Here is a 53,948-nt window from a genome sequence, read left to right as displayed (position 1 = left end):
GCGTTCCTGAAAGACGCTACACCAAGACGCTCCGGCTCTTGACCTCGCATCGCCTCAAGGCGGCGCGATGGGCCGGGTAGGGAATTTGAGCGGCCGCAGGCTCCAGAGGTTGGGGCAGGCGGGCGCTTCGTACGTGTCGATTAAGCTGGTCTAGGGGGTGTTCCCAACCGGGCCGGTAACAACAAGAAGGCGACCTGATATGATTCAGATGCAAACAAACCTCGACGTGGCGGATAATTCCGGCGCACGTCGTGTCATGTGCATCAAGGTTCTGGGCGGCTCCAAGCGTAAATATGCCTCGGTCGGCGATATCATCGTCGTATCCGTGAAAGAGGCTGTTCCGCGCGGACGCGTCAAGAAGGGCGATGTGATGAAGGCCGTCGTCGTGCGCACGGCGAAGGACATCCGCCGCGCTGACGGCTCGGTCATCCGCTTCGACGGCAATGCCGCCGTTTTGATCAACAACAACAAAGAGCCGATTGGTACGCGTATCTTCGGGCCGGTTCCGCGCGAGCTGCGTGGCAAGAGCCATATGAAGATCATCTCCCTGGCTCCTGAAGTTCTGTAAGGGAGCGCGGACAATGCAGAGAATCAAGAAGGGCGACAAGGTCGTCGTCATCGCCGGTAAGGACAAGGGTCGCACCGGTGAAGTGGTCGCGGTTTCCCCGAAGGATGACCGCGCCGTCGTTTCCGGCATCAATGTCGTGCGTCGCCACCAGCGCCAGACGCAGACCACCGAAGCCGGCATCATCGCCAAGGAAGCGCCGATCCATCTGTCGAACCTCGCGATCGCCGATCCCAAGGACGGCAAGCCGACCCGCGTCGGCTACAAGGTCGAAGGCGAGAAGAAGGTCCGCTATGCAAAGCGTTCGGGAGGAGTGATCGATGGCTGAAGCTAAGTACGAGCCGCGCCTGAAGAAGGTTTACGGCGAAAAGATCCGCGCCCAGCTGCAGGAGCAGTTCTCCTACGCCAACGAAATGATGATCCCGCGTCTGGACAAGGTCGTGATCAACATGGGCGTCGGCGAAGCGGTTGGCGATTCGAAGAAGCCGGCCAATGCCGCTGCCGATCTGGCCGCGATTTCCGGTCAGAAGGCGGTCGTTACCCATGCCCGCAATTCCATCGCAGGCTTCAAGGTCCGCGAAGGCATGCCGATCGGCGCCAAGGTGACGCTGCGCGGCAACCGCATGTATGAATTCGTTGACCGCCTCGTCAACATCGCGCTTCCGCGCGTTCGCGACTTCCGGGGCCTCAATCCGAAGAGCTTTGACGGGCGTGGCAACTTCGCCATGGGCGTCAAGGAGCACATCGTGTTTCCCGAGATCGAATACGACAAGGTCGATCAGATGTGGGGCATGGATATTATCGTTTGCACGACGGCTGCAACGGACGACGAAGCACGGGCGCTTTTGACGGCGTTCAACTTCCCGTTCCGCAAGTAACCGTAACGACGAGCGTAGAAAAGGAACAACGACATGGCGAAGACAAGCGCAGTCGAAAAGAACAAGCGCCGCCGCGAGACGGTTGCCCGGGATGCTGAAAAGCGTGCCGCGCTGAAGGCGATCATCAAGGACCAGAAGCTTCCGATCGAGGAGCGCTTCCGCGCGACCCTGAAGCTTGCCGACATGCCGCGCGACGGCTCCAAGACGCGCATCCGCAACCGTTGCGAAGTATCGGGTCGTCCGCGTGCGTATTACCGCAAGCTGGGTATGTCCCGTATCGCACTTCGTGACCTTGGCAACACCGGCAAAGTGCCGGGCGTCGTCAAGTCGAGCTGGTAAGGAGGCGTCCCCATGGCAATGTCCGATCCCCTGGGCGATATGCTCACCCGTATCCGCAACGGCGCCTCGCGCCGCAAGACGTCCGTGACCACGCCGGCTTCCAAGCTGCGCGCGCGCGTTCTCGACGTCCTGCAGTCTGAAGGCTACATCCGCGGCTACACCCAGACCGACTTCGACAACGGCAAGTCCGAGATCGAAATCGAGCTGAAGTACTACGAAAACGCGTCCGTGATCCGCGAGATCGCCCGCGTTTCCAAGCCGGGCCGCCGGGTTTATGTCTCGGTCAAGTCCATTCCGCAGGTCGCAAACGGTCTGGGTATCACGATCCTCTCCACCCCCAAGGGTGTGATGGCTGATCACCAGGCGCGCGAACAGAATGTTGGTGGCGAGGTTCTCTGCTCGGTCTTCTAAGGCTTGAGTAGATCCTCCTAGCGAAACAGACAGGTAAAACAAATGTCTCGTATCGGTAAAAAGCCCGTTCAGGTTCCCAAGGGTGTGACTGCGTCGGTGGACGGCCAGAAGATCACAGCCAAGGGCCCGAAGGGCGAACTGTTCTTCGTCGCCAATGACGAAGTCAGCGTTTCGATGGAACACGGCGCGATCGTCGTTTCCCCGATCAACCAGTCCAAGGAAGCCCGCTCCAAGTGGGGCATGTCCCGGACCATGGTTGAAAACATCATGAAGGGCGTCACCGACGGTTACGAGCGCAAGCTCGAGATCAACGGCGTTGGTTACCGCGCAGCAATGCAGGGCAAGAACCTGCAGCTCTCGCTCGGCTTCTCCCACGAAGTTGTCTATCAGCCGCCGGAAGGCATCACGCTTGCTTGCCCGAAGCCGACGGAAATCACCGTTTCCGGCATCGACAAGCAGGTTGTCGGCCAGGTCGCTGCGAACATTCGCGAGTATCGCGGTCCCGAACCCTACAAGGGCAAGGGCGTGAAATACGCGGAAGAGCGCATCGTCCGCAAGGAAGGCAAGAAGAAGTAAGGATCACGCGTTATGGCAAGCAGGAAAGAAACCATTGCACGCCGCGCCAGCCGCGTGCGCCGACAGCTCAAGAAGGTCGCCAACGGCCGTCCGCGTCTGTCGGTCCATCGTTCTTCTAAGAACATCTATGCCCAGATCATCGATGATGCCGCCGGCCGTACGCTGGCCGCCGCCTCGACGCTCGACGCTTCGCTCAAGTCTTCGCTGAAGACCGGCGCGGACCGCGACGCGGCCGAAGCCGTTGGCAAGCTCGTCGCCGAGCGTGCCACCAAGGCCGGCGTCAAGGAAGTCGTGTTCGATCGCGGCGCCTACATCTTTCACGGTCGCGTCAAGGCTCTGGCCGACGGCGCCCGCGAAGGCGGCCTGAGCTTCTGATGAAGCTTTGAGGCGCGCGTTGCAGCGCGCCTTACATCCGGCGGGCAGATACTGCTCTTTAAGAGCCAAGTCTCCCGACCGTTCGCCGGCCGCCACGCTTTAGGCTAGCGGCCTTTCCATATGCCGATTGCACCCGGAAAAGAAAAAGGAACAGGACAATGGCACAGGACAGAAGGGGATCGCGCGACGATCGCCACAACAGGGATGAGCGCGACAGCGAATTCGTTGACAAGCTCGTTGCCATCAATCGCGTTGCCAAGACCGTCAAGGGCGGTCGCCGCATGGGCTTTGCAGCGCTTGTCGTCGTCGGTGACGGCAAGGGTCGCGTCGGCTTCGGCCACGGCAAGGCGCGCGAAGTGCCGGAAGCCATCCGCAAGGCGACCGAAGCTGCCAAGCGCGAGATGATCTTCGTGCCGCTGCGCGACGGGCGTACGCTGCATCACGACATCAAGGGCCGTCACGGCGCCGGCAAGGTATTGCTGCGCACCGCCAAGGCCGGTACCGGGATCATCGCCGGTGGTCCGATGCGTGCCGTTTTCGAAACCCTGGGTGTTGCCGACGTCGTCGCCAAGTCGACCGGCTCGTCCAACCCGTACAACATGGTTCGCGCCACGTTTGATGCCCTGAAGAGCCAGATGCATCCGAAGGACATCGCAGCCCAGCGCGGCCTGAAATACGCCACGCTTCAGGCTCGCCGCCAGGCCGCTGGCGCTGTTGTCGACGAGTAAGGGAGGCAACCATGGCCAAAGCAAGCACCAAGAAGAAGACTGTCACCGTTGAGCAGATCGGCAGCCCGATCCGCCGTCCCGCCGTACAGCGCCAGACGCTGATCGGCCTCGGCCTCAACAAGATGCATCGTGTGCGCACTCTGGAAGATACGCCTTCCGTTCGCGGCATGATCAACAGCATTCCCCATCTCGTCCGCGTCGTCGACGAGAAGTGAGACGGGAGAACATCATGAAACTGAATGAAATCAAGGATCGCGAAGGCGCGACGCATTCGAAGAAGCGTCTCGGCCGCGGCATCGGTTCCGGCTCCGGCAAGACCGGCGGCCGCGGCGTCAAGGGTCAGAAGTCCCGTTCGGGCGTTGCCATCAACGGCTTCGAAGGCGGTCAGATGCCGATCTATCGTCGTCTGCCGAAGCGCGGCTTCGTCAACATCTTTTCGAAGGACTTCGCTGAAGTATCGCTCGGCCGCCTCCAGGCTGCCGTCGATGCCAAGAAGCTCGACGCCAAGAAGACGGTCAATGCTGAAGCGCTCAAGGAAGCCGGCGTGATTCGCCGCGTCAAGGATGGCGTACGCGTTCTGTCCGACGGCGAACTGAAGGCCAAGCTGACGCTCGAAGTCGCAGGCGCTTCCAAGGCCGCGATCGAGAAGATCGAAAAGGCCGGCGGTTCGATCACCGTTGCTTCCGGCGACAAAAACGCCGAATAATTCAGCTTCTATTTAAAAAATCTACGCCCGGAGTGCTTCACACCGGGCGTTTTTTCTTCCATATGTGCCTCGGCCACCCGGCTGGCTTGCCAATCTTGCCTTGCGGGTGGTTCATCGTGAAGACGGCCCACGTTCGAAATGGAGCGATGTCGCCTGTTACGAATCGGGCAATTTCTCGCACCGGGCGCTTCTCTGCGGCCGTGCGGCGACGCGGAGATACGCATGGCTTCTGCAGCGGAACAACTCGCATCCAATCTGAACTTCTCGACCTTTGCCAAGGCAACGGATCTGAAGAAGCGGATCTGGTTCACCCTTCTGGCGCTTCTCGTGTACCGGCTGGGTACGCATATCCCGCTTCCCGGAATCAATCTCGATGCCTACGCCCAGGCCTTCCAGGGCCAGTCCGAGGGTATTCTCGGCATGTTCAACATGTTCTCGGGCGGCGCGGTGCAGCGCATGGCGATTTTCGCGCTCGGCATCATGCCCTACATCTCGGCCTCGATCATCGTGCAGCTCCTGACCGCCGTCGTGCCGTCGCTGGAAGCGCTGAAGAAGGAAGGCGAGCAGGGCCGCAAGATCATCAACCAGTATACCCGTTACGGCACGGTGGTGCTGGCCACGGCGCAGGCCTATGGCATTGCGATCGGCCTGCAGTCCGGCAATAACCTCGTCACCGATCCGGGCTGGTTCTTCATCCTTTCGACCGTCGTCACGCTCGTCGGCGGCACCATGTTCCTGATGTGGCTCGGCGAGCAGATCACCTCGCGCGGTATCGGTAACGGCATCTCGCTGATCATCTTCTCGGGCATCGTCGCGGGCCTTCCGGCCGCGGTCGGCAACATGCTGGAACTGTCGAGCGTCGGTTCGATCTCGGCTTTCGTCACCATCCTGATTCTCGTCGTTGTCATCGCGGTGTTCGCGCTGATCGTGTTCGTGGAGCGCGCCCAGCGCCGGCTTCTGATCCAGTATCCGAAGCGCCAGGTCGGCAACCGCATGTTCCAGGGCGACACCTCGCACCTGCCGCTGAAGCTCAACACTTCGGGCGTTATCCCGGCAATCTTCGCGTCCTCGCTGCTTCTGCTGCCGGCGACGCTTGCGGGCTTCACCTCCTCGGAGCTGCCGAGCTGGGCAACGGCGATCATCGCATCGCTCGGTCACGGTCAGGCGCTCTACATGATCGTCTACGGTCTGTTGATCGCGTTCTTCGCCTTCTTCTACACCGCCATCGTCTTCAACCCGAAGGAGACGGCGGATAACCTGAAGCGCCATGGCGGCTTCATTCCGGGCATCCGCCCAGGCGAGCGCACCGCTGAATACATAGACTATGTTCTGACTCGCATTACCGTGGTCGGTGCGATCTATCTGGTGTTCGTCTGCATCCTGCCAGAGATCCTTGTGGCCCGCACCGGCGTGTCGCTGGCGCTTGGCGGCACTTCGCTGCTGATTATCGTCAGCGTGACGCTGGATACCGTGTCGCAGATTCAGGGACACCTGATTGCCCAGCAGTATGAGGGGCTGATCAAGAAATCGAAATTGCGGGGAGGAAAGAGGGGACGATGAGACTTATACTTCTGGGACCGCCGGGCGCCGGCAAGGGGACGCAGGCGCAGCGCATTGTTGCCAATCATGGCATTCCGCAGCTTTCCACCGGTGACATGCTGCGCGCGGCCGTGGCTGCACAAACCGAGGTTGGCAAGAAGGCCAAGGCGGTCATGGATGCCGGCGGGCTGGTGTCCGACGACATCGTCATCGCCATCGTGTCCGAGCGAATCGATCAGGACGATTGCAAGGACGGTTTCATTCTCGACGGCTTTCCCCGTACCCTGGTGCAGGCCGATGCTACCGAGAAGATGATGGCGGCCAAGGGCATCGCGCTCGACGCCGTGATCGAGATCCAGGTGAATGACGAGACGCTCGCCGAGCGGATCGCCGGTCGCTATAGCTGCGCCAAATGCGGCGCGGGCTATCACGATGAATTCCACAAGCCCAAGGTGGAAGGCGTCTGCGATGTTTGCGGCTCGACCGAGTTCAAGCGTCGTCCGGATGACAATCGCGAGACGGTCGAGAAGCGCCTGAAGGCCTATTACAAGGAAACCGCCCCGCTGATCGGCTACTACTATGCCAAGGGCAAGCTTTCGTCAGTGGACGGCATGGCGAGCATGGACGATGTGACCGCCAGTATCGAGAAGGTTCTTACCGGGCTGTGAGGCCCGCAAGGCCCATAAAAATAAAGGAATCGGTTGCAAAGGGCTGCCGTTTCCGCTATGAGCGCTCCAACTCGCGACATGGGGCAAGGCTGTCAAAGTCCTTTTGAATTCGATCAGGACGGGTCTTGTCACGGATATCAGTTGCGGCCGAGCAATGACAGGCGGGTTATCCGCCAGGGAAACCGGCAGTTTCTCGCAAGATCAAGCTGCCAATAGAAGATGTTAAGGAGAATCGGCGTGGCTCGTATTGCTGGCGTCAACATCCCGACTGCCAAGCGCGTTGTAATCGCGCTGCAGTATATTCACGGGATCGGACCGAAATTCGCGCAGGAAATCTGCGAAAAGGCCTCCATCCCGGCTGAACGCCGCGTGCATGAGCTGACGGACGCCGAAGTCCTTCAGATCCGCGAAGCGATCGACCGCGACTACATGGTTGAAGGCGACCTGCGTCGCGAGAATTCCATGAACATCAAGCGCCTGATGGACCTCGGCTGCTACCGCGGTCTGCGCCATCGTCGCGGCCTGCCAGTTCGCGGCCAGCGCACGCACACCAATGCCCGCACCCGCAAGGGCCCGGCAAAGGCGATTGCAGGCAAGAAGAAGTAAGTTTTACGGGGCATTTCGTTCCGGAAGGAGCCGGCGGGTTTGCGCCGGCTTTCTGCGTAGATGACCGGGCCGCAAAAGGGGCGGTATGCGGTGAGCGGGAATGCCGCCGCGATGAGAAGGATCAGGAGGGTTTTCGTTTAAGGCGAGACTTTCCCGGTGGAGCCGCTGGCGTTACGGCGGTGTCGAGATCAACGAAAGGAATACCATGGCCAAGGAAGCCACCCGCGTTCGCCGTCGCGAACGTAAGAATATTTCGTCGGGCGTTGCCCACGTGAACTCCTCGTTCAACAACACGATGATCACCATCACCGACGCTCAGGGCAATGCGATTGCCTGGTCGTCCGCTGGCGCCAAGGGCTTCAAGGGCTCGCGCAAGTCGACGCCGTTCGCTGCCCAGATCGCTGCCGAAGACTGCGCCAAGAAGGCTCAGGAACACGGCATGAAGTCGCTGGAAGTCGAAGTTTGCGGTCCGGGTTCGGGTCGCGAGTCGGCTCTGCGCGCGCTCCAGGCTGCCGGTTTCGTCATCACCTCGATCCGCGATGTGACGCCGATCCCGCACAATGGCTGCCGCCCGCGCAAGAAGCGTCGCGTCTAATCATCTGTCAATTTGCTCCGGTGGTCTCGCAAGAGGCCCCGGTTCTACGAAGGTCGGCCGTCACGATTGGATAGTGCGGCGAACGAAAGGTAGAAATCATGATACAGAAAAACTGGCAGGAACTGATCAAGCCGTCGAAGGTGGAATTCACCTCGAGCGGCCCGAAGAAAGCGACGCTCGTCGCCGAGCCGCTGGAACGCGGCTTCGGCCTGACGCTCGGCAATGCGCTGCGCCGCATCCTTCTGTCCTCGCTGCGCGGCGCTGCCGTGACGGCGGTTCAGATCGATGGCGTTCTGCATGAATTCTCGTCGATCCCCGGCGTTCGCGAAGATGTCACCGACATCGTGCTGAACATCAAGGAAATCGCCATCCGCATGGAAGGCGACGAGGCGAAACGCATGGTCGTGCGCAAGCAGGGCCCGGGCGTTGTCACCGCCGGCGACATTCAGACGGTTGGCGATATCGAGATCCTGAACCCCGATCTCGTGCTCTGCACGCTCGATGAAGGCGCTGAAATCCGCATGGAATTCACCGTCAACAACGGCAAGGGCTATGTGCCAGCCGAGCGCAACCGCGCCGAAGACGCGCCGATCGGCCTGATCCCGGTCGACAGCCTGTATTCGCCGATCCGCAAGGTCTCCTACAAGGTTGAGAACACCCGTGAGGGCCAGGTTCTCGACTATGACAAACTGCTGATGACCATCGAAACCGATGGTTCTGTCACCGGCGAGGATTCGGTCGCATTCGCCGCCCGCATCCTGCAGGATCAGCTCTCGGTCTTCGTGAACTTCGAAGAGCCGCAGAAGGATACGGAAGAAGACGACGTCACCGAACTCGCCTTCAACCCGGCCCTTCTCAAGAAGGTCGACGAACTCGAGCTTTCGGTCCGTTCGGCCAACTGCCTGAAGAACGACAACATCGTTTACATCGGCGATCTCATTCAGAAGACCGAAGCGGAAATGTTGCGCACGCCGAATTTCGGCCGCAAGTCGCTGAACGAGATCAAGGAAGTGCTGGCCTCCATGGGTCTGCATCTGGGCATGGAAGTGCCGGCCTGGCCGCCGGAAAACATCGACGACCTCGCCAAGCGGTACGAGGATCAGTACTAACACGTCATACTGCAGGTGGATGCCTGCAAGTGAAGGAGAATAGCAATGCGCCATAAAAGTGCAGGCCGCAAGCTGAACAGAACGGCAAGCCATCGCAAGGCGATGTTTGCCAACATGGCCGTCTCGCTCATCGTCCATGAGCAGATTGTCACGACGCTGCCCAAGGCCAAGGAAATCCGTCCGATCGTCGAGAAGCTGATCACGCTCGGCAAGCGTGGCGATCTGCATGCCCGCCGTCAGGCGATCTCGCAGATCAAGGATGTCGACGCCGTCAAGAAGCTGTTCGACGTTCTGGCATCGCGCTACGTCGACCGCAATGGCGGCTACACCCGCATCATGAAGGCCGGCTTCCGCCATGGCGACAACGCCCCGATCGCCGTCATCGAATTCGTTGACCGCGACGTCGACGCCAAGGGCGCCGAAGACAAGGCCCGCGTCGCCGCCGAAGCCGAGTCGGAAATGGAAGCCGCGTAAGCAGCGCTTTCAGTTGAGATGAGTTGAAAGGCCGGGTGCGAAAGCGCCCGGCTTTTTTCTGTTTGGATTGTCCGGGCGTTACCTCCCTGCGCAGCGATCATAAGATCGGTGGTTTCGCCTCTATCCACGTGATATGAACGTTTTGCCTCCAGTTCATTCACGACGACGGAGATTGTTGCGATGAAGTGTCTGCGCATTTATGCCACCACGGATGGTGAATCCCATTTCGATGAGGTCGAATTGCCAACGACCAAACGGTCCGTGCATCCCGATGCGGTGGCATTCGACGTTACTGCCAGCTATCCCGCCTCACGCGTTCGCCTTACCCACATCCCGGCAGGCATGCGCGAGGTTGCCTGGCACACGGTCCCGGAACCGGTGCTTACGGTAAGACTTGATGGCTCAGTGGAGTATGAGACGAGCGATGGAGACGTTCGCCACGTCGCGGCAGGCAGTTTTGTTCTGGTTGCGGACACGCACGGCAAGGGGCATCTCTCGCGCCATTCTCCAGAGGCGCAGACCGTTATTTGGATTTCACTGCCGAAAGGGGTTGATTTTCCGGAGAACTGATAGCCTTGCTGGCATAGTCAGCCGCTAGGCGGCAGTTCCTCGAATCCATAATAGTATCATGATTCAAGTGCTGATGGGACCGAGCCGCATTTACTTCGGCACATCGATCGTCGCCCGGATATGCTTCAGAAAGGCGACAATGGTGAAGGTCATGATGATGACCAGCGTCCAGGAGCTCCATTTGCCGATATGCACCGTCGACCACGCGCCGAGCTGATCCGGATATTGCCAGACCGAGAAGAAGGTCGAGATGTTCTCGGCAAGCCAGATGAAGAAGCCGATCAGCACGAAGGCGAGCAGCATCGGCATCTTGCGGTCACGGTCATAGGGGCGGAAGATCACGGTTGTCCGGGCATAGAGGCCGATAGCGAGGGCCGCGACATACCAGCGATAGTCGCCGATATAGTGGTGGGTGAAGAAGTTGAGGTAGATCACCAACGCCACCAGCGTCGCCATCCAGTAGGGCGGGTGGTGGATGATGCGGACATCGAGGATGCGCCAAGCCTGGATTATATAACTGCCGACGGCGGCATACATGAAGCCGGCAAACAGCGGCACGCCGAGAAGCTTGGTATAGGCAAAGTCCGGATAGGCCCATGACTGAATCGCCCCGGACGTCTTGAACGCCTCAAGCACGAAGCCGACCACATGAAACAGGCAGATCGCCTTGAACTCGTCCCACGTCTCAAGTCCGAACCGGATCATCGCGAACTGGATGGCAAGCGCGATGATCAGAAGCAGATCGTAGCGCGGAATGCCGGCAAGACCGGCGCGTGGCATGGCGAAGATCGCCACCAGGAACAGGCCCGCAAACAGGCAGGCGCGGGCCTCCTTGAGGCCGAAGAACAGGAACTCCACGCCGAAGCGCCGGAAGCCCTTCAGCGCCGGATCCGGCGTTATATCGGTCAGCCACCGGTCAGGCGCCCACGCGCTTTTCTCCGCCGCGAAATCGGTCATGTCCCCTCGCACTTTGTTGATGCCGTGCATGCTGGCGCGAGGGAGGGGCAATAATGTGGCTTGGTTCAAGCCTTATTATGGCGGCTTCGTTCCGGCGCTATTTCGCGCCCTTCTGCATCCGCGCCGCCTTCTTCCGCGCGCGCTTGCGTTCCATGATCATGGGGCGCGCGAAGCGGTAGCCGAGCAGCAGTACGGCGATCGCGATGTAGAGCATGATCTCGGGGCCGATGACCTTGCGCGACATCGCGAAGTGGAGCGTGGCAAGGGCCGTGATCTCGTAGATGAAGGAGTGGATCAGGATCCAGCCCTTCTTCAGCGTACGTATCGACCAGTCGTTGGAGGTGACGGCGAGCGGGACTAGCATGACGAGCGCCATCATGCCGAAGGTGATGAAAGGTCGCTTGATGATATCCTCGATCACCATGGAAATATCCATGCGCTGGTCGAGCACGAGATAGACTAGGAAATGGAAGCAGACGTAATAGAAGCCGAGCAGGCCCAGCGCCCGGCGATAACGCAGGAGATTGATTTCCGCGAGATCGCGGAGCGGCGTGATGCAGAGCGTTGCCAGGATGAAACGCAGCGCCCAGATGCCCAGCACATGCTCGAAGGTCTTGACCGGGTCGACGCCAAGCTGGTTGGTGGCGCCGAGATAGAAATACCAGACGGCCGGCGCAAGCCCGAGCGCGTAGAGCGCCCAGACCGAAGCCGGACGCCACCAGTGGGTTTTGGCGGCCGGGCGTTTTCTGGCTGCGATGTCGGTCATTTTTCCGCTGCTCAATAATTGGCTTTGAGGTCCATGCCGCTATAGAGGCTCGCCACCTCGTCGCCATAGCCGTTGAACTTCAGCGTCGGAATCCGCTCGCCACCGAAAAAGCCGCCGCCTTCGCCGATCACGCGTTCGGAGGCCTGGCTCCAGCGCGGATGCGGCACGTCGGGGTTCACATTGGCGTAGAAGCCATACTCGCTCGGCTGCAGCAGGTTCCAGCTATTGGGCGGCTGCTTGTCGGTGAGCGTCATCTTCACGATCGACTTGATGCCCTTGAAGCCGTATTTCCACGGCACCACAAGGCGCATCGGCGCGCCGGACTGGTTCAGGAGCGTCTTGCCGTAAAGCCCGACGGCGATGATGGTCAGCGGGTGGTTGGCCTCGTCGAGCCTGAGCCCTTCGACATAGGGCCAGGGCATGGGCTGGCCGAAACCGCGCTGGCCCGGCATCTGTTCCGGTCGCACCACGGTCTGGAAGGCGACATATTTCGCCGAGCCGGTGGGCTCCGCCATGTCGAGGATCGATTTCAGTGGGATGCCGACCCACGGGATCACCATCGACCAGGCCTCCACGCAGCGCATGCGATAGGTGCGGTCTTCAAGCGGAAACTTCGTCAGAAGGGTATCGATGTCGACCCTCTGCGGCTTCTGCACCATGCCATCGATTTCGAAGGTCCAGGGATAGGGCTGGAAGTCGCCGGAGTTGCGATAGGGGTCTTCCTTGCCGGTCCCGAACTCGTAGAAATTGTTGTAGTGGGTGATGTCCTCGTAGCTCGTCACCTTGCGATCGGCGGGGGCGGGGAACGGCCCGTTCACCGTCTTCAGCGCCTCGCCCTGGGAAAGGTCGTCGCCGGCTGCAAACGCGCCAGGGGCTGCGGCAAAGGTGGCGCCCGCAGCAAGGCCCGCCAGAAGCGTGCGCCGCTTCAGGTAGAGATGCTCCGGCGTGATCTCAGAGGAGGGGATATGGGGCGGCTTGTAAGCGGACATCGAAATGTCTCCCGTAATGTTCGTCATGAACCATTACGTCGGAAGATCGCCGATAGTTTCACCTTTCACAAGAAACTTCCCGACCACTTTTTTGTGTAGCGGGCGTGAGGGCAGGGGCGGCATGCCTGGCAAATCACACGGCTGCCCGTCAGGTCGACGGCTCTTTCTCTCCTGCGTCTTTCGGAGAGATGCCGTCGCCCAGAAGCTCCTCGACGAACCATGCCGCAAACTGCGCCCGGCCGGAAACGCCGGCCTTGGCATAGATGCGGGTCATCTGGGCGCGCACCGTGCCATGGGCCGAGCCCCGAAGGCGCGCGATCTCCGCCATGTCGATGCCCTTCAGCGCCAGCATGCCCACCTCCCGCTCCGCCGCGGTCAGTCCCCAGATATCGAACTGCGTATCGATGATGCGAACGAAATCGCCTCGGGCGATATCGAGCGCGCGTCCCTGGGCCGCCATGCGCTCCAGCGTCAGCCGCAACTGCCAGCCGGCCATGAAGATGCCGAGCACGAGAACGAAGGCCGTCAATGCCTCGATGATCGACTCGGCGTTCACCGGCGCGTCGGCAAGGTCTCGAACGGCGTCGGCGACGAAGAACAGGGCTGCCACGCTCTGCAGCATCATGAAGATTGCAAGGGCGATCGTTTGCGACCGCCCCTGCCGTGTTGCTTTCTGGGTTTTCGTCAACGCGGTGGACCCTTGATCATCGGACGCACAAGATTTCTCCTGAGCGCGTAGCTTTCGGCCGCAACGCCGGCGACATGAACGAGCGCCAGTATTAACATGAGATTGGCTGCTGTCTCATGGATCTCTTTCACGATTTCGTCCGAGTACTCGGAGGCTTCCTCGTCTTCGCCCGCCAGCACGGACCAATTCCCCTGTTCGACCGCCGCGCGTTCATTGGCAATCGTAATCGGCGTCTTCGCATCCGTCATGATCAGTCCCGTCGCGATCACCACCACGAGACATGCCCAGAGCGCATAGACCATGATCGCGCCCGCGGGGTTGTGCGAGGGATACTCCTTGGGCTTGCCGCGCAACAGCGAAAAAAGATGCGATGTTGCCGCGCGCGGATCCGGAGGGAAAGCGGTGAACCGCGCTTCTTTCGGACCGATCATCCCCCAGACCAGACGAATGACCAGCACTGCCATTGCAATCCAGCCGATCCAGATATGGATTGCGCCGCCCCGTTCCGATATCAGGCCGTTGATGATGACGGCGGCGGCGATCAGCCAGTGACTGAGGCGCACCACCGGGTCCCATGGGTCGGGCGGGGCAATCGCTGCCCCGGTCCCTGTTTGTCTACCGGTCGACATTTTCAGTCTTTCCCGGAAATTCTGGCGATCGCACCAGTCTTCGGGTTGATATAGACTTCGTGCATCACATTGTCTTGATCATAGCACTTCGCCTCGATCATGCCCCCCTCGGCCTCGAAGCCCTTGAGGGTGCAGCCAGCCTTCTCAAGGGCTGCGGCGGCGTCTGCCGGGTTGGTGCCGACAACATCGCCGACGGCGGGCATGGCGAAGGCGGCGACGGGGGCGGCAATGACGGCAACCGCGAGAAACATGGAACGGATCATGGTAATTTCCTCTTGTGCAAAGGCGCTCCGGAGGGGAGGCGCAACGACCCCGATCTGCTGCCTGAAAACCTCGACGTCCATCTGCTTATGGCTGAAGCGGCCGCGCGTAAGCGTTTGCTTAGGGCCTCCAAGCTCTTTTTTTGACTAACCGTACCGGAGAGTACCGTTTTGCCGCCAACCGATAGTGACAGCCCGCGTGATATGGGGTACCACCACCACAAGCGGCGATGCCTGCGCAAGGCGCAGGAGCACATTGAGGAGGACCCGAGGGTCATGTGTGCTGAACGCCGGATTTAAGAAAGGAAGCCCCATGCCTGCCTATCGTTCAAGAACGACGACCCATGGTCGAAACATGGCCGGCGCGCGCGGTCTCTGGCGCGCAACCGGCATGAAGGATGGTGATTTCGGCAAGCCGATCATCGCCGTCGTCAATTCTTTCACCCAGTTCGTGCCCGGCCACGTCCACCTGAAGGATCTCGGCCAGCTCGTCGCCCGCGAGATCGAAAGCGCCGGCGGCGTCGCCAAGGAATTCAACACGATCGCCGTCGATGACGGCATCGCCATGGGCCATGACGGCATGCTCTATTCGCTGCCGTCGCGCGAGGTCATCGCCGACAGCGTCGAATACATGGTCAACGCCCATTGCGCCGATGCCATGGTCTGCATCTCCAACTGCGACAAGATCACCCCCGGCATGCTGATGGCCTCGCTCAGGCTCAACATTCCGACGGTCTTCGTTTCCGGCGGGCCGATGGAGGCCGGCAAGGTGGTGCTGAACGGCAAGGAACAGGCGCTCGATCTGGTCGACGCCATGGTCGCCGCCGCCGATGATAAATATTCCGACAGTGACGTTCAGGCGATCGAGCGCTCGGCCTGCCCGACCTGCGGCTCGTGCTCGGGCATGTTCACAGCCAACTCGATGAACTGTCTGACGGAAGCGCTTGGCCTGTCGCTGCCGGGCAATGGCTCGACGCTCGCTACCCATGCCGATCGTCGCCGCCTGTTCGTCGAGGCCGGCCATCAGATCGTCGATCTCGCGCGCCGCTACTACGAGCAGGACGACGAGCGCGCGCTGCCGCGTAACATCGCGTCCAAGGCCGCCTTCGAGAACGCCATGACGCTCGATATCGCCATGGGCGGCTCGACCAATACCGTGCTGCATATTCTGGCGGCCGCCTATGAGGCCGAACTCGATTTCACCATGGATGATATCGACCGGCTGTCACGGCAGGTGCCGTGCCTGTGCAAGGTCGCGCCGGCCAAGAACGACGTCCATATGGAAGATGTCCACCGCGCCGGCGGCATCATGGCGATCCTCGGCGAGCTGGACCGCGCTGGCCTGATCAAGCGCGATAGCCCGACCGTGCATTCGGCGACGCTGGGCGATGCCATCGACCAGTGGGATATCGTGCGCACCAATTCCGAAAGCGTGCGGAAGTTCTACATGGCAGCCCCCGGCGGCGTGCCCTCGCAGCAGGCGTTCTCGCAGGAGCGCCGCTGGGCCGAGCTCGATCTCGACCGCGTCAAGGGCGCGATCCGCAACGCCGAGCATCCGTTCTCCAAGGATGGCGGGCTTGCCGTGCTGAAGGGCAATGTCGCGCTCGACGGCTGCATCGTGAAAACGGCGGGCGTCGATGAATCGATCCTGAAATTCTCCGGCCCGGCGGTCGTTTACGAAAGCCAGGACGCGGCGGTGAAGGGCATCCTCTCCAACGAGGTCAAGGCCGGCGATGTCGTCGTCATCCGCTACGAAGGTCCGAAGGGCGGGCCGGGCATGCAGGAAATGCTGTACCCGACCAGCTATCTGAAGTCGAAGGGTCTCGGCAAGGATTGCGCGCTGATCACCGATGGCCGTTTTTCGGGCGGCACTTCCGGCCTTTCCATCGGCCACGTCTCGCCGGAAGCCGCCCAGGGCGGCGCGATCGGCCTCGTGCGCAATGGCGACATGATCGATATCGATATCCCGGGCCGCACGATCAGCTTGCGCCTCTCGCCGTCGGAGCTTGAAGCCCGACGCTCGGCGCAGGATGAGAAGGGCTGGAAGCCGGAAGCGCCCCGCCGCCGACAGGTGACGACCGCGCTCAAGGCCTACGCCGCCTTCGCCGCCAGCGCCGACAAGGGCGCGGTGCGGATCCTGCCGGAATAGTCTGGCGCTGAACGGCCAGCAGAAACGAAAAAAGCGCGGGTCACGGGCCCGCGCTTTGGTTTGTTGACAAACCCGTCCTTACACTGGGTGTCATCCTCGTGCTCGACACGAGGATCCAGGCAACACGGCAAGGGATTGCAATAAGTCTGCTGAAATTCAATCGCTTAAATCGCCTGGATGCTCGGATCAAGTCCGAGCATGACCCCTGTGGGGGAATGCCAGTGAAGACGTCAACCACGCATGCTAGGGTTTGTCAGCAGTCTGAAGCGCGGGCCCGTGTCCCGCGCTTTTCAGTTTGACCAAGTCTTGCCTCAAAGCGGCTTGTCGATACCGTCATAGAGTTTCTGCAACTGGTCGATGCGGGTGTCATAGGCTTTTTCGATGCAGGATACATCCGTGCCGCAGGCTTCGCGTTCCTTCAGCCATGCCTTCTGGTCGTCGCCCATATTGCCGGAAACGCCCATGGCGAACAGACCCTTCAGCATGGTGTACATCGTCGCCATCTTCACGTCGTCATCGTTGAGCGTGAGGTTGGAGCAGATGGTCCTTTCATTCGGCGTCAGGCCGGCGGCGCTGCAATCGAAGCTCGCGGCGGAGGCCGGCGTGGCGACGAGCAGGGCGCTGCCGAGGCAGGTGGCCGTCGCAAAAACGGCAGCCATGATGGAACGCTTTACCGTGCTGTGAAAGTCAAACATCTGCATTGCAATCTCCTTCGCGTTTCAACTGCAGATAATCGATTTCGCTGAACAAATTATGACCATTTCAAGGTATTTGCGGGTGTGGCGGCAAAACGGGGGAACTCTTCATAGATCAGATGATTAAGTATTCGGGCCAGGAGTACGTCTGGCTTCGCCTATCGCAAGGGAGTGCTTCAAATGGCTTTTTCCATTTCTCGTCGTAGTCTTCTGACCGGCACGGCCGCCGGTGTCAGCCTTGGCGTGGTCGGCAGTGCGCTGGCCGTCGAACAGAAATCTCAGGTGTTGCCTTCGGCCTCGGCCGAACGCTCGGAAAAACCGAATGTGATCCTGATCGTCACCGATACCACGCGTCGCGATCATATCGGTGCCTATGGCAATGACTGGATCCATACCCCGAACCTTGACAGGCTGGCCGCCGCGAGCCTGCGCTTCACCCGGGCCGTGCCCGAGGCGATGCCGACCGTGCCGGCGCGCCGCTCGATCCACAGTGGCATGCGCACCTTCCCGTTCCGCAACTGGGTCAAGCGCAGCGGCAATGAATCGGGGGTATGGGGCTGGCAGCACATTCCCGATGACCAGCCCACGCTTGCCGAACAGATGGCGGCCGGCGGCTACACCACGATCCTGGTTTCGGATAACCCGCATACCTTCAAGCCGTCGATGAATTTCGCGCGCGGTTTCAAGTCTCTGCAGTGGATCAGGGGGCAGGAAGGCGATGACTACATGCCACCCTGGCTCGCCGATGACCGGCTTATCGACCGCTACATGTATCAGGACGCGAGCGGCGCGGAACTGACCTCGAAGGGTGAAAACCTGCTGCTCGCCAATGAGCTGCGACAGTATCTCGCCAACAATGCCGATCGCGCCCGCGAGGAGGACTATCTTTGCGCAAAGGTGTTCCGCACCGCCGCGCGCATCCTGGAAAGCACGCCGCCCGACCAGCCGTTCTTCCTGTCGATCGATTCCTTCGATCCGCATGAGCCCTGGGACGCGCCGCGTCACTATGCCGATCTCTATGATCCCGACTACGCCGATCCCGAGCCGGTTTCACCGCGTTACGGCAAGAGCGACTACCTGACGGAGCGGCAGTTGAAACGCATGCGCGCACTTTATGCCGGCGAGCTCACCATGGTCGATCGATGGATCGGCTATTTCATGGGGCAGGCGGAGCGGCTCGGCCTTCTGGAAAACACGCTTGTCATCATGACCAGCGATCACGGCATGGCGCTCGGCGAGCATGGCGCGCTCGGAAAGCCGTCCTTCGCGCTGTGGCCGGAGATGACGGATACGCCCTTTTTCATTCGCCACCCGGACGGCAAGCGCGCCGGCGAGGCGATGGACTACTTCGCATCGACCCATGACATCGCGCCGACCATCCTGTCCTTTGCCGGCATCGAGCCCGAAACCAGGCTTGAAGGCATCGACCTGATGCCGACGCTCGACGGAAAGACGCCGTCCGATCCGCGGGATCATTTCACCTCCGGCATGAATGACTATGTCTGGGTATCGGACCGGCAACATACGATGATTTCGAAGAACGACGGCAGCGAAGCCAAGCTCTACGACATCATTGCCGACCCCGATCAGCAGAATGACATTGCCGCCGCCAATCCCGATATCGTTGCGCAGATGTTCGCGCTGGTGCTCAAGGATGCCGGCGGGGAGCCGCTGCCCAGCTACGCCTGAAGCGGGCAAGAAAGCGTCATCAATCGGATCGATTGCAAAATCGGTCCGTTTTTTAATGTCGTCGCCCATTGTTCCGCCCATTTTGGCCACATAAATCGATTGCGAGGGACGTCCGGGCGTATTGCCCCATGTATCACCCATTTCCGGCGCCGATCTGATATCGTCGGGTCGCGCTGACGGAAAACCGAGGAAGACAGGACCAAGATGACGGCACATTTCACACGCATTTCCGCCGCGGCTCTTTTCGCCGGTATCGCTTTGACCATGCAGCCCGCTCTCGCCGCCGAAAGAGTGGTTCCCGGCAGTGCTGCCGAACTGCAATATTCCTACGCGCCGCTGGTCAAGGAGACCGCGCCGGCGGTGGTCAATGTCTATGCGGAGCGCATGGTGACGCGGCGGATGTCGCCGCTTTTCTCCGATCCGTTTTTCGGCCAGTTCTTCGGCCAGCAGATGCCGGGGCGTTCGGAAAAGCAGGTCTCGCTCGGCTCCGGCGTGATCGTGAAGAAGAACGGCACGATCATCACCAACAACCACGTCATCGCCGGCGCTGACGATGTGCGGGTCGCGCTTGCCGACGGCCGCGAGTTTCCCTGCACCGTTCTCCTGAAGGACGATCGCTATGATCTGGCGGTGCTGAAGATCAAGTCGGACGAGGCGTTTCCGGCGATCCCGATCGGCGATTCCGATGCCGTCGAGGTCGGCGACCTGTCGCTGGCGATCGGCAACCCGTTCGCGGTTGGCCAGACGGTCACCAGCGGCATCATTTCCGGGCTTGCGCGCAATTCGATCACCGATGGCGAATTCGGCTTCTTCCTGCAGACCGACGCGGCGATCAATCCCGGCAATTCGGGCGGCGCGTTGCTCGACATGCAGGGTGAACTGATCGGCATCAACACCGCGATCTTCTCCAAGGGCGGCGGGTCGAACGGCATCGGCTTCGCCATTCCGGCCAATATGGTCAAGGTGTTCCTCGCCGCCGCCGATCGCGGGGATGAGCGGTTCCAGCGCCCCTATGTCGGCGCGAGTTTCGGCCCGGTCACCTCCGACATGGCCGAGGCGCTGGGCCTGAAGGCCGCGCGCGGGGCGATCATCTCGGCGGTGCGGGACGCAAGCCCCGCCGAAAAAGCCGGTCTGCAGCCCGGATCCGTCATCACCGCAGTCAACGGCGTGCCGGTCGAGCATCCCGACGCGCTGCTTTATCGCCTCACCGTGATCGGCATCGGCGAGAAGGCGGACCTCACGGTTGAGCGCGACGGCAAGACCAGCCATATCGCGTTGCCGCTCGGCCTCGCGCCGGAGGACCCGCCGCGCGATACCCGCACGATCGACGGCAACAGCCCGTTTTCCGGCCTGACGGTGGAAAACATCTCGCCGCGCGTGGTCGAGGAGTTGCGCCTGCCCGACATATCTGATGGTGTCGTCGTCGCGGACGTTGCAGGTGGGTCGCCCGCCGCCCGTATCGGTTTTGCTCCGGGTGATGTGATCGTCGCCGTCAACGGAACAGAAATCGACAGCACAGCCACGCTGGAAGATCAGGCCGCTGCCAGCCCCGGCCTTTGGCGCCTTTCCATCAATCGCGGCGGCAGGATGATAAACCAGATCTTCAGATGAGCGACCTGTTTGCCCCAAAAGTTCCGGATGATATCGAACGCAAGCGGCCGCTGGCCGACCGGCTGCGGCCAAAGCACCTTGCCGAGGTCACCGGCCAGCCGCATCTGACCGGCCCCGACGGCGTGCTGACGCGGATGATCGCGTCCGGCTCGCTCGGCTCGATGATCTTCTGGGGGCCGCCGGGCACCGGCAAGACCACGGTCGCCCGGCTGCTGTCGGGCGAGGCGGGCCTCGCTTTCGAGCAGATTTCCGCGATCTTTTCCGGCGTGGCCGATCTCAAGAAGGTATTCGAGGCCGCCCGCGCCCGGCGCATGAACGGGCGGCAGACCCTGTTGTTCGTGGACGAGATCCACCGCTTCAACCGCGCCCAGCAGGACAGTTTCCTGCCCGTTATGGAAGACGGCACGATCATTCTTGTCGGCGCCACCACCGAAAACCCGTCCTTCGAGCTCAACGCCGCTCTTCTGTCGCGGGCGAGGGTACTGACCTTCCGCCCGCATGACGCCGAAAGCCTCGCCGAACTCGTCGCCCGCGCCGAGGAGGCGGAGGGCAAGAAGCTGCCGCTCGATGACGCCGCCCGCCAGACGCTCTTGATGATGGCCGATGGCGACGGGCGGGCGATCCTGACGCTTTCCGAGGAGGTCTGGCGCGCCGCCCGCGAGGGCGAAATGCTTGACCCGCAAAGCCTGCTGAACATCGTCCAGCGCCGCGCGCCGATCTATGACAAGGGCCAGGACGGCCATTACAATCTGATCTCCGCGCTGCACAAGGCGGTGAGGGGCTCCGATCCCGATGCCGCGCTCTATTATCTCGCCCGTATGTTCGATGCCGGTGAGGATCCGCTGTTTCTCGGCCGCCGGCTGGTGCGCATGGCAGCTGAGGATATCGGCCTTGCCGATCCGCAGGCGCTGGTCGTCGCCAATGCCGCCAAGGATGCCTATGATTTTCTCGGCTCGCCGGAAGGCGAACTGGCGCTGGCGGAGGCCTGCGTCTATCTCGCCACCGCGCCGAAATCGAACGGCGTCTACACCGCCTTCAAGGCGGCGATGCGGGCGGCGAAGGAAAACGGCTCGCTGCTGCCCCCCAAGCATATCCTGAACGCGCCGACAAAGCTGATGAAGTCGGAAGGCTATGGCGATGGCTATCGTTACGATCACGACCAGCCCGATGCCTTCTCCGGACAGGATTATTTTCCTACCGAAATGGGCCGCCAGAAATTCTACAGTCCGCCCGATCGCGGCTTCGAACGCGAGATCAACAAGCGGCTGCAATGGTGGGACAAGCTGCGCAAGGAACGCGGCGGCTGAAACGGCCGCTTCCTCCGTGAACGATTGCGAAAAGCGCCGCGCAGAGGGAACCGTTTTCTTCACTTCGCGTTTACCATGCAACAGAACATGGAGAACTCGAAATGGAAAATCTGCCCTTACGCGTTCTTGCCTATGCCGTTATCGCGCTATGCTGCGCAATGGTTGTTGGCATCATTCTGACGGTGCCGATGCTCTACGATGCCAGGATTTTCCTGCTGCCCGCGATGCTGCTGATCGCCTGGGTTTCCGGCCCGCTCCTGACCCATTATCTGGCTCCCCAGGAAGCCCCCCGTCTCCGCAAGCGGTAAGTCCCCCCGGCCGCGCGAAGCGAACGCCTGACCAGAAGGGAAGCTGGTCAGGCGTTTGTTGTTTTTGGTGATGTCTGTCAGCCGGCTTACTTGTCCGAAGGGCTCTTCTTGATCGGCGCCTGATAGGTGAAGCCCATGTCCCAGGGGAAGTAGATCCAGGTGTCCTGGCTGACCTCGGTGACGAAGGTGTCGACCATGGGCACGCCTTGCGGCTTGGCATAGACGCAAGCCAGATGCGCATTCGGCAGCATTTCGCGCACTTCACGGGCGGTATTGCCGGTGTCGGTCAGATCGTCGATGATCAGGACGCCTTCGCCGCCATTCTTCTTCAGGTCTTCGGAAATGCCCTTCAAAAGCAGCGTCTCGCCCTGATCGGTGTAATCATGGTAGCTCGCGATGCACACCGTTTCGATCAGGCGGATTTCCAGTTCGCGCGAGATGATCGCGGAGGGAACGAGACCGCCGCGGGTGACGCAGACGATTGCGGAGAAGCTCTGTTCAAGGCCGGCGAGACGCCAGGCGAGCGCGCGGGCGTCTCGGTGGAACTGGTCCCACGAAACGGGGAAGGCTTTTTCGGGTAGGGACATGGCAGGCTCCGCAACAAACAATGCGGGCTAATAGCCGCATTCGCGGCGTTATTGCAAGGCCTGCGCTGTCTTACCGCGACATCAGCGTTGCCGCCGTCATCGAGCCGAGAAGCGTGCGGGTGACGCCGCCGAAAAGCAGCTCCCAGAGTCTTGAATGGGTATAGGCGCCCATCACCAGCAGATCGACGGAGTTGTCGGAAAGCCGGTTCTCGATGATCTCGCCGGCCTTGGCCTTGTCGGCATGGGCGGTGGTGGCGACGACATTGATGCCGTGGCGGGCGAGCGTGGCCGCGATCTCGGCGCCGGAAAGCCCGCTATCCTCATCGGCGCTCTCGCGCGGATTGACCGAGAAGATTTCGACCTCGTCGGCCTTCTTCAGGAAGGGCAGGGCGTCGAAAGTGGAGCGCGCGGCCTCACGCGAGCCGTTCCAGGCGACCATCACCTTGGAAAACGGCTTGGCGGCCTTGGCCACATGCGGCACCATCAGCACCGGGCGGCCGCTTTCAAACAGGAAGTTCTCGAAATTGGTGCGGATGTCGCCGGGCGCGTCGGAGGCAAGCTGCGGCGCGATGATCAGATCGGCCGCGCGCGCGCTGTCGACCACGGAGGGGCCGGCGAAGCCCGATGCCGATACGATGTTGCGCCAGTCGCAGGAAATGCCTTCCCGCTCGGTGCGGGTGCGGAAGATCTCGCCGATCTCCGCGCTGCGCTTCTCCGCCAGCTCCTGCAGCGACTGTACCGAGACCGGATCCGGAATTTCCATCGGCGCGACGATCGGGGTCGGTGTAACGGCCTCGGCGTGGAGGCCGATCAGATGCGCATCGAAGCTGCGCACGACCTCGAAGGTGAAATCGAGAAATCCGCCCTGCTGCGCGGGAGATTCCATCACCGCCAGAATGGTCTTGTAGCTCATATAGGCCTCCTCACGAGTAATGCCGGGTTTGCCGCATTGTAGCGTTGGTATCGTTTATTGCGAAGGACAAAGCATTGACCGGAGTCAAAATCATCGCTGAAGCGAGGCAATCATCGCCCGTATCGCGTCGGCGGCGGCATCGACATGCGCGCGCTCGCGGGCGCGGACCACGAGCTGGGTGTTGAAGCCCTTTTCGGAAAACCGCGGATAGGAGCCGATCGAGGTTTCCGGGTGCGCCTTCTGGATCGCGGCAAGCGCGGTGCCGATATCGCCCTCGCCGAAGGGGCAGTCGATCGCCTCCGAGATGATGGCGACGCCGCCCTGGAGCGTGGGAATGACATTGGCGAGCATCGCCTGAAACACCTGCGGAACGCCGGCCATGACATGGACATTGCCGATAATGAAACCGGGCGCGGTGGAAACCGGATTGTCGATCAGCGTCGCGCCTTCCGGCATGCGGGCCATGCGCTGGCGTGATTCGTTGAAATCGAGGCCGCGCCGCGCATAGTTTTCCGCAAGCCGCGTCATGGCCTCGTCATTGTAGATGCAAGCAAGGCCGAAGGCGGCGGAGACCGAATCGGCGGTGATATCGTCATGGGTGCCGCCAATGCCGCCCGAGGTGAAGACATAGGTGTAGCGGGTCCTCAGCGCATTGACGGCCTCCACGATAGCCTCTTGATCATCGGCGACGATCCGGACTTCCTTCAGTTCGATGGCCGCCAGCGTCATGGCGTCCGCCAGATAGCCGATATTCTTGTCCTTGGTCCGTCCGGACAGAAGTTCGTCGCCGATGGCGAGCATGGCTGCGGTGGGCTGCTGGGTCATGTCGATCTGGTCCGTGATATGCCGGGGAACTGATTTCTGGACCCTTCGGCGACTTTGATCAAGCATGCATTTTTCCGCCCTGCCATCAGACTGTGAACAGTGCGTCTATCACCGGCTGTCTCGACAACGGCCTTGTCCGCGCCATATCAAGATGCAACCCGTCAAACAGTGAAACCGGAGCAATCAAATGGCAAAAGTTCTCGTCCTCTACTATTCCGCCTATGGCCACATCGAAGCCATGGCCAAGGCCGTTGTCGAAGGCGCGAAAGCCGGCGGTGCCGAGGTAACCCTGAAGCGCGTGCCCGAACTGGTGCCGGAAGAGGTCGCCAGGAACTCCGGCTTCAAGCTGGATCAGGAAGCGCCGATCGCCGAGCCCAATGAACTGGCAGACTACGACGCCATCATCTTCGGCTGCGGCACCCGCTACGGCACCATGGCCTCGCAGATGCGCAACTTCGTCGACCAGACCGGCGCGCTGTGGGCCGAGGGCAAGCTGGTTGGCAAGGTCGGATCGGTGTTCACCTCGTCGGCCACCCAGCATGGCGGTCAGGAATCCACCATTCTCGGCTTCATCCCGACCCTGCTGCACCACGGCATGGTCGTCGTCGGTCTGCCCTACGCCTTCGCCGGCCAGATGGGCGTTGAGGAAGTAAAGGGCGGCTCGCCCTACGGCGCCTCCACCATCACCGATGGCGACGGCTCCCGCATGCCGTCCGAAACCGAACTCGCCGCCGCCCGCTACCAGGGTGAGCACGTGGCCAAGATCGCTGCCAAGACGGCAGCCTGATCGAAGCAATCCTCCCGGATTTACAAGCGCGGCTCTCACGGGCCGCGTTTTTTGGTGCCCGCTTTTCCCCACAAACTCCCGCCTTCACCGCCGCCCTTACGATTCTGGTCATCGCGAACCGTATCGAAAGGCAGGCGTCATGCGCATCGAGAACCATAAAATTCCGGGCATCTGGTACAGGCAATCCTCCAATATCGGCGCCGCGCGCGAAAAGCCGCCGGTCGTCATCGTGTTGCACTACACCACCGGCTGGAATGGCAAGGCCAGCCGCGACTGGCTGATGGGCGAGGCGGGCGGCACGAGCAATCGCGGCTCCAGCGCGCACATTGTCATCGATCGCGACGGCACGGCCTGGCAGATAGCGCCGTTCAACCGCACGGTCTGGCATGCGGGGCCCTCGCGCTATGGCGAGTTGCAGGGCCTCAACAGCCATTCGGTCGGCATCGAATTCGTCAATGCCGGCTGGATGAAGCCGAATGGCCTCGGCGACTACATAGATGCCTATGGCAGGCGGATGAACGACCGCGCCCTGAAAAAGACCGGCGGCTATATGCTCGCCCCGCACGCCCGCGTCGGCTCGGGAAATTTCGCCTGGCCGCTCTATCCGGAAGCCCAGCTGGAGACCGGGCTGGAGATCGTCCAGGCGTTGCTTGCCGCCTATCCGATTGCCGCGATCGTCAGCCATGAAGAGATCGATACGCGCGGGTGGAAGACCGATCCGGGGCCGGCCTTTCCGATGGCCCGGTTTCAGGGCCTGATGGGCGAGGCCGCCGACCGTGAGGAAGCCTATGTGGTGACGGCCGGCCGGCTGAACCTGCGCGGCGGGCCCGGTGTTTCGTTTGAGAAGATCGTGCCGCCCGGCATGCTGCTCTGCGGCACCCGGCTTCGGGTGCTGAAACGCGAGGGCGACTGGGCCTTCGTCGCGCCCGAACGGGCCGATGGCGAGGAGGGAAGCATTCGCGGCTGGGTGCATGGCGGCTATATCGCGCCAATGATTGCGGCCTGAGGGGCGGCATTCTTGCGTCTTTGGCGCAAGGCCTCTATATCAGCGGCAAATATGGGATTCACATCCAACCTTGAACTGGACTGGCGGATCATGAACACACTCGGTTTTGACAAGAAGCCGGAGGACACCCGCGTTGTCGTGGCGATGTCCGGCGGCGTCGACAGCTCGGTCGTGGCCGGGCTTTTGCAGCGCGAGGGCTATGACGTCCTCGGCATCACGCTTCAGCTTTACGATCACGGCGCGGCCGTGCACCGCGCCGGCTCCTGCTGCGCGGGACAGGATATCGATGATGCGCGCCGCGTCAGCGAACGCCTCGGCATTCCCCATTACGTGCTGGATTACGAAGCGCGGTTTCGCGAAACGGTGATCAACCCGTTCGCCGAGGCCTATATCGCCGGCGAAACGCCGATCCCCTGCGTTGCCTGCAACCAGACGGTCAAGTTCGCCGACCTGTTGACGACGGCGCGCGAGCTCGGCGCGGATGCGCTGGCAACGGGGCACTATATCCGCTCCAAGCCCAACCCGAGCGGCAACCAGCCGATGCGCCGGGCGCTCTACCGCCCGGTCGATGCCGAACGCGACCAGAGCTATTTCCTGTTTGCGACCACGCAGGAGCAGATCGACTTTCTGCGCTTTCCGCTTGGCGGCCTGTCGAAGGCCGAGACCCGGAAGCTGGCGGAAGAAATGGGCCTGATCGTCGCCGACAAGCCGGATAGCCAGGACATCTGTTTCGTGCCGCAGGGCAAGTATTCCGATGTTATCGCCAAGCTCAAGCCGAATGCCGAGCTTTCCGGCGATATCGTCCATCTCGACGGCCGCATTCTCGGCCGCCATGAAGGCATCGTCCGCTACACGATCGGCCAGCGCAAGGGGCTTGGCGTGGCCACCGGCGAGCCGCTTTACGTGGTTCACCTCGACGCCCGCTCGCGCCGCGTCGTCGTCGGCCCGCGCGAGGCGCTGGAAACCCGGCGGATTTACCTGCGCGACGTCAACTGGCTGGGCGACCGTTCGCTTGCCGAGGAAGCGGCGGACGGCTTCGAATGTTTCGCCAAGGTGCGCTCCACGCGCCCGCCGCTGCCGGTGGTGCTACGCGTTGATGACAACGGCGTCTATGTCGACCTGCTGGAAGGCGAGGCCGGGATTGCGAACGGACAGGCCTGCGTGCTCTACGATGCGTCCGGGAACGAAGCCCGCGTCTTCGGCGGCGGTTTCATCGACCGCTCTGAGCGTTCGGCGGAGGCCGAGGCGGCGCTGAAGAGTCTGATGGACGGGCTTGCGGCCTGAACGTTTTGCGTATCGGTGGTTACACGGCCATGCCGCGCCGCCATTGGCTTCAGTTATTGAAAAGCCTGTCCTTAAACTCGGCGTCATCCTCGGGCTTGACCCGAGGATCCAGGCAACGCGGTAAGGTCGCGCAATGGACCGTTGAAATTCAGCGGCTAAGCCGCCTGGATGCTCGGATCAAGTCCGAGCATGACCCCTTTCAAAAATACAGCGATGACGTAAACCTGCGTCCATCACGTCGCGATTGGCTCCTTCGCTTCCATGAACAGCTTCAGCGATTCCTGGTAGCCGAAGGTCAGCAACTGGTCGACATAGGCGATCAGCCGGTCGGCCCAGTCGAAGCCCATATAGGCGGCGAGCCAGACCAGCAGCGCCGCGATGATCAGCGCATAGATGAAGCTGCGCAGTACCATCAGCACGATGGCGAGCAGCACGAAGGCGATCAGCCCGTAGAAGATCGAGGGCGCGAGCGCCACGCCGTCCTGATGGGCGAGATAGCCCATATAGAGCGCGAAGATGATGCAGACCGCCGCACTCAGCCGGTCGCGGATCTTGCGGTGGGTATAGGACGCGCTTGCCATTCTCGATCTCCCTTTTGATGCGGGCGCTCAACGCTTAAGAAACGCGGGCGCTGCAACCCGGTTCCCGATATCTCATGTTCAGCGATGATTGTCGATCAGGATAGCTCTGCAACCACACGGTTCAAGACCAGCATGCCGGCGGGCGTTGCCCGCAGCCTGTGGTTGCCGATGCGTTCGACAAGGCCGAGGTCAATCACAAACGCCTCGCGCTCGGCATCGACCGGCCTGCCGGAAAGCGACGACCAGCGCGAAAGGTCGACACCCTCCCTGACGCGCAGCCCCATCAGCAGCAGTTCGTCGGCCTGTTCCTCGCCGGTGAGCGTGGTCTGCTCGCTCATGCCGTGGCCTGCTTCCTCAACCATCGAGAGCCAGGTTTCCGGGTGACGTTCGGCGGCCGTGGCGATCTTGCCTTCGGTTGTCGCAAGCCTGCCATGCGCGCCGGGGCCGATGCCGGCATAGTCGCCATAGCGCCAGTAGGTGAGGTTATGCCGGCTTTCCGCTCCGGGCCGGGCGTGGTTGGAAACCTCGTAGGCCGGCAGGCCGCGTTCCGCCGTTACACTTTGCGTGATTTCATAGAGTTCAGCGGCGTGGTCCTCATCCGGCACGGTAAGCTTGCCGGCCTTGTGCAGCGCGTAAAAGGCCGTGCCTTCCTCGATGGTGAGCTGGTAGAGCGACAGGTGATCGGCGGCGAGATCAATCGCGCGGTTGAGCTCCGCCACCCAGTCATCAATGGTCTGGCCGGGCCTCGCATAGATCAGGTCGAACGACATGCGCGGGAAGATTTCGCGGGCAAGCCCGATTGCGCCCAGAGCCTGCTCGACATTGTGCAGCCGCCCGAGAAACCGCAATTGCTTGTCATCCAGCGCCTGCACGCCCATGGAAACACGGTTGACGCCTGCGGCGCGATAGCCGCGGAAACGGGTCGCCTCCACGCTTGAGGGGTTGGCCTCCAGCGTGATCTCGATCCCGTCCGGCACGTGCCATGCCTTCGCGACCGCATCGAGAATACCGCCAAGTGTTTCCGGTGCCATCAGCGAGGGCGTACCGCCGCCGATGAAGATGCTGGTGACCGCACGCGGGCCGGAAAGGGCGCGCATATGATCGATCTCGCGGGCGAAGGCGGCCATGAAGCGCTTCTGGTCGACAGGCTGGTGGCGGACATGGCTGTTGAAGTCGCAATAGGGGCATTTGGCCGCGCAGAACGGCCAGTGCAGATAGACGCCGAAGCCCGGTTCGCCATCGTCGCGGGCCATGGTTTGCGGTTCGCTCAGCTTGCCAGCCCCTTTTCCACGAACAGGCGGAAGGCGCGGGCGCGGTGCGACAGCGCGCCGCCATCCTCAGGCCCGCCATGGGTCTTCTCGTCGGGCTCCATTTCGCCGAAGGTCCTGTCATGGCCGGCCGGCATGAAGACCGGGTCGTAGCCGTGGCCCTTGTCGCCGCGCGGCGGCCAGACCAGCGTGCCCTCGACCTCGCCCCTGAACGTTTCGGTGTGGCCGTCGGGCCAGGCGAGGCAGAGCACGCAGACGAAGCGGGCGGTGCGCTGCTCGGGCGTGGTCGCGCCCTTTTCGACAAGCAGTTTTTCGACCTTCTCCATCGCCATGCCGAAATCGCGGCTGCCGTCTTCCGTTTCCGCCCAGTCGGCGGTGTAGACGCCGGGCGCGCCATCGAGCGCGTCGACGGCGATGCCTGAATCATCGGCAAGCGCGGGCAGGCCAGACTTGCGGGCCGAGGCCAGCGCCTTGATCGCGGCGTTTTCCTCAAACGTCGTGCCGGTTTCCTCGGGCACGTCGAAGCTCAGTTCAGCGGCCGATTTCGCCGAAAAACCGAGCGGGCCGATCAGGTCCGCGATCTCCGCGATCTTGCCGGCATTGTGGCTGGCGACGACGATGGTCTTGATATCGAGTTTGCGCATGTCAGGTCCTGATGAACGAAGTGAGGTTTGAGTACGCCGCATAGCCCCCAACCAATCTCCCCCCTTGAGGGGGAGATGTCGCGAAAGCGACAGAGAGGGGTAATGGGCATAAGCCGCAAGCGCTGTGCTCTCGGATAGGTTTCACCCCTCTCTGCCCCTGTCGGGGCATCTCTCCCTCAAGGGGAGAGATTGAAGGGAGGCGGACAGTCCTTGCCATCACAGCCCCCAGAGCTTGCCCTCGGCGCATTCCAGGCTGTTGCCGGCGGGGTCGCGGAAATAGATCGAGCGGGCGCCGTTCGGCCAGCGGAGATCGCTTTCGATGGCGATGCCGTTTTCATTCAGACGATCGAGCATCGCGGTGAAATCGTCGTCCTTCAGCCGGAAGCAGACATGGCCCGGACCGCGACCGCCATGGGCGGGAACGGGCAGGGCGTCCGGCGCCGCGGGCTTTTCGGTTTCGTCCGGATTGAAGATCAGCAGAACGCCCGGTCCGCAGCGGAAGAAGATATGCCGGTCGCCGGCGCGGGAAATCTTCTCCAAACCCAGAACGTCGCCATAAAATGCCTCGGCGGCGTCGAGATCGTCGACATAGAGTGCTGTTTCCAGAATGGCGGCGATCGGGCTTTCCATGGCGTTATGCGCTCTCGACGGTCTTCTTCTGGAGGTCGACGAGTTCGGCGATGCCGTTCCTGGCAAGGTCCAGCAGCGTCAGGAACTCGTCCTGGCTGAACGGCTTGCCTTCCGCCGTGCCCTGGATCTCGACGATGCCGCCGGTGCCGGTCATCACGAAATTGGCGTCGGTTTCGGCGGACGAATCTTCGAGATAGTCGAGGTCGATCACCGGCTGGTCGGCGAAGATACCGCAGGAGATCGCCGCGACATGGTCTTTCAGCACCTTGCCGGTCTTCACCATGCTGCGCGCTTCCATCCACTTCAGGCAATCGTGAAGCGCGATCCATGCGCCGGTGATCGAGGCCGTGCGGGTGCCGCCATCGGCCTGGATCACGTCGCAGTCGACGCTGATCTGGCGTTCGCCTAGCGCTTCGAGATCGACGACCGCGCGCAGCGAGCGGCCGATCAGGCGCTGGATTTCCAGCGTACGTCCGCCCTGCTTGCCGGCAGACGCCTCGCGGCGCATGCGCTCGCCGGTGGCGCGCGGCAGCATGCCGTATTCGGCCGTCACCCAGCCCTTGCCGCCATTGCGCAGCCACGGCGGCACGCGCTCTTCCAGCGAGGCGGTGCACAGCACGTGGGTGTCGCCGAACTTCACCAGGCAGGAGCCTTCGGCGTGCTTGGAGAAGCCGCGCTCGAACGAGACGTTGCGCATCTGGGTAAGTTGTCTGCCTGATGGCCGCATGGGGAGGTCCTTCCGGTTGCTTTTGGCCGCGTTCTACGAGCATGCGCCCGCTTTTGCAAAGAAAAACGCCTCGCCGGCGCGGGTCAATTGCGCGGCGATGCCTTCGCACTATATTAGGCGGGAAACCATTTCATGTTCCGGCAAAGCTTGGATGACCACGAAACGCAATATCAAGGCCGACATGCCCGCCATCTCGCTCGACGACCGATCGCGCGAGGTGTTTCGGCGCATTGTCGAGACCTATCTGGAAAGCGGCGAGCCGCTCGGCTCGCGCAATCTGTCGCGGCTTCTGCCGATGTCGCTGTCGCCGGCGTCGGTGCGCAATGTCATGAGCGATCTTGAGGAACTCGGCCTGATCTATGCCCCGCATATCAGCGCCGGACGGCTGCCGACCGAAAGCGGCCTGCGCTTCTTCGTCGACGCCTATATGCAGATCGGCGACCTAGGGGACAGCGAGCGTGCCGAGATCGAGCGCCAGATGGGCGGCATTGGCAGCGGTCAGCCAGTGGAAACGCTCTTGGACGAAGCGAGCCAGATGCTCTCCGGCATGTCGCGCGGGGCAGGCCTGGTGATGACCTCCAAAAGCGACACCGTGCTCAAACATGTCGAGTTCATCCGGCTGGAGCCGACCAAGGCGCTGGCCGTGCTGGTCGGCGAGCACAATCAGGTCGAAAACCGGATCATTGATCTTCCCGCCGGCACCACCTCGTCGCAGCTGACGGCGGCCGCGAATTTTCTCAACGCTCATCTGAACGGCCAGACCCTGCCCGAGCTGAAGTCGGTGCTGACACGGCTGAAGGACCGGGTGCGCCATGAATTGGACCAGTTGTCGCAGGATCTCGTGGGGCGCGGGCTCGCCGTCTGGTCCGGCAGCGCCGAGGATGGCAATCCCGGGCGGCTGATCGTGCGCGGACGCGCCAACTTGCTGGAAGGGGTGGCCGATGCCGCCGATATCGACCGGCTGCGCATGCTGTTCGATGATCTCGAAAAGAAGGATAGCCTGATCGAACTGATCAATCTCGCCGAAAGCGGTTCGGGTGTGCGGATTTTCATCGGCTCGGAAAACAAGCTGTTTTCGCTGTCCGGCTCCTCGCTGGTGGTCGCGCCTTACCGTGACAGCGACAATCAGGTCGTCGGCGCCGTCGGCGTTATCGGGCCGACCCGGCTGAATTATGCCCGGGTGGTGCCGATGGTGGATTACACCGCTCATCTGCTATCGCGGCTTTCCGGCACGCGCTGAGGCTTCAAACAGTATCGCCCCATATCAGACCTTGATTTTTCAAGGCTGAACCTCGATATCGGGGCTCAAGAAATTCACCACTGGAATGAAATCTGCGGAGACGTCATGACCGACGAGACCAAGAAAAACGGAACTGACGAACAAATCAAGGAAACGGTGCTCGATCTCGAAGCCGAGATGGATGCAGCAGCCGCCGAAGATATCGCCGAGGAGGCTCAGCCCGAGCCCGATCCGCTTGAGATCCTGAAGGCCGAGAACGAAAAGCAGCGCGACCAGCTTCTGCGCCTTGCCGCCGAAATGGAAAACCTGCGCCGCCGCACCGCCCGCGACGTCAAGGACGCCAAGGCCTATGCCGTGACCGCGTTCGCCCGCGACATGCTCGGCGTTTCCGACAATCTGCGCCGCGCGCTGGACGCCATCCCGGAAGACAAGCGCACCGAGGAGATCAAGGGCTTCATCGAGGGCGTCGAAATGACCGAACGCTCGATGCTCTCGGGCCTCGAACGCCACGGCGTGAAGAAGATCGAGGCCGAGGGCGCGCGCTTTGACCCCAATATCCATCAGGCGATGTTCGAGGTTCCGAACCCGGAAATCCCGTCCAACACGGTGGTTCAGGTGGTGCAGGCCGGCTACATGATCGGCGAGCGCGTCCTGCGCCCGGCCATGGTCGGCGTCTCCAAGGGCGGACCGAAGCCGGAAGCCGCCCAGCCGACCGACGAAGCGCCGAAGGACGAGTGATTGCGCCGGCGCGGCGGGCTTCGCGCGGCTCACTAACGCTGCATCGTGATCCCGGCCTTGAGCCGGGACCCGGGGCGATGCGACCGGCGCGCTATCATGATCGTTGGGGCCAAGACAAAGCGCCTGTCCTCAGTTGCCAAAACCTTTCCCTTTTACGGGCGTCATCCTCGGGCTTGACCCGAGGATCCAAGCAACTCGACTGGCGTCTTAGGATGTCGGCGTGTTGTTGCGATAGCTGGCGAAAATCCGCTCACTTCTCTCGCGACAGATGTGGTTAGATGCTCGGGTCAAGCCCGAGCATGACGCATGTTATTGGGGGGAGGCTGCCAGAAAATGAGGGCAAAAACCCTCACGCCGCCGAGGAATCCGGGTCCGAATTCAAAAACGCATAGATCGCGCTGTCGCTGTCTGAAGCGCGCAGTTTGCGGGTCAGCTCCTGGTCGCGCAAGAGGCGGGCGACGCGTGAGAGCGCTTTCAGATGGTCCGCGCCGGCACCTTCCGGGGCCAGCAGCAGAAAGGCGAGGTCGACGGGCTGATCGTCGAGCGCGTCGAAATTCACGGGATGCTGAAGCCTGGCGAACACGCCCGCGATGTGGTCGAGCTTCGGCAGCTTGCCGTGGGGAATGGCGATGCCGTTGCCGACGCCGGTGGACCCCAGACGCTCGCGCTGCAGCACCACGTCGAAGATTTCACGCTCCGGTATCCCGGTCACGGCTTCCGCCCGGGCGGCGAGTTCCTGCAGCAATTGCTTCTTGGAATTGGCCTTGAGGGCGGGGATGATCGCTTCCTGTTTCAGCAGGTCGTCGAGTGCCATGTCCTGGTATCCTGGCGTGAGAAGCGGACGCCTTGCGGCGTCCGCCTGTTGAAGGTCAGCCCTGAATGCCGGCTGTGTCGATCCAGCCGATATTGCCATCCGGGCGGCGATACACGATGTTCAGCGTCTTGTTGTCCGGGTTGCGGAACAACATCAGCGGCTTGTCGGTCATGTCGAGCGCCATGACGGCGGTGGCGACGGCCATGGTGCGCACCTCGGCCTTGGCCTCGGCGACGATCGCCGGCGCGTAGTCTTCCGGGATTTCTCCGTCATCCTCGGGCGGCGTATCCATTACCGAATAGGCGAATTCGGCGGAGCCGGCATGGCCGTTGTGGTGATCCTTGAGCTTGCGCTTATAGCGACGCAGACGCTTGGCGATCCGCTCGAAGGCAGCCTCGAACGCGGCCTGGGGATCGTGCGCCTTGCCGGCTGCGTGCAGCACGGCGCCACTGTCGAGATGGACCTTGCAATCGGCCTCGAAGCCGCCGCCGGCCTTTTCAACGGTCACCTGGCTGGAATAGCCGCCGTCGAAATATTTCGTGACCGCTTCCTCGATGTAATCCTCGATTTTTTCGCGGAAAGCCTCGCCGACTTCCATTTGTTTGCCCGAGACGCGAACACTCATGGTTATGCCCTTCTTCTTGTGTTTCCACGAGCCACTTTAGGCCAAGCCGCGAACTCCTCCAAGAGGGTCGGATGATTGGCCCGATTGGCAGTGCGATGACAAACGGTCATCAATATCTATTTGGGCTTTTTTCAGCCGTTTGCCAGCGGGAAATCTGCAATTCGTTCCGCGTTTTTCGTGCCGTCCGTCCGTTGGGCTCGCCTTTTCCGGCGCCGGCTTCCGGTCACGAAACCATTCATGTGTCGGTTCGCACCCTTTGCGGCGGATGCTCTATCGTTCATGGACCGCGAAGTCAATGCGGGCCTTGTTTGTCCGCTCTAATCGGTTCAGCCGGCCGCAACGCGGGCAAGCGCCCGCTTTTCCCTTCGACGCTGCACGGAGGAGGGGATGTTCATCGCCTCGCGGTATTTGGCGACCGTCCGCCGGGCGAGCGTGATCCCGTCCTCCTTGAGTACCGCGGCGATATCGTCGTCGGACAGCACCGCAGCCGGCGTCTCGTCGTCGATCAGCCGCTTGATCCTGTGGCGCACGGACTCGGCGGAGTGGCTTTCGGCCTCTTCATCGGCGCCGGCGATCGAAACGGTGAAGAAATAGCGCAGTTCGAACAGCCCGCGCGGCGTGAGGATATACTTGTTGGAGGTGACGCGGCTGACGGTCGATTCATGCATCTTGATCGCCTCTGCCACAGTCCTGAGATTGAGCGGGCGCAGATGATCGACGCCATGCCGCAGAAAACCGTCCTGCAGGCGCACGATCTCGCCGGCGACCTTCATGATGGTGCGGGCCCGTTGGTCGAGGCTGCGGGTCAGCCAGTTGGCATTTTGCAGGCAGGCGTTGAGAAAGGTCTGGTCCGCTTCCGACATCCCCCGCGACGCCTTGATCTCGGCCAGATAAGGGCGGTTGACCAGCACCCGCGGCAGGGTGTCGCTGTTGAGCTCGATCTGCCAGTCGCCGCCCGGCCGCGCTGTGACGATCACGTCGGGCAGCACCGATTCGCAGGCATCGCTGGCAAAAGCACTGGCGGGCTTGGGGTTCAGCCGGCGCAGCTCCGCCATCATGTCGAGCAGATCGTCGTCATCGACGCCGCAGACGCGTCGCAGCTTCTGGAAATCCCGCCGCGCCGCCAGATCGAGATTGTCGACCAGCGCTTCCATGGCCGGATCCAGCCGGCCGCGTTGCCTGAGCTGTTCGCGCATGCAGTCGGAGAGCGACTGTGCGAAAATGCCCGGCGGATCCAGCGATTTGAGTCTTTCGAGCACCTGCATCACATCGTCGGCGCCGATGCCGATATTGCCGGCGATCTCGGACGGCTCCCCGCGGAAATAGCCGGCATCGTCAAGATAGTCGATCAGGTGGCGCGCGATCGCCCGGGCGCGCGCATCGCGGAAGGTCAGGGCGATCTGGTCGGTCAGATGGTCACGCAGGCAGGGCCGGCTGGCAACGAACTCGTTGAGGTCGACATGGTCGTCGCCGCCCCCGCCGGGCATTGATTTCCACTGGCTCATCAGTTCTGGCGCGTCGGGTCGCGACGTTGGCGCATCCTCGGTGAAAGCGCTGTCGTAATTGCTGTCGAGGCTTTCCTTCAACCGGTCGGAAGTCTCGCTGTCCTCGCGGAACCAGTCGCTCGACGGCTCCGGATTTTCGTGGGCCGGAAGCTCCGCGGCTTCGGGTCTCTCGTCCCCGTGGCCTTCCTCGCCGCCCATTTCCAGAAGCGGGTTCTTCTCCACTTCCTGCGCGATAAAGGCTGTCAACTCCGCATGGGGCATCTGCAGAAGCTGGATCGACTGCATCAATTGCGGGGTCATGACCAGCGACTGGCTTTGTTTCAGAAACAGTTTGGCGCCGAGTGCCATGTAAACGCCCCACAAAAAATGCGCAGCCGGCAGAGGCCGGCCATTTCAGGCAGGGAGATTGGCATAAAAATTGCTTGATGATCAAGGCCGAATCGTGCGCGCGGACGAGCGTCGCTCGATATCGTCAGAGGCTGAAATTGTCGCCGAGATAAAGTCTGCGCACGTCGGTGTTGGCGACGATTTCAGAGGCCCTGCCGTGGGTCAGCACCTCGCCGGCGTGAATGATATAGGCGCGGTCGATCATGCCGAGCGTTTCGCGCACATTGTGATCGGTGATCAGCACGCCGATGCCGCGCTGCGTCAGGTGACGGATCAGCCCCTGAATATCGGAGACCGAAATCGGGTCGACCCCGGCAAAGGGCTCGTCGAGCAGCATGAAAGCCGGGTCGGTGGCCAGCGCGCGGGCGATCTCCAGCCGTCGCCGCTCGCCGCCGGAAAGCGCGACCGCCGGCGATTTCCTCAGCCGCGCAATGCCGAACTCTTCCATGAGCTGTTCGAGCTTGTCCTCGCGCTCGCGCTTGTTCAGCGGCGTGAGCTCCAGAACGGCGCGGATGTTGTTTTCCACGGTGAGGCCGCGGAAGATCGAGGCTTCCTGCGGCAGGTAGCCGACGCCCAGCCGGGCGCGGCGATACATCGGCAGGCCGGTAACGTTGCGCCCGTGCAGCGCGATGCGGCCCTCATCCACCGGAACGAGGCCGGTGATCATATAAAAGCAGGTGGTCTTGCCGGCGCCGTTCGGGCCGAGCAGGCCAACGGCCTCGCCCTGGCGCACGACCAGCGACACGCCATTCACCACGCGGCGATTGCGGTAGGACTTGGTCAGGCCTTCGGCAATCAGCGTGCCTTCGTAGTTGACGGGCGGGCGGCCATTGCTGGTCTTCGGCTGCGCGGACCCTGTCGTCGGGGCAGCCGGCCGCGGCGCTGCGGATTTTGCCTTGTTCACATGCACCCCCGGATCAGTTGCCGGGCCGCGATTGCGGATTGAGGCGGATCTGGACGCGCTTGCCGCAGGCGTCAAGCTTGGCCTGGCTGGTCGCCATGTTGACCGTCAGCTTGCAGCCGACAAAGACATTGCCGTTTTCCTTGAGCACGACTTCCTTGCCTTCCAGCACGAATTGCTGGCTCGGCATGTCGAAATGGCCGGTGTCGCCGGTCGCCGACTGGGTGTCGGTGTCGAGGCGAACCCCGCCGGTGAGATCAATGCGGTCGATATCGCCCTGGCCCGAGGCAATGCCGGTGGAGCCGCCTTCGTAACGCACCGTCATCTTGGCGGCGCGCACTGTGTTGACGCCCTGCACGGCAACGACATTGCCGGAAAAGGTAATCAGCTTGGTCGCGTCATCGACCTCGAATTCATCGGCATCGATATCGATGGGCTGGTCGCCGGCGAGCTGGAACCCGGTGGTCTCGGTGGACTGCGCGAACGCCGTATCGGCCGGCAGGCTGGCGAAACAGAGCGAGGCGATCGCGATCGCCGCCGGTGCCATGCCGGTTCTGAATTTCAAAATGCCCAAATCCATCGATAACCTCACTGATTGCCCTGACCGAGGGCAGACGGAGAAAGTGTAACATGAACACCGCCCCCGAACCGAATTTTCTGTCCGTTATCGGTGATATTTATGTTTCGGGCAACCACCGAGGCCTGCGGCGCGGTCACCGTCACCGGGTCATCGCTCTGGAGCGTGCCGCCCTGAATATCGATCGCGGCGGAGTTGAATTCCGCATGCATGCCGTTCGAAAGCTTGATGGTGAACGGCTCGTCGATATTGAGATACTCGGTCGCGCGGTCGTAGAGCGTGCGCGCGGCGTCGACCACCGCCGTCACCGAATCCTCGACCGGCACCTGCGCCGTCACGTTTTCCAGGAGCACGGTGCTGTCATCCGGATTGGCGGCGGGCAGAAGCGCCCGGTCGGCCTTCAGCGAATAGGGTATGCCGTCGCGATTGCGGCCCGTTATGCCGGGATTGGTCATGACGATCATCCCGTCTTCAATCGTGGCCGAGCCAAGCGAGATGTTGTCGGGCACCAGCGACTGCACGAAGGCCATGGCGATCAGCGCGATGGCGATCGCGAAGGCGGCGATCGGCAGCAAGATCTTCAACCGCCGCACGGTGCGCGTATGCTTTGCCGCCCTGCGGAAAGCCTGGTCGATCGATGCCCGGTCTGTTGCCTCGGAAACTGTCATGCCGTGTCGTTTCGGTGTCCATTGCGTGCGTGCACTCGAAGCCCCACGGTTATTATGTTTCGCGGTCGAGAACAAGCTGACCATCTAGGCATTGGCGGGGCCGCAATCAAGCAGCAAGCCTGTGCCTTGTTGCATCGCGGCGACATCCCCGCCAGCAAGATGCGCCTGCTTGCCAAATCGCGTCATCTTGTGTCTTCGGCCACTTGAACTCGGTGACGCGTATAACGTAAACAGGTCGAGTTTGAGGCTTTCTCAGCCACAACGGATTTATAAAGGCGACGGGGCGGGGCGAAATCGTGCCGGGGCGGATCGGACTTGTTGACGGGCCATGGTCTGTGGGGCAGACTAATTGGCAATGAAAATCATGGATTTGAGGGGTCGAATGTGATCAAGTCGGAGCTGGTTCAGATTGTTGCGGCGCGTAATCCGCATCTTTATCACCGCGATGTCGAGAACATCGTGAACGCCATTCTCGATGAAATCGCCGATGCGCTGGCTGCGGGCAACCGGGTCGAACTGCGCGGTTTCGGCGCGTTTTCGGTCAAGAACCGGCCCTCGCGCTCGGGCCGGAACCCGCGCACCGGCGACGCCGTGTTCGTCGAAGAGAAGTGGGTGCCGTTCTTCAAGACCGGCAAGGAGTTGCGCGAACGCCTCAATCCGGACCAGAAAAACGGCAACTGACGGCGGAAATTAAGAACAGGGCGCGCATCATGACCAAAAAACTGATCAACATTCTCATTCTGGTGCCGATCGGGGTCGTGCTTATCGTGCTTTGCGTGGCCAACCGCCAGTCGGTGACCATGGCGCTCAACCCCTTCAATGCCGCAGATCAGGTGCTCTCCGTCTCCGCTCCGTTCTTCGTCTATATCTTCATCGCCTTCATCCTGGGCCTCGTTTTCGGGTCGCTGGCCACATGGTTTTCCCAGCGCAAGCACCGCAAGACCGCCAAGGCCAAGAAGCGCGAGGCCGCACAGTGGCGCGCCGAGGCCGATCGCCAGAAGACCCAGCCCGCGGAATTGCCGCAGACCCGTCCGCTCGACAGGCTACCCTCGGCCTGAGGCGGCGCAGCCGACAAGACTTGCCATTTTCCCGGCAGGGCTGATAAACCGCGAGCTTCCGACCAATCCGGGATAACGGCCTCTCATGACGCCTCCGAAACAGGACAAGACACGCCGCAAGCCCGGCAGGAGCGAGCGTCGCAACGCGCCGTCGTCCAAGCCCGCGCGTGGCCAGGCTCCACGCCGCCGCGACGAGGCTCGCGAACCGGCCGAGCGCAAGAGAAGCCAGCCGGAGCCGCAATGGGTTGCGATGAAGCCCGGCGAGCGACCGGCCGAGCGCATTCCTCACATTCTCGAATCGGTATCGGCCGATGGCTTTCACCTGATCGACAGCGGTCATGGGCTGAAGCTCGAGCAGTATGGCGACTATCGCATCGTGCGCCCCGAGGCGCAGGCGCTGTGGCCGCCGCTGCTGGACGAGAAGGTCTGGGCGAACGCCGATGCGGTGTTTACCGGCGATACCGATGAGGAGGGCATGGGCCGGTGGATGTTTCCGAAGGCGGCGCTGGGCGAGACCTGGCCGCTTCGGATCATGGATATCGATTTTCTCGGCCGCTTCACCGCCTTTCGCCATGTCGGCGTGTTTCCTGAACAGGTCGCGCACTGGCAGTGGATGCGGGATGTATTGGAGACTGCCGGAAAGCGCGGGGGCGCAAAGCCGAAAGTGTTGAACCTCTTCGGCTATACCGGCGTCGCCTCGCTGGTGGCCGCGAGCGCCGGCGCCGAGGTGACACATGTCGATGCCTCCAAGAAGGCGATCGGCTGGGCGCGCGAGAACCAGGCGCTGTCGGGCCTCAACGACAAGCCGATCCGCTGGATCTGCGACGATGCGATGAAGTTCATCGAGCGCGAGGAGCGGCGCGGCAACCACTACGACATCATCCTCACCGATCCGCCGAAATTCGGCCGCGGTCCTAATGGCGAGGTCTGGCAGTTGTTCGAGCACCTGCCGCGCATGCTCGATCTCTGCCGCGCGATTCTGAAGCCCGATGCGCTGGGTCTGGTGCTGACGGCCTATTCGATCCGCGCCAGCTTCTACTCGATCCACGAACTGATGATGGAGACCATGCGCGGCTTCGGCGGCGTGGTCGAATCGGGCGAACTCGTCATCCGCGAGGGCGGGCTTTCCGGAACCGAGCCGGGCAGGGCGCTCTCCACATCCCTTTATGCGCGGTGGTTGCCACAATGAGCTTCGAGAAGGAACGCGCGCCGCGCGTCGGCACGGTCAAGGAGGTTACCAGCCTCTCCAACCCGATCATCAAGGATATCAGGGCGCTCAGCCAGAAGAAGCACCGCGAGGAAAGCGGCACCTTTCTGGCCGAGGGTCTGAAGCTGATCATCGATGCGCTGGAACTTGGCTGGACGATCCGCACGTTGATCTACGCCAAGGCGGCCAAGGGCAAGGCGCCGGTGGAAAAGGCCGCCGCCAAGACGGTGGCTTCCGGCGGTTTGGTGCTCGAAGTCTCCGAAAAGGTGCTCGGCGCAATCACGCGGCGCGACAATCCGCAGATGGTCGCCGGCGTTTTCGAGAGCCATTACCGCCCGCTCTCTGAAATCACGCCGCAGAAGAACGAGACCTATATCGCGCTCGACCGGGTGCGCGATCCGGGCAATCTCGGCACCATCATCCGCACGGCGGATGCGGCCGGTGCGTCCGGCATCATCCTGGTCGGCGAGACCACTGATCCGTTTTCGCTGGAAACGGTGCGGGCGACGATGGGCTCTGTGTTCGCGCTGCCGGTCTCGCGCGCCGAGCCGAAGGCCTTTCTGGACTGGGCGAGGAAAAGCGGCGCGGAAATCGTCGCCACGCACCTCGCCGGCTCCGTCGATTACCGCACCATCGATTACACCAAGAAGCCGATCGTGCTGCTGATGGGCAATGAGCAGCAGGGCCTGCCGCCCGAACTTGCCGAGGGCGCGGACAGGCTTGCGCGCATCCCCCAGCAGGGCAGGGCCGATTCGCTCAATCTGGCCGTCGCCACCGCGGTGATGCTCTACGAGGCGCGCCGCCATCTTCTGTCGCTTGAGGAGCCTGGCCGATGAAGTTTTCGCTTTCCCGCCCGGGTCCCGCGGTCCTGTTCATCGTGATTGCCGTTCTGCTCGACGCTGCGATCAAATTCGCGGTTGAGGTCTATCTGCCGCTGCACCGAACCTATGACGTGCTGCCCTTTCTTGGCCTGTTCAAGACCTACAATCCGGGGATCGCGTTCTCGCTGCTCTCCGACACAAATGGCTGGGCGCTGGTGGCGATGCGGCTGGCGATCGTGGCGGTTGTGATCTATCTCTGGCGGCGGACCGCGCCGGGGCAGGTGTTCGCGTTGATCGGCTTTGCGCTGGTGGTTTCGGGCGCGCTCGGCAACATTCTCGATCATTTCATCTATGGTCATGTCGTCGACTATATCCGCTTCCATGTCGGCGACTGGACGTTTCCGATCTTCAATCTCGCCGACAGCTACATCACCGTCGGCGCCGTCATGATCTTCATCCAGGAGTTCCTGCTGAACGGATCGGGCAAGGACAAGGCCTGAGGGTCAGCGGCGGGTATATTAGCAGAAAACCTTGCCATTCAATGAGTTGAAAGGCCCTCTGGCCTGACCCCGTTATTGGCGTTTCGTCAAAAGCGGCTGGACCTGGCCACCGCCATGTATTACAGTTTCTTCCAGTCGGGCGGTTGCCCGGATAGCACGGAAACGGCGCGGGGAGGCGTTGAGCCAGACCTTCTCCCGCCCTCAGAATACGGGATGCGGCTGTCACGAACCTGTCGCAGTAAAGTGCTTTATGACACCCAAGACAAATGATCCGGAACGTGCGATGACGATGGAAGTCCTTGATCTTCTGCAACCATCGGTCCCAGCAGACGCTTCGATCGCGGTGGCCGGTAACAACGTGCTTGGCCGCATCGGCAGCATGGAGACCCGGATTGCGGAGACCGCGGCGGAAATCGATGCCGCTCAATCCATCCGTTACCGCGTTTTCGTTGAGGAGATGCAGGCGCGTTTGCCGGACGCCGCGATGCGGGCGAAGCGCGATTTCGACCGCTGGGACGATATCTGCGACCATCTTCTGGTGGTCGACCACAAGATCGAAGGCGAACCGGAAGACCAGATCGTCGCCACCTATCGATTGCTACGTCACGAAGTGGCGATGGAGCATGGCGGGTTCTATTCCGATTCAGAATTCCAGACCGCCGACCTCGTCGCCCGCCATCCCGAAGTCCGCTTCATGGAGCTTGGCCGTTCCTGCGTGCTGCCGGACTACCGCAGCAAGCGCACCGTGGAACTGCTCTGGCAGGGCAATTGGGCCTATGCGCTGAAACACGATATCGGCGTGATGTTCGGCTGCGCCTCGTTCCATGGCACCGATCCCGCTGACCACGCCATGGCGCTGTCCTTCCTGCATCACAATGCCCGCGCCACCGGCGACTGGGCGGTTGCCGCCCGGCCTGAACTGGCCGTCGACATGAATCTGCTGCCGGCCGAAGAAGCCTCGGGCCGGCGCGCGCTCACCGGCCTGCCGCCGCTGATCAAGGGCTATCTGCGCCTCGGCGCGATGGTGGGCGAGGGAGCGGTCATCGATCACGCCTTCAACACCACCGACGTGCTGATCGTGCTTCCCATCAGCTCGATCTCTGATCGCTACCTGAACTACTACGGCGCCGACGCCGGTCGGTTCGCGAGCTGAAGGTTTCCGCAAGAGTGACCGCATAGCCCCCCAACAATCTCCCCCCTTGAGGGGGAGATGTCGCGAAAGCGACAGAGAGGGGTATGGGCATAAGCCCCAAGCTCCGAATTTGCCGAAAGGTTTCACCCCTCTCTGCCCCTGTCGGGGCATCTCTCCCTCAAGGGGAGAGATTGTGTGCTGCCAAGCCCCGGCGGCAACATATCCCCAGAAGTCCGCTGAACTCTCAGCAAGAATGCGTTGGGCCGCTTTCAACCAACCTCCACCATCACGTTTTGCCCAGCTTTCTTGCCGCCGACACTTTCGAGCCGCAAAAAATCGTGACAGATGAAGAGGGCAATTCCCTTCATTTCGAGCGTGCGCCGTGGCAGACGATAATCGTATTCCGACCGAAGAACTGATCTCCGAGGAAAGCCGGGCATCGGCGACGCCGATGATGGAGCAGTATATCGAGATCAAGGCGGCAAACCCCGATCTGCTGCTGTTCTACCGGATGGGCGATTTCTACGAGCTGTTCTTCGACGACGCCGTCGAGGCCGCCCGCGCGCTGTCGATCACGCTCACCAAGCGCGGCCAGCATCTCGGTCGCGACATTCCGATGTGCGGCGTGCCGGTTCATGCAGCAGACGACTATCTGCAGAAGCTCATCGGCCTCGGCTTCCGGGTCGCGGTTTGCGAGCAGACCGAGGACCCGGCCGAGGCCAAGAAGCGCGGCTCGAAATCCGTGGTGCGGCGCGACGTCACGCGGCTGGTGACGGCCGGCACGATCACTGAGGACAAGCTGCTTGCGCCCGGCGAAAGCAATTACCTGATGGCGCTGTCGCGGGTGAAGGGCGGCGAGGGGGAGAGCAATTACGGCCTTGCCTGGATCGATATCTCCACCGGCGTCTTCCGCGTCTGCGCCTCCTCCGAAGGGAGGCTCGCCGCCGATATCATGCGCATCGAACCGCGCGAACTGGTCGTCGCCGACACCGTGTTTGCCGATGAGAAGCTGCGCCCGATCTTTGATCTTCTTGGCCGCGCCGTCTCGCCGCAGCCGGCCGTGCTGTTCGATGGCGCAACCGCGCAGGACCGTCTTGGCCGGTTCTTCGGCGTCGCGACGCTTGACGGCTTCGGGCGGTTTTCGCGGCCGGAGCTTTCCGCCGCCGCTGCCGCCGTCGCCTATGTCGAAAAGACCCAGATCAACGAACGCCCGCCGATCGGCATTCCCGAGCAGGACGGCGCGTCCGGCGCGATGTTCATCGACCCCGCCACCCGCTCCAATCTCGAACTGGTGCGCACCATGGCCGGCGGGCGCGACGGTTCACTGTTGAAGGCGATCGACCGCACGGTGACGAGCGGCGGCGCGCGCCTTCTCTGCGAGCGGCTGATGTCGCCGCTGACGGACGTCGACACCATCCATGCGCGGCTCGATTCGGTGGGCTTCTTTCTTGCCGATGTCGCGCGCTCGGATGCCGTGCGCGACCATCTGAAGCAGCTTCCCGACATGCCACGCGCCCTGTCGCGGCTCGCGCTCGACCGCGGCGGCCCACGCGATCTCGGCGCAATCCAGCGCGGCCTCACCGTTGCCCGCGCGATCGCCGATGTGCTGTCCGGCGCAGACCTGCCGGGCGAACTCTCCGCTGCGCTGGCATCGCTTCAGACCCTGCCGCACGATCTCGAGCAGCAACTCGCCGCAACCCTTGACGAGGAGCTGCCGCTCCTCAAGCGCGATGGCGGTTTCGTGCGCGAGGGTGCCGACAATGCGCTCGACGAGGCGCGGGGGCTGCGCGACAAGTCCCGCCGCATCATTGCCGGGCTGCAGGCGCAATATGCCGATGAAACCGGCGTCAAGGCGCTGAAGATCAAGCACAATAACGTGCTCGGCTATTTCATCGAGGTCACCGCCGGCAATGCCCGCGCGCTGACCGAGGGCGATGCGGCCAAGGCGAAGTTCATCCACCGCCAGACCATGGCGAACGCGATGCGCTTCACCACCGCCGAGCTTGCCGACCTCGAAAGCCGAATCGCCAATGCCGCGGGCGAGGCGCTGGCGATCGAGCTGGAAGCGTTTGAGAAGCTGCGCCGCAATGTCGTGGCGGCTGCCGAAAGCCTGAAGCAGGGCGCCCATGCGCTTGCCGTCATCGATGTGTCGGCCGGTCTTGCCGTGCTGGCGGAGGCGGAGGCCTATTGCCGGCCGCAGGTCGACGGCACCACCGCCTTCGAGATCGAGGGCGGACGCCATCCCGTCGTCGAGCAGGCACTGCGCAAGCAATCGGCAGGGCCGTTCGTGGCTAATGACTGCACGCTGTCGCCGGTGACGGGCGAAAACGGATGCCTCTGGCTGCTGACCGGCCCGAATATGGGCGGTAAATCGACCTTCCTGCGCCAGAATGCGCTGATCGCGATTCTGGCCCAGATCGGCGCTTATGTGCCTGCGGCAAGAGCCCATATCGGCATCGTTGACCGGCTGTTTTCGCGCGTCGGCGCATCCGACGATCTGGCGCGCGGGCGCTCGACCTTCATGGTCGAGATGGTCGAGACGGCGGCGATCCTCAATCAGGCGGGCCCGCGCTCGCTGGTGATCCTCGACGAGATCGGGCGCGGCACGGCGACCTTCGACGGGCTGTCGATCGCCTGGGCGGCGGTCGAGCATCTGCACGACGTCAATTGCTGCCGGGGCCTGTTCGCGACCCATTTCCATGAGCTGACCGCGCTTTCGGAAAAGCTTTCGCGCCTTGTGAACGCAACGATGCGGGTCAAGGAGTGGAAGGGCGATGTCGTGTTTCTGCACGAGGTCGGGCCGGGCGCGGCGGATCGCTCCTACGGCATCCAGGTCGCGCGCCTCGCTGGCCTGCCCGCCGCCGTGGTCAAGCGCGCGAAGAATGTGCTGACGCGGCTGGAGGATGCCGATCGCAAGAACCCGGCGGCCAGCCTGATCGATGATCTGCCGCTGTTCCAGTCCGCTATGCGCGCGCCCGAGCCCGCGCCGAAGGCGTCCGAGGTTGAGGCCATGCTTGCCGACATTCGGCCCGACGACATGACCCCGCGCGAGGCGCTGGAAACGCTCTACGCGCTGAAGCGGAAATTGCAGGATGCCGTTTCCATTGATGAGTGATTTGCTTTAAGACACCAGCGGCGGCGCGAGAACCGCCGATGAAAAGGCAGGTCTATGCAGACAAAAAGGGCAGAGCAGCGGACACCGGAACAGCGCGAACGTACGGCGCAGAACACCGTGAAAGGCGCGCCGCCACAAGCCGATTCCTATGCCATGACGGAGGTGTTCGAGCCTGCGGCGCTGCGCAATGAGCTGCGCGCGATCGCGCGCAAGAATGACGGCAATCCGGATGCGACGCGTCAGGCGATCCTGGCGCGGCTGAAGGAGGTCAACGCCGCAGGCCGCGCCCGCGCCTATGAACTGCTGAAGGCCGATGGCGGCGGGCTGGAATGCGCGCGGCGCATCTCCTGGCTCGAGGACCAGATGCTGATCGCGCTGCATGATCTGGTGACCCGCACGATCTTTCCCGATACCCGCAAGGAATTCGCGATCACCGCCGTCGGCGGCTATGGGCGCGACACGCTGGCGCCGGGCTCCGATATCGACCTTCTGTTCCTGATCGAGGAAACCGACCGGGCCGATACGCTGAAGGCGATCGAATATATTCTCTACATGCTCTGGGACATGGGCCAGAAGGTCGGCCATGCGACCCGCAGCGTGACCGAATGCATCAAACTCTCCAAGGCGGACATGACCATCCGCACCTCGATCCTGGAAATGCGCTACATCACCGGGCGCAAGGCGCTGGCCAACACGCTGGAGCGGCGCTTCGACAAGGAAGTGGTCGCTGATACCGGCCCGGATTTCATCGCCGCCAAGCTTGCCGAACGCGACCAGCGCCACCAGAAATCCTTCGACACCCGCTATCTCGTGGTGCCAAACGTCAAGGAGGGCAAGGGGGGATTACGCGATCTCAACACGCTGTTCTGGATCGCCAAATATTACTATCGCGTGCGTGATACCGCCCAGCTTGTGGAGCTCGGCGTTTTGTCGCGCCAGGAACTGAAGCTGTTCCTGCGCGCCGAGGACTTCCTGTGGACGGTACGCTGCCACCTCCATTTCCTGACCGGCAAGGCCGAGGAGCGGCTGACCTTCGACGTGCAGGCCGAAATCGCCGCCGCCCTCGATTATCAGGACCGGCCCGGCCTTTCGGCAGTCGAACGGTTCATGAAGCACTATTTCCTGGTGGCCAAGGATGTCGGCGATCTCACCCGCATCTTCTGCTCCGATCTGGAAGAGCAGCAGGCCAAGGCCTCGCCGACGATCGGGCAGGTGGTCTGGTCGAAGCTCTACAAGCGCCAGCGCAAGATACCGGGCTCGCTCGAATTCGTCTCCGACAGCGGCAGGATCGCGCTCGCCGAGCCGGACGTGTTCAAGAAGGACCCGGTCGCCATCATCCGCTTCTTCTATGTCGCGGTGATCAACGACCTGGAATTCCATCCGGACGCGCTGAAGGTGGTGACCCGCTCGCTGTCGCTGATCAATGCCGAGATCAGGGAGAACGAGGAGGCCAACCGGCTATTCCTGTCGATCCTGACCTCGCGCAACGATCCTGCGCTCTATCTGAGGCGTATGAACGAGGCCGGCGTGCTTGGCCGGTTCATTCCGGAATTCGGCCGCATCGTCGCGATGATGCAGTTCAACATGTATCATCATTTCACCGTCGACGAGCATCTGATCCGCGCGGTCGCCGTGCTCTCGGAGATCGACAATGCCGGCGGCGAGTCGGAGCTTCATCCGCTGGCCGCAAGGCTGATCCAGTCGGTCGAGGACCGGACCGTGCTTTATGTCGCGGTGCTGCTGCACGATATCGCCAAGGGCCGCAAGGAAGATCACTCTATTGCCGGCGCACGGGTTGCGCGCAAGCTCTGCCCGCGCTTCGGGATGACGGCGAAGCAGACCGAACAGGTCGCCTGGCTGATCGAACATCACCTGCTGATGTCGATGACCTCGCAGACCCGCGATCTCAACGACCGCAAGACCGTGGTCGATTTCGTCGACAAGGTCCAGTCGCTCGAACGGCTCAACCTCCTGCTGATCCTGACAGTCTGCGATATTCGAGCCGTCGGGCCGGATGTCTGGAACGGCTGGAAGGGGCAGCTGCTGCGTACGCTCTATTACGAAACCGAGATCCTGCTTTCCGGCGGCTTCTCGGCCGTTTCCCGCAAGGCGCGGACCGAGCGCGCCATCGAGTTGCTGGAGGATTCGCTGAGCGGCTGGGAAGATGCAGAGCGGCGCAAATATGCCAATCTGCAGTATCAGAACTATCTTCTTTCGGTGCCGCTGGAGGACCAGGTCCGCCATGCCCGCTTCATCCGCGAGGCCGACAAGTCGCGGCAATTGTTCTCCACCATGGTGCGCACCAACGCGTTCCACGACATCACCGAGCTCACGCTTCTGGCGCCGGACCATCCGCGGCTGCTGTCGATCATCGCCGGCGCCTGTGCCGCGACCGGCGCGAACATCGCCGATGCGCAGATCTTCACCACCACGGATGGCCGCGCGCTCGACACCATCCTTCTGAACCGCGCCTTCGACGATGACGCCGATGAGCTGCGCCGCGCCAACACGATCGGCAAGCTGATCGAGGACCTGCTGTCGGGCCGCAAGCACCTCAACCAGTTGATCGCCGCGCGCCAGCGCGAGCGCCGCTCGGTGCGGCCGTTCTCGGTGCCGACCCATGTTTCGGTGTCGAACAAGCTCTCCAATATCTTCACGGTGATCGAGATCGAATGCCTTGACCGCACCGGACTGCTTGCCGACGTGACCCAGACGCTGTCGGAGCTTTCGCTCGATATCCAGACCGCGCGGATCACCACCTTCGGCGAGAAGGTGATCGACAGTTTCTACGTGACCGATCTCGTCGGCGCCAAGATCACCAGCGAAAGCCGGCAGGCGGCGATCGTCGAAAGGATGAAGGCGGTGCTTGAGGAAAAGGGCGACGATTACCGCAGGGGCATGCCGCCCGGTATGCTGCTGCCGGCCGAAAACGGCACGCGTCCGCGCCGGGTCGAGGCAAAGGACGGGCGCGAAAAATGAGCCTCGTCGGCAAGTTCGCCACCGTCGGCGGCGCCACATTCGCAAGCCGTCTGTTCGGCTTTGCGCGCGAAACCATGATGGCGGCAGCGCTTGGTAACGGCCCGATGGCCGACGTGTTCTACGCCGCCTTCCGCTTTCCCAACCTGTTTCGCAGGCTGTTTGCCGAAGGCGCATTCAACGCCGCCTTCGTGCCGCTGTTTTCCAAGGAGATCGAGGAAAGCGGGGTCGACGGCGCCAAGCGCTTCGCCGAGCAGGTTCTCGGCGTTCTGTTCACGGCGCTGTTCCTGATCACCGTGGTGATGGAGCTGGCGATGCCGCTCCTGGTGCGCTTCATCATCGCGCCCGGCTTTGCCGATGATGCCGACAAGTTCGAGATGACGGTACGGCTGTCATCGGTGATGTTTCCCTATCTGATCTGCATGTCGCTGATGGCGATGATGAGCGGCATGCTGAATTCGCTGCACCGCTATTTCGCCGCCGCGATCGCCCCGGTGTTTCTCAATGTCGTGCTGATCGCGGTGCTGGCCTATGGCGTCTGGGTCAAGGCGGATCCGCAGATGATGGCGGAATATCTTGCCTGGGGCGTGCTTGGCGCGGGCATCATCCAGCTTGCCGTTGTGTGGTTCGACGTCCGGCGCGCCGGCATGCGATTCACCTTGCGCATGCCGAAGATAACGCCGAAGATCAGGCGGCTCGTTGCGCTCGCCGTGCCGGCGGCGGTCACCGGCGGCGTCATCCAGATCAACCAGTTGATCGGCCAGGCGGTGGCGTCCGGCAAGGACGGCGCGATCTCCGCGCTGCAATATGCCGACCGGCTCTACCAGCTTCCGCTCGGCGTCGTCGGCGTGGCGGGCGGCGTGGTTCTGCTGCCGGAACTGTCGCGGGCCCTGAAGGGCGGCAATTTCAAGGAAGCCGGCCACATCCAGAACCGCACCATCGAATTCGTATTGTTCCTGACGGTCCCGGCGGCGTTCGGTCTGATGATGATCTCGACCGAGATCACGCGGGTGCTCTATGAGCGCGGCGCGTTTACACCGGAGACCACGACGCTGGTGGCGGCAATCATGACGGTCTATGCCTTCGGCCTGCCGGCCTTCGCGCTCACCAAGGCGCTGCAGCCTGCTTTCTATGCCCGCGAGAACACCAAGCTGCCGATGCGGTTCACCATGATCGCGGTCGCAATCAATTCCGTTCTCGCCATCTCGCTGTTTCCGATCCTCGCCGAACGCGGCATTGCGCTTGCCGAGGTGGTCTCGGGCTGGACCAATGTGGTTCTGCTGGCGACCACGCTCGTGATCTCCGGTCATCTGAAGTTCGACAGCCTGCTGATGCGCCGCATACCGCTGATCGTCCTGAGCGGCGCGGCGATGGCGGCGGCGGTGAAATTCACGGCGGTGAAGCTTTCCGCCTGGTTTGCGCCGGGGGCGCATTTCATGCAGCAGCTCGGCGGTGTCGCGATCCTGATCGCGATCGCCATGGCGGTCTATTTCGGCCTCGTGCTCGCCACCGGCGGGGTCAACCGGGCGCTGATCATGAAGCTTGTCCGGCGTCGCAGGGGGTAAGCCGCTTCTCAGTTTGACGCGCCGCGCGCCGCGGTGCATAAGCGCTGCCAGCAAAACCCGATGAACCGGGCCTTCCACCCGTCCGAAAGAGAACTGACATGAGTGAATTCAAGCCGCAAATCTTCTCCGGCGTCCAGCCGACCGGCAATCTGCATCTCGGCAATTATCTGGGCGCGCTCAGAAAATTCGTGGCGCTTCAGGACAAGATGGACTGCATCTATTGCGTGGTCGACATGCATTCGATCACCGCGCAGCTTGTGCATGAGGACCTGAAGGGGCAGACGCGCGCGATCACCGCCGCCTATCTCGCCGCCGGCATCGATCCCGAAAAGCACATCGTGTTCAATCAGTCGGCGGTGCCGCAGCATGCCGAGCTTGCCTGGATCTTCAATTGCGTCGCCCGCATCGGCTGGATGAACCGGATGACCCAGTTCAAGGACAAGGCCGGCAAGGACCGCGAAAACGCCTCGCTCGGCCTGCTCGCCTATCCGAGCCTGATGGCGGCGGACATTCTTGTCTACCGCGCCACCCATGTGCCGGTCGGCGACGACCAGAAGCAGCATCTGGAACTGACCCGCGATATCGCGATGAAATTCAATCTCGATTTCGAGAAGAAAATCCGCGCGACCGGAACCGGCGTCGACATCACCGTTGGCGATCAGCCGGTGCATGCCTTCTTCCCGATGGTGGAGCCGTTGATCGAGGGGCCGGCGCCCCGGGTGATGAGCCTGAAGGACGGCACCAAGAAGATGTCGAAGTCGGACCCGTCCGATCTGTCGCGCATCAACCTGACGGACGATGCCGACACCGTCGCGCGCAAGATTCGCAAGGCCAAGACCGATCCGGATGCGCTGCCGAGCGAGGTCGAGGGCCTGAAGGGACGGCCGGAGGCCGACAATCTCGTCGGCATTTTCGCGGCCCTTTCGGATCGCACCAAGGCCGATGTGCTTGCCGAATTCGGCGGCCAGCAGTTCTCGCAGTTCAAGCCGGCGCTGGCCGATCTTGCCGTTACCGTGCTTGCACCGATCACCGCCGAGATGCGGCGTCTGAACGCCGATCCGGGCCATATCGACGCGGTCCTGAAGGATGGCGGCGAGCGGGCAGGGGCCATCGCGCAGAAGACCATGAAGGACGTTCACGAGATCGTCGGTCTGCTCTGACAGGTCTCTGGCGCTTGATTTTCTGCGATCTATGATATGATGTTCGCTTGGCCACCGGCATGGGCCGGCCCGGCCTGCCGCATTCTGCAGTCGGGCGGAAACGCCCGACCTCCGCCGGAATGCGGCGAAAGCGATGGGATGGAGCGTTTTCCTCGCGGACGCGCTCCAGCCGCAGTCTTGTCTTCAACAGCCGCGCGGGCTTTCTTGAGATTGGTGGGGTGACACAATGGTTTCCAAACGTCTTTCCGGCGAGGCCGGACATCGCCGAAAATTCATGGCCATCGTGGACGATACGCCCGAATGCATCCGCGCCGTGCGCTATGCCGGCCGCCGCGCCAAGAATTCCAATGGCGGGCTGGTGCTGTGCTACATCATTCCGCAGCACGATGCGCAGGAGTGGATCGGGGTTCAGGAAATCATCCGCGCCGAGGCGCGCGAGGAGGCCGAGACGATTGCCAACCGCGCCGCCGAGAATGTGCGCGAGGCGATCGGCATTGATCCGGAAATCGTGATCCGCGAGGGCGACCGCGCCGAGGAGATCAATGCCGCGGTCGAGGAAGACCGGGATATCGCGATCCTGGTTCTGGCCGCCGGCCCGGCCAAGGAAGGGCCGGGACCGCTGGTCTCGATGCTTGCCGGACGCGGCAATGCGTTCACGATACCGGTCACCGTTCTGCCCGACGGGCTGGACGACGCCGATATCGATGCGCTCTGCTGACCCTTGCGTTTGCCCGCCCGAAGGCCGATATAGGAACAAAACGGGCATTGCCGGCGCAAACCGGTGTCCGCTGGACGCGCTCCAGCCGCCCGAACTGATTTGGAGATGGATATGTTCATCCAGACGGAAACGACGCCCAATCCCGCGACCCTGAAATTCCTGCCCGGACGCGTTGTCATGGAAGCCGGTAATGCCGATTTCCGCAGCGCCGATGATGCCATCGTCTCTCCGCTCGCGACCCGGCTTTTTGCCGTGCCCGGCGTGGAGGGCGTGATGTTCGGCTATGATTTCGTGGCCGTGACCAAGGGCGCGCCCGAGTGGCAGCACCTCAAGCCCGCGATTCTCGGCGCGATCATGGAGCATTTCCTGTCCGGGGCGCCGGTGATGGCCGAGGGCGCTTCGCCCGCGATCGATCCCGACAGCGACGAGGAATTCTTCGATGAAGGCGACGAGACCATTGTCGCCACCATCAAGGAACTGCTCGAAACCCGCGTTCGCCCGGCCGTCGCCCAGGATGGCGGCGACATCACCTTCCGCGGCTATCGCGAGGGCACGGTGTTTCTCAACATGAAGGGCGCCTGCTCGGGTTGCCCGTCATCCACGGCGACGCTGAAGCACGGCGTCCAGAACCTTCTGCATCACTTCGTTCCCGAAGTGCGGGAAGTCGAAGCCGTCTGAGGATTGCAATGCTGATCTTGGCGCTCGATACGGCCCAGGCGGATTGCTCGGCCGTGGTATATGATTGCGCCTCGGGCTCAGTCATCGGCCGGTGCGTCGAAACCATCGGCAAGGGCCATGCCGA

At 62.3% G+C, this 53,948-nt stretch carries 61 protein-coding genes (1 of these 61 only partly in view); 40 read left to right on the top strand and 21 right to left on the bottom strand.

Going from position 1 to position 53,948, the window contains the following annotated elements; all coding sequences use genetic code 11:
* Positions 1-199 precede the first annotated feature (199 nt).
* The 17 genes from rplN to V6766_RS06100 all read left to right on the top strand — a co-directional run bounded on the left by rplN (position 200) and on the right by V6766_RS06100 (position 10,139).
* Positions 200-568, top strand: a complete 369-nt coding sequence (rplN, locus tag V6766_RS06180; protein WP_230722716.1) for a 50S ribosomal protein L14 — start codon at positions 200-202, stop codon at positions 566-568.
* A gap of 13 nt (positions 569-581) precedes the next feature.
* Positions 582-893, top strand: a complete 312-nt coding sequence (gene rplX, locus V6766_RS06175) for a 50S ribosomal protein L24 (protein ID WP_448464584.1) — start codon at positions 582-584, stop codon at positions 891-893.
* Entirely contained in the window at positions 886-1,443 is a 558-nt protein-coding gene (gene rplE, locus V6766_RS06170) for a 50S ribosomal protein L5 (RefSeq protein WP_448427405.1), read from the top strand. The genes rplX and rplE overlap by 8 nt, the downstream gene beginning before the upstream one ends.
* A 33-nt stretch (positions 1,444-1,476) precedes the next feature.
* Positions 1,477-1,782 carry a 30S ribosomal protein S14 gene (gene rpsN / locus V6766_RS06165; protein ID WP_448427406.1) on the top strand — a complete coding sequence of 102 codons (306 nt, stop codon included), beginning with the start codon at positions 1,477-1,479 and terminating at the stop codon, positions 1,780-1,782.
* 12 nt (positions 1,783-1,794) lie between these two features.
* Entirely contained in the window at positions 1,795-2,193 is a 399-nt protein-coding gene (rpsH, locus tag V6766_RS06160; RefSeq protein ID WP_448427407.1) for a 30S ribosomal protein S8, read from the top strand.
* A 42-nt stretch (positions 2,194-2,235) separates the two neighbouring features.
* The gene (rplF, locus tag V6766_RS06155) at positions 2,236-2,769 is read left to right on the top strand and encodes a 50S ribosomal protein L6 (protein ID WP_448464582.1); all 534 of its coding nucleotides are present in this window, start codon (positions 2,236-2,238) and stop codon (positions 2,767-2,769) included.
* 12 nt (positions 2,770-2,781) lie between these two features.
* Positions 2,782-3,144: a 50S ribosomal protein L18 gene (rplR, locus tag V6766_RS06150; RefSeq protein WP_448427409.1), complete on the top strand. Its 363-nt coding sequence runs from the start codon at positions 2,782-2,784 to the stop codon at positions 3,142-3,144.
* A 158-nt stretch (positions 3,145-3,302) separates the two neighbouring features.
* Positions 3,303-3,872, top strand: coding sequence for a 30S ribosomal protein S5 (gene rpsE, locus V6766_RS06145; RefSeq protein ID WP_018065596.1), 570 nt, complete (start codon positions 3,303-3,305; stop codon positions 3,870-3,872).
* Positions 3,873-3,883: 11 nt separating this feature from the next.
* Positions 3,884-4,087 (top strand): 50S ribosomal protein L30, encoded by a 204-nt coding sequence (rpmD, locus tag V6766_RS06140; protein ID WP_230722723.1) that lies wholly within the window; start codon positions 3,884-3,886, stop codon positions 4,085-4,087.
* 14 nt (positions 4,088-4,101) lie between these two features.
* Positions 4,102-4,578 carry a 50S ribosomal protein L15 gene (rplO, locus tag V6766_RS06135; RefSeq protein WP_448427410.1) on the top strand — a complete coding sequence of 159 codons (477 nt, stop codon included), beginning with the start codon at positions 4,102-4,104 and terminating at the stop codon, positions 4,576-4,578.
* A 222-nt stretch (positions 4,579-4,800) separates the two neighbouring features.
* Complete coding sequence (secY, locus tag V6766_RS06130) at positions 4,801-6,138, top strand: preprotein translocase subunit SecY (protein WP_448427411.1); 1,338 nt, start codon at positions 4,801-4,803, stop codon at positions 6,136-6,138.
* Positions 6,135-6,785, top strand: coding sequence for an adenylate kinase (locus V6766_RS06125; RefSeq protein ID WP_448464580.1), 651 nt, complete (start codon positions 6,135-6,137; stop codon positions 6,783-6,785). The genes secY and V6766_RS06125 overlap by 4 nt, the downstream gene beginning before the upstream one ends.
* A 237-nt stretch (positions 6,786-7,022) precedes the next feature.
* Positions 7,023-7,391 (top strand): 30S ribosomal protein S13, encoded by a 369-nt coding sequence (gene rpsM, locus V6766_RS06120; RefSeq protein ID WP_018065591.1) that lies wholly within the window; start codon positions 7,023-7,025, stop codon positions 7,389-7,391.
* A 205-nt stretch (positions 7,392-7,596) separates the two neighbouring features.
* Positions 7,597-7,986, top strand: a complete 390-nt coding sequence (rpsK, locus tag V6766_RS06115; protein ID WP_018065590.1) for a 30S ribosomal protein S11 — start codon at positions 7,597-7,599, stop codon at positions 7,984-7,986.
* A gap of 98 nt (positions 7,987-8,084) precedes the next feature.
* Positions 8,085-9,095, top strand: a complete 1,011-nt coding sequence (locus tag V6766_RS06110; protein ID WP_018065589.1) for a DNA-directed RNA polymerase subunit alpha — start codon at positions 8,085-8,087, stop codon at positions 9,093-9,095.
* A gap of 45 nt (positions 9,096-9,140) precedes the next feature.
* Positions 9,141-9,569 (top strand): 50S ribosomal protein L17, encoded by a 429-nt coding sequence (gene rplQ, locus V6766_RS06105; RefSeq protein ID WP_230722728.1) that lies wholly within the window; start codon positions 9,141-9,143, stop codon positions 9,567-9,569.
* A 180-nt stretch (positions 9,570-9,749) separates the two neighbouring features.
* Complete coding sequence (locus V6766_RS06100; RefSeq protein WP_448464578.1) at positions 9,750-10,139, top strand: hypothetical protein; 390 nt, start codon at positions 9,750-9,752, stop codon at positions 10,137-10,139.
* A gap of 90 nt (positions 10,140-10,229) precedes the next feature.
* Here the strand turns inward: V6766_RS06100 and V6766_RS06095 are convergent, their stop codons facing one another.
* From V6766_RS06095 to V6766_RS06070, 6 genes are all read right to left on the bottom strand, one after another.
* Positions 10,230-11,096, bottom strand: coding sequence for a DUF817 domain-containing protein (locus V6766_RS06095; protein ID WP_448464576.1), 867 nt, complete (start codon positions 11,094-11,096; stop codon positions 10,230-10,232).
* Positions 11,097-11,193: 97 nt separating this feature from the next.
* Positions 11,194-11,862 (bottom strand): protein-methionine-sulfoxide reductase heme-binding subunit MsrQ, encoded by a 669-nt coding sequence (gene msrQ, locus V6766_RS06090; protein WP_448464574.1) that lies wholly within the window; start codon positions 11,860-11,862, stop codon positions 11,194-11,196.
* An 11-nt stretch (positions 11,863-11,873) separates the two neighbouring features.
* A complete protein-coding gene (gene msrP, locus V6766_RS06085) occupies positions 11,874-12,851 on the bottom strand; it encodes a protein-methionine-sulfoxide reductase catalytic subunit MsrP (RefSeq protein ID WP_448464572.1) in 978 nt (325 codons plus the stop codon).
* A 148-nt stretch (positions 12,852-12,999) separates the two neighbouring features.
* A complete protein-coding gene (locus V6766_RS06080) occupies positions 13,000-13,539 on the bottom strand; it encodes a helix-turn-helix transcriptional regulator (RefSeq protein WP_448464570.1) in 540 nt (179 codons plus the stop codon).
* Positions 13,536-14,168, bottom strand: coding sequence for a cytochrome b/b6 domain-containing protein (locus V6766_RS06075; protein ID WP_448464568.1), 633 nt, complete (start codon positions 14,166-14,168; stop codon positions 13,536-13,538). The genes V6766_RS06080 and V6766_RS06075 overlap by 4 nt, the downstream gene beginning before the upstream one ends.
* A gap of 2 nt (positions 14,169-14,170) precedes the next feature.
* On the bottom strand, positions 14,171-14,431 hold the full coding sequence (locus V6766_RS06070) for a PepSY domain-containing protein (protein WP_448427419.1): 261 nt from the start codon (positions 14,429-14,431) through the stop codon (positions 14,171-14,173).
* Between the two features lie 310 nt (positions 14,432-14,741).
* On the opposite strand from V6766_RS06070, the gene ilvD reads away from it, so the two are divergent.
* Positions 14,742-16,577, top strand: coding sequence for a dihydroxy-acid dehydratase (gene ilvD / locus V6766_RS06065; protein ID WP_448464566.1), 1,836 nt, complete (start codon positions 14,742-14,744; stop codon positions 16,575-16,577).
* Between the two features lie 311 nt (positions 16,578-16,888).
* Here ilvD and V6766_RS06060 read toward each other — a convergent pair whose 3' ends face one another.
* Positions 16,889-17,278, bottom strand: a complete 390-nt coding sequence (locus V6766_RS06060) for a lysozyme inhibitor LprI family protein (protein ID WP_448464564.1) — start codon at positions 17,276-17,278, stop codon at positions 16,889-16,891.
* 174 nt (positions 17,279-17,452) lie between these two features.
* On the opposite strand from V6766_RS06060, the gene V6766_RS06055 reads away from it, so the two are divergent.
* The 4 genes from V6766_RS06055 (at position 17,453) to V6766_RS06040 (ending at position 22,187) form a co-directional block, all read left to right on the top strand.
* A complete protein-coding gene (locus tag V6766_RS06055) occupies positions 17,453-18,961 on the top strand; it encodes a sulfatase (protein WP_448464562.1) in 1,509 nt (502 codons plus the stop codon).
* Between the two features lie 204 nt (positions 18,962-19,165).
* Positions 19,166-20,572, top strand: a complete 1,407-nt coding sequence (locus V6766_RS06050; RefSeq protein ID WP_448464560.1) for a DegQ family serine endoprotease — start codon at positions 19,166-19,168, stop codon at positions 20,570-20,572.
* On the top strand, positions 20,569-21,879 hold the full coding sequence (locus V6766_RS06045) for a replication-associated recombination protein A (RefSeq protein ID WP_448464559.1): 1,311 nt from the start codon (positions 20,569-20,571) through the stop codon (positions 21,877-21,879). Before V6766_RS06050 ends, V6766_RS06045 begins: the two co-directional genes overlap by 4 nt.
* A 101-nt stretch (positions 21,880-21,980) precedes the next feature.
* Positions 21,981-22,187: a hypothetical protein gene (locus tag V6766_RS06040; RefSeq protein ID WP_448427425.1), complete on the top strand. Its 207-nt coding sequence runs from the start codon at positions 21,981-21,983 to the stop codon at positions 22,185-22,187.
* Positions 22,188-22,273: 86 nt separating this feature from the next.
* Here the strand turns inward: V6766_RS06040 and gpt are convergent, their stop codons facing one another.
* The 3 genes from gpt to V6766_RS06025 form a co-directional block, all read right to left on the bottom strand.
* On the bottom strand, positions 22,274-22,774 hold the full coding sequence (gene gpt, locus V6766_RS06035; RefSeq protein WP_448464557.1) for a xanthine phosphoribosyltransferase: 501 nt from the start codon (positions 22,772-22,774) through the stop codon (positions 22,274-22,276).
* Positions 22,775-22,844: 70 nt separating this feature from the next.
* The gene (locus V6766_RS06030) at positions 22,845-23,687 is read right to left on the bottom strand and encodes a universal stress protein (RefSeq protein WP_448464555.1); all 843 of its coding nucleotides are present in this window, start codon (positions 23,685-23,687) and stop codon (positions 22,845-22,847) included.
* Between the two features lie 90 nt (positions 23,688-23,777).
* On the bottom strand, positions 23,778-24,512 hold the full coding sequence (locus V6766_RS06025) for a competence/damage-inducible protein A (protein WP_448464623.1): 735 nt from the start codon (positions 24,510-24,512) through the stop codon (positions 23,778-23,780).
* Between the two features lie 187 nt (positions 24,513-24,699).
* Between V6766_RS06025 and wrbA the strand changes: the two genes are divergently transcribed.
* The 3 genes from wrbA (at position 24,700) to mnmA (ending at position 27,589) form a co-directional block, all read left to right on the top strand.
* Positions 24,700-25,299, top strand: coding sequence for an NAD(P)H:quinone oxidoreductase (gene wrbA, locus V6766_RS06020; protein ID WP_448464553.1), 600 nt, complete (start codon positions 24,700-24,702; stop codon positions 25,297-25,299).
* Positions 25,300-25,438: 139 nt separating this feature from the next.
* A complete protein-coding gene (locus tag V6766_RS06015; RefSeq protein ID WP_448464551.1) occupies positions 25,439-26,305 on the top strand; it encodes an N-acetylmuramoyl-L-alanine amidase in 867 nt (288 codons plus the stop codon).
* 90 nt (positions 26,306-26,395) lie between these two features.
* Positions 26,396-27,589, top strand: a complete 1,194-nt coding sequence (mnmA, locus tag V6766_RS06010) for a tRNA 2-thiouridine(34) synthase MnmA (RefSeq protein WP_448464549.1) — start codon at positions 26,396-26,398, stop codon at positions 27,587-27,589.
* Between the two features lie 233 nt (positions 27,590-27,822).
* Here mnmA and V6766_RS06005 read toward each other — a convergent pair whose 3' ends face one another.
* From V6766_RS06005 to rph, 5 genes are all read right to left on the bottom strand, one after another.
* Positions 27,823-28,170 (bottom strand): hypothetical protein, encoded by a 348-nt coding sequence (locus tag V6766_RS06005; protein ID WP_448427431.1) that lies wholly within the window; start codon positions 28,168-28,170, stop codon positions 27,823-27,825.
* A 95-nt stretch (positions 28,171-28,265) separates the two neighbouring features.
* The gene (gene hemW / locus V6766_RS06000) at positions 28,266-29,423 is read right to left on the bottom strand and encodes a radical SAM family heme chaperone HemW (protein WP_448464547.1); all 1,158 of its coding nucleotides are present in this window, start codon (positions 29,421-29,423) and stop codon (positions 28,266-28,268) included.
* 14 nt (positions 29,424-29,437) lie between these two features.
* On the bottom strand, positions 29,438-30,082 hold the full coding sequence (gene rdgB, locus V6766_RS05995) for an RdgB/HAM1 family non-canonical purine NTP pyrophosphatase (protein ID WP_448464545.1): 645 nt from the start codon (positions 30,080-30,082) through the stop codon (positions 29,438-29,440).
* A gap of 216 nt (positions 30,083-30,298) precedes the next feature.
* On the bottom strand, positions 30,299-30,712 hold the full coding sequence (locus V6766_RS05990) for a VOC family protein (protein WP_448464543.1): 414 nt from the start codon (positions 30,710-30,712) through the stop codon (positions 30,299-30,301).
* A gap of 4 nt (positions 30,713-30,716) precedes the next feature.
* Entirely contained in the window at positions 30,717-31,439 is a 723-nt protein-coding gene (gene rph, locus V6766_RS05985) for a ribonuclease PH (protein WP_448464541.1), read from the bottom strand.
* A gap of 151 nt (positions 31,440-31,590) precedes the next feature.
* On the opposite strand from rph, the gene hrcA reads away from it, so the two are divergent.
* Together hrcA and grpE are read left to right on the top strand one after the other, a co-directional pair.
* Positions 31,591-32,679: a heat-inducible transcriptional repressor HrcA gene (hrcA, locus tag V6766_RS05980; RefSeq protein ID WP_448464539.1), complete on the top strand. Its 1,089-nt coding sequence runs from the start codon at positions 31,591-31,593 to the stop codon at positions 32,677-32,679.
* A gap of 105 nt (positions 32,680-32,784) precedes the next feature.
* Complete coding sequence (gene grpE / locus V6766_RS05975) at positions 32,785-33,417, top strand: nucleotide exchange factor GrpE (protein WP_448464537.1); 633 nt, start codon at positions 32,785-32,787, stop codon at positions 33,415-33,417.
* A gap of 349 nt (positions 33,418-33,766) precedes the next feature.
* Here grpE and ptsN read toward each other — a convergent pair whose 3' ends face one another.
* The 6 genes from ptsN to V6766_RS05945 all read right to left on the bottom strand — a co-directional run bounded on the left by ptsN (position 33,767) and on the right by V6766_RS05945 (position 38,894).
* Positions 33,767-34,231 carry a PTS IIA-like nitrogen regulatory protein PtsN gene (gene ptsN / locus V6766_RS05970; RefSeq protein WP_018065559.1) on the bottom strand — a complete coding sequence of 155 codons (465 nt, stop codon included), beginning with the start codon at positions 34,229-34,231 and terminating at the stop codon, positions 33,767-33,769.
* Positions 34,232-34,286: 55 nt separating this feature from the next.
* Entirely contained in the window at positions 34,287-34,856 is a 570-nt protein-coding gene (hpf, locus tag V6766_RS05965) for a ribosome hibernation-promoting factor, HPF/YfiA family (RefSeq protein ID WP_448464535.1), read from the bottom strand.
* Between the two features lie 326 nt (positions 34,857-35,182).
* The gene (gene rpoN, locus V6766_RS05960) at positions 35,183-36,709 is read right to left on the bottom strand and encodes an RNA polymerase factor sigma-54 (protein WP_448464533.1); all 1,527 of its coding nucleotides are present in this window, start codon (positions 36,707-36,709) and stop codon (positions 35,183-35,185) included.
* A 124-nt stretch (positions 36,710-36,833) separates the two neighbouring features.
* Positions 36,834-37,658, bottom strand: a complete 825-nt coding sequence (gene lptB / locus V6766_RS05955; RefSeq protein WP_448464531.1) for an LPS export ABC transporter ATP-binding protein — start codon at positions 37,656-37,658, stop codon at positions 36,834-36,836.
* Positions 37,659-37,665: 7 nt separating this feature from the next.
* The gene (locus V6766_RS05950; protein ID WP_448464528.1) at positions 37,666-38,229 is read right to left on the bottom strand and encodes an LptA/OstA family protein; all 564 of its coding nucleotides are present in this window, start codon (positions 38,227-38,229) and stop codon (positions 37,666-37,668) included.
* Positions 38,230-38,237: 8 nt separating this feature from the next.
* Positions 38,238-38,894, bottom strand: coding sequence for an LPS export ABC transporter periplasmic protein LptC (locus tag V6766_RS05945; protein ID WP_448464526.1), 657 nt, complete (start codon positions 38,892-38,894; stop codon positions 38,238-38,240).
* A 384-nt stretch (positions 38,895-39,278) separates the two neighbouring features.
* Between V6766_RS05945 and V6766_RS05940 the strand changes: the two genes are divergently transcribed.
* From V6766_RS05940 to tsaB, 13 genes are all read left to right on the top strand, one after another.
* Positions 39,279-39,575 (top strand): integration host factor subunit beta, encoded by a 297-nt coding sequence (locus V6766_RS05940; RefSeq protein ID WP_230720625.1) that lies wholly within the window; start codon positions 39,279-39,281, stop codon positions 39,573-39,575.
* 29 nt (positions 39,576-39,604) lie between these two features.
* The gene (locus tag V6766_RS05935; protein WP_448427444.1) at positions 39,605-39,952 is read left to right on the top strand and encodes a LapA family protein; all 348 of its coding nucleotides are present in this window, start codon (positions 39,605-39,607) and stop codon (positions 39,950-39,952) included.
* An 85-nt stretch (positions 39,953-40,037) separates the two neighbouring features.
* Positions 40,038-41,141, top strand: a complete 1,104-nt coding sequence (locus V6766_RS05930; protein WP_448464524.1) for a class I SAM-dependent methyltransferase — start codon at positions 40,038-40,040, stop codon at positions 41,139-41,141.
* A complete protein-coding gene (locus tag V6766_RS05925; RefSeq protein ID WP_448464522.1) occupies positions 41,138-41,995 on the top strand; it encodes a TrmH family RNA methyltransferase in 858 nt (285 codons plus the stop codon). Before V6766_RS05930 ends, V6766_RS05925 begins: the two co-directional genes overlap by 4 nt.
* A complete protein-coding gene (gene lspA / locus V6766_RS05920; protein WP_448464520.1) occupies positions 41,992-42,480 on the top strand; it encodes a signal peptidase II in 489 nt (162 codons plus the stop codon). The genes V6766_RS05925 and lspA overlap by 4 nt, the downstream gene beginning before the upstream one ends.
* Positions 42,481-42,769: 289 nt before the next feature.
* A complete protein-coding gene (locus tag V6766_RS05915; protein ID WP_448464621.1) occupies positions 42,770-43,633 on the top strand; it encodes a GNAT family N-acetyltransferase in 864 nt (287 codons plus the stop codon).
* A gap of 361 nt (positions 43,634-43,994) precedes the next feature.
* A complete protein-coding gene (gene mutS, locus V6766_RS05910; RefSeq protein WP_448464518.1) occupies positions 43,995-46,727 on the top strand; it encodes a DNA mismatch repair protein MutS in 2,733 nt (910 codons plus the stop codon).
* Positions 46,728-46,781: 54 nt separating this feature from the next.
* Entirely contained in the window at positions 46,782-49,706 is a 2,925-nt protein-coding gene (locus V6766_RS05905; RefSeq protein ID WP_448464516.1) for a [protein-PII] uridylyltransferase, read from the top strand.
* The gene (gene murJ, locus V6766_RS05900; protein WP_448464514.1) at positions 49,703-51,268 is read left to right on the top strand and encodes a murein biosynthesis integral membrane protein MurJ; all 1,566 of its coding nucleotides are present in this window, start codon (positions 49,703-49,705) and stop codon (positions 51,266-51,268) included. The genes V6766_RS05905 and murJ overlap by 4 nt, the downstream gene beginning before the upstream one ends.
* Positions 51,269-51,366: 98 nt before the next feature.
* Positions 51,367-52,428 (top strand): tryptophan--tRNA ligase, encoded by a 1,062-nt coding sequence (gene trpS, locus V6766_RS05895; protein WP_448464512.1) that lies wholly within the window; start codon positions 51,367-51,369, stop codon positions 52,426-52,428.
* A 226-nt stretch (positions 52,429-52,654) separates the two neighbouring features.
* Positions 52,655-53,146 carry a universal stress protein gene (locus V6766_RS05890; protein WP_230720634.1) on the top strand — a complete coding sequence of 164 codons (492 nt, stop codon included), beginning with the start codon at positions 52,655-52,657 and terminating at the stop codon, positions 53,144-53,146.
* 111 nt (positions 53,147-53,257) lie between these two features.
* A complete protein-coding gene (locus V6766_RS05885) occupies positions 53,258-53,824 on the top strand; it encodes a NifU family protein (RefSeq protein ID WP_448427453.1) in 567 nt (188 codons plus the stop codon).
* 8 nt (positions 53,825-53,832) lie between these two features.
* Positions 53,833-53,948, top strand: partial view of a tRNA (adenosine(37)-N6)-threonylcarbamoyltransferase complex dimerization subunit type 1 TsaB gene (tsaB, locus tag V6766_RS05880; RefSeq protein WP_448464509.1) — the 5' portion only. The gene runs 538 nt beyond the window's last position; only the first 116 of its 654 coding nucleotides appear in the window; it begins with the start codon at positions 53,833-53,835; the stop codon falls past the right edge of the window.

The organism is Martelella sp. AMO21009 (assembly GCF_053484295.1).
Note: the sequence above shows the minus strand (reverse complement) of the source record. Positions and strands in the feature narration are given on the sequence as shown.

What these genes read in the sequence shown, in the direction of transcription:
- rplN (WP_230722716.1), top strand. Translation starts at nt 200, where the DNA reads ATGATTCAGATGCAAACAAACCTCGACGTGGCGGATAATTCCGGCGCA.
- rplX (WP_448464584.1), top strand. Translation starts at nt 582, where the DNA reads ATGCAGAGAATCAAGAAGGGCGACAAGGTCGTCGTCATCGCCGGTAAG.
- rplE (WP_448427405.1), top strand. Translation starts at nt 886, where the DNA reads ATGGCTGAAGCTAAGTACGAGCCGCGCCTGAAGAAGGTTTACGGCGAA.
- rpsN (WP_448427406.1), top strand. Translation starts at nt 1,477, where the DNA reads ATGGCGAAGACAAGCGCAGTCGAAAAGAACAAGCGCCGCCGCGAGACG.
- rpsH (WP_448427407.1), top strand. Translation starts at nt 1,795, where the DNA reads ATGGCAATGTCCGATCCCCTGGGCGATATGCTCACCCGTATCCGCAAC.
- rplF (WP_448464582.1), top strand. Translation starts at nt 2,236, where the DNA reads ATGTCTCGTATCGGTAAAAAGCCCGTTCAGGTTCCCAAGGGTGTGACT.
- rplR (WP_448427409.1), top strand. Translation starts at nt 2,782, where the DNA reads ATGGCAAGCAGGAAAGAAACCATTGCACGCCGCGCCAGCCGCGTGCGC.
- rpsE (WP_018065596.1), top strand. Translation starts at nt 3,303, where the DNA reads ATGGCACAGGACAGAAGGGGATCGCGCGACGATCGCCACAACAGGGAT.
- rpmD (WP_230722723.1), top strand. Translation starts at nt 3,884, where the DNA reads ATGGCCAAAGCAAGCACCAAGAAGAAGACTGTCACCGTTGAGCAGATC.
- rplO (WP_448427410.1), top strand. Translation starts at nt 4,102, where the DNA reads ATGAAACTGAATGAAATCAAGGATCGCGAAGGCGCGACGCATTCGAAG.
- secY (WP_448427411.1), top strand. Translation starts at nt 4,801, where the DNA reads ATGGCTTCTGCAGCGGAACAACTCGCATCCAATCTGAACTTCTCGACC.
- V6766_RS06125 (WP_448464580.1), top strand. Translation starts at nt 6,135, where the DNA reads ATGAGACTTATACTTCTGGGACCGCCGGGCGCCGGCAAGGGGACGCAG.
- rpsK (WP_018065590.1), top strand. Translation starts at nt 7,597, where the DNA reads ATGGCCAAGGAAGCCACCCGCGTTCGCCGTCGCGAACGTAAGAATATT.
- V6766_RS06110 (WP_018065589.1), top strand. Translation starts at nt 8,085, where the DNA reads ATGATACAGAAAAACTGGCAGGAACTGATCAAGCCGTCGAAGGTGGAA.
- rplQ (WP_230722728.1), top strand. Translation starts at nt 9,141, where the DNA reads ATGCGCCATAAAAGTGCAGGCCGCAAGCTGAACAGAACGGCAAGCCAT.
- V6766_RS06100 (WP_448464578.1), top strand. Translation starts at nt 9,750, where the DNA reads ATGAAGTGTCTGCGCATTTATGCCACCACGGATGGTGAATCCCATTTC.
- V6766_RS06095 (WP_448464576.1), bottom strand. Translation starts at nt 11,096, where the DNA reads ATGACCGATTTCGCGGCGGAGAAAAGCGCGTGGGCGCCTGACCGGTGG.
- msrQ (WP_448464574.1), bottom strand. Translation starts at nt 11,862, where the DNA reads ATGACCGACATCGCAGCCAGAAAACGCCCGGCCGCCAAAACCCACTGG.
- msrP (WP_448464572.1), bottom strand. Translation starts at nt 12,851, where the DNA reads ATGTCCGCTTACAAGCCGCCCCATATCCCCTCCTCTGAGATCACGCCG.
- V6766_RS06075 (WP_448464568.1), bottom strand. Translation starts at nt 14,168, where the DNA reads ATGTCGACCGGTAGACAAACAGGGACCGGGGCAGCGATTGCCCCGCCC.
- V6766_RS06070 (WP_448427419.1), bottom strand. Translation starts at nt 14,431, where the DNA reads ATGATCCGTTCCATGTTTCTCGCGGTTGCCGTCATTGCCGCCCCCGTC.
- ilvD (WP_448464566.1), top strand. Translation starts at nt 14,742, where the DNA reads ATGCCTGCCTATCGTTCAAGAACGACGACCCATGGTCGAAACATGGCC.
- V6766_RS06060 (WP_448464564.1), bottom strand. Translation starts at nt 17,278, where the DNA reads ATGCAGATGTTTGACTTTCACAGCACGGTAAAGCGTTCCATCATGGCT.
- V6766_RS06055 (WP_448464562.1), top strand. Translation starts at nt 17,453, where the DNA reads ATGGCTTTTTCCATTTCTCGTCGTAGTCTTCTGACCGGCACGGCCGCC.
- V6766_RS06050 (WP_448464560.1), top strand. Translation starts at nt 19,166, where the DNA reads ATGACGGCACATTTCACACGCATTTCCGCCGCGGCTCTTTTCGCCGGT.
- V6766_RS06045 (WP_448464559.1), top strand. Translation starts at nt 20,569, where the DNA reads ATGAGCGACCTGTTTGCCCCAAAAGTTCCGGATGATATCGAACGCAAG.
- V6766_RS06040 (WP_448427425.1), top strand. Translation starts at nt 21,981, where the DNA reads ATGGAAAATCTGCCCTTACGCGTTCTTGCCTATGCCGTTATCGCGCTA.
- gpt (WP_448464557.1), bottom strand. Translation starts at nt 22,774, where the DNA reads ATGTCCCTACCCGAAAAAGCCTTCCCCGTTTCGTGGGACCAGTTCCAC.
- V6766_RS06030 (WP_448464555.1), bottom strand. Translation starts at nt 23,687, where the DNA reads ATGAGCTACAAGACCATTCTGGCGGTGATGGAATCTCCCGCGCAGCAG.
- V6766_RS06025 (WP_448464623.1), bottom strand. Translation starts at nt 24,512, where the DNA reads ATGACCCAGCAGCCCACCGCAGCCATGCTCGCCATCGGCGACGAACTT.
- wrbA (WP_448464553.1), top strand. Translation starts at nt 24,700, where the DNA reads ATGGCAAAAGTTCTCGTCCTCTACTATTCCGCCTATGGCCACATCGAA.
- V6766_RS06015 (WP_448464551.1), top strand. Translation starts at nt 25,439, where the DNA reads ATGCGCATCGAGAACCATAAAATTCCGGGCATCTGGTACAGGCAATCC.
- mnmA (WP_448464549.1), top strand. Translation starts at nt 26,396, where the DNA reads ATGAACACACTCGGTTTTGACAAGAAGCCGGAGGACACCCGCGTTGTC.
- V6766_RS06005 (WP_448427431.1), bottom strand. Translation starts at nt 28,170, where the DNA reads ATGGCAAGCGCGTCCTATACCCACCGCAAGATCCGCGACCGGCTGAGT.
- hemW (WP_448464547.1), bottom strand. Translation starts at nt 29,423, where the DNA reads ATGGCCCGCGACGATGGCGAACCGGGCTTCGGCGTCTATCTGCACTGG.
- rdgB (WP_448464545.1), bottom strand. Translation starts at nt 30,082, where the DNA reads ATGCGCAAACTCGATATCAAGACCATCGTCGTCGCCAGCCACAATGCC.
- V6766_RS05990 (WP_448464543.1), bottom strand. Translation starts at nt 30,712, where the DNA reads ATGGAAAGCCCGATCGCCGCCATTCTGGAAACAGCACTCTATGTCGAC.
- rph (WP_448464541.1), bottom strand. Translation starts at nt 31,439, where the DNA reads ATGCGGCCATCAGGCAGACAACTTACCCAGATGCGCAACGTCTCGTTC.
- hrcA (WP_448464539.1), top strand. Translation starts at nt 31,591, where the DNA reads ATGACCACGAAACGCAATATCAAGGCCGACATGCCCGCCATCTCGCTC.
- grpE (WP_448464537.1), top strand. Translation starts at nt 32,785, where the DNA reads ATGACCGACGAGACCAAGAAAAACGGAACTGACGAACAAATCAAGGAA.
- ptsN (WP_018065559.1), bottom strand. Translation starts at nt 34,231, where the DNA reads ATGGCACTCGACGACCTGCTGAAACAGGAAGCGATCATCCCCGCCCTC.
- hpf (WP_448464535.1), bottom strand. Translation starts at nt 34,856, where the DNA reads ATGAGTGTTCGCGTCTCGGGCAAACAAATGGAAGTCGGCGAGGCTTTC.
- rpoN (WP_448464533.1), bottom strand. Translation starts at nt 36,709, where the DNA reads ATGGCACTCGGCGCCAAACTGTTTCTGAAACAAAGCCAGTCGCTGGTC.
- V6766_RS05950 (WP_448464528.1), bottom strand. Translation starts at nt 38,229, where the DNA reads ATGGATTTGGGCATTTTGAAATTCAGAACCGGCATGGCACCGGCGGCG.
- V6766_RS05945 (WP_448464526.1), bottom strand. Translation starts at nt 38,894, where the DNA reads ATGACAGTTTCCGAGGCAACAGACCGGGCATCGATCGACCAGGCTTTC.
- V6766_RS05935 (WP_448427444.1), top strand. Translation starts at nt 39,605, where the DNA reads ATGACCAAAAAACTGATCAACATTCTCATTCTGGTGCCGATCGGGGTC.
- V6766_RS05930 (WP_448464524.1), top strand. Translation starts at nt 40,038, where the DNA reads ATGACGCCTCCGAAACAGGACAAGACACGCCGCAAGCCCGGCAGGAGC.
- V6766_RS05925 (WP_448464522.1), top strand. Translation starts at nt 41,138, where the DNA reads ATGAGCTTCGAGAAGGAACGCGCGCCGCGCGTCGGCACGGTCAAGGAG.
- lspA (WP_448464520.1), top strand. Translation starts at nt 41,992, where the DNA reads ATGAAGTTTTCGCTTTCCCGCCCGGGTCCCGCGGTCCTGTTCATCGTG.
- V6766_RS05915 (WP_448464621.1), top strand. Translation starts at nt 42,770, where the DNA reads ATGGAAGTCCTTGATCTTCTGCAACCATCGGTCCCAGCAGACGCTTCG.
- V6766_RS05905 (WP_448464516.1), top strand. Translation starts at nt 46,782, where the DNA reads ATGCAGACAAAAAGGGCAGAGCAGCGGACACCGGAACAGCGCGAACGT.
- murJ (WP_448464514.1), top strand. Translation starts at nt 49,703, where the DNA reads ATGAGCCTCGTCGGCAAGTTCGCCACCGTCGGCGGCGCCACATTCGCA.
- trpS (WP_448464512.1), top strand. Translation starts at nt 51,367, where the DNA reads ATGAGTGAATTCAAGCCGCAAATCTTCTCCGGCGTCCAGCCGACCGGC.
- V6766_RS05890 (WP_230720634.1), top strand. Translation starts at nt 52,655, where the DNA reads ATGGTTTCCAAACGTCTTTCCGGCGAGGCCGGACATCGCCGAAAATTC.
- V6766_RS05885 (WP_448427453.1), top strand. Translation starts at nt 53,258, where the DNA reads ATGTTCATCCAGACGGAAACGACGCCCAATCCCGCGACCCTGAAATTC.